The organism is Alistipes sp. i18-0019-D1, from assembly GCF_042852885.1.
In the GTDB taxonomy this organism is placed as follows: Bacteria; Bacteroidota; Bacteroidia; order Bacteroidales; family Rikenellaceae; genus Alistipes.
In genome coordinates, this window is the sequence record NZ_AP031424.1 from 1783144 (window position 1) to 1840814 (window position 57671).

50 protein-coding genes (2 of these 50 only partly in view) are annotated in these 57671 nt (G+C 60.4%); 43 read left to right on the plus strand and 7 right to left on the minus strand.

Annotated elements, in window-relative coordinates:
• The 5 genes in view from mraY to ACGHP5_RS07410 are tightly spaced (at most 9 nt apart) and all read left to right on the plus strand, a layout consistent with a single transcriptional unit that may run on beyond the window.
• A protein-coding gene (gene mraY, locus ACGHP5_RS07390) for a phospho-N-acetylmuramoyl-pentapeptide-transferase (protein WP_390568278.1) crosses the window boundary here: on the plus strand, positions 1-314 show its 3' portion. 931 nt of this gene lie to the left of the window's left edge; the window shows 314 of its 1245 coding nt (coding positions 932-1245); its start codon lies beyond the left edge, outside the window; its stop codon occupies positions 312-314.
• A gap of 1 nt (position 315) precedes the next feature.
• Positions 316-1665: a UDP-N-acetylmuramoyl-L-alanine--D-glutamate ligase gene (murD, locus tag ACGHP5_RS07395; RefSeq protein ID WP_390568279.1), complete on the plus strand. Its 1350-nt coding sequence runs from the start codon at positions 316-318 to the stop codon at positions 1663-1665.
• Between the two features lie 3 nt (positions 1666-1668).
• Positions 1669-3042 carry an FtsW/RodA/SpoVE family cell cycle protein gene (locus ACGHP5_RS07400; protein ID WP_390568280.1) on the plus strand — a complete coding sequence of 458 codons (1374 nt, stop codon included), beginning with the start codon at positions 1669-1671 and terminating at the stop codon, positions 3040-3042.
• Between the two features lie 9 nt (positions 3043-3051).
• Positions 3052-4158: a TlpA disulfide reductase family protein gene (locus tag ACGHP5_RS07405; RefSeq protein ID WP_295903601.1), complete on the plus strand. Its 1107-nt coding sequence runs from the start codon at positions 3052-3054 to the stop codon at positions 4156-4158.
• Between the two features lies 1 nt (position 4159).
• The gene (locus ACGHP5_RS07410) at positions 4160-4555 is read left to right on the plus strand and encodes an RNA-binding S4 domain-containing protein (protein WP_290532243.1); all 396 of its coding nucleotides are present in this window, start codon (positions 4160-4162) and stop codon (positions 4553-4555) included.
• Between the two features lie 346 nt (positions 4556-4901).
• On the opposite strand, the gene pth is transcribed toward ACGHP5_RS07410, so the two are convergent.
• The 3 genes from pth to galE all read right to left on the minus strand — a co-directional run bounded on the left by pth (position 4902) and on the right by galE (position 7284).
• Entirely contained in the window at positions 4902-5465 is a 564-nt protein-coding gene (gene pth / locus ACGHP5_RS07415) for an aminoacyl-tRNA hydrolase (RefSeq protein ID WP_337657096.1), read from the minus strand.
• 9 nt (positions 5466-5474) lie between these two features.
• On the minus strand, positions 5475-6047 hold the full coding sequence (locus ACGHP5_RS07420; protein ID WP_290532245.1) for a 50S ribosomal protein L25/general stress protein Ctc: 573 nt from the start codon (positions 6045-6047) through the stop codon (positions 5475-5477).
• A 208-nt stretch (positions 6048-6255) separates the two neighbouring features.
• Positions 6256-7284: a UDP-glucose 4-epimerase GalE gene (gene galE, locus ACGHP5_RS07425; protein ID WP_290532246.1), complete on the minus strand. Its 1029-nt coding sequence runs from the start codon at positions 7282-7284 to the stop codon at positions 6256-6258.
• A gap of 225 nt (positions 7285-7509) precedes the next feature.
• Between galE and kbl the strand changes: the two genes are divergently transcribed.
• Together kbl and ACGHP5_RS07435 are read left to right on the plus strand one after the other, a co-directional pair.
• Complete coding sequence (kbl, locus tag ACGHP5_RS07430) at positions 7510-8697, plus strand: glycine C-acetyltransferase (protein ID WP_337657097.1); 1188 nt, start codon at positions 7510-7512, stop codon at positions 8695-8697.
• Positions 8698-8707: 10 nt separating this feature from the next.
• The gene (locus ACGHP5_RS07435) at positions 8708-9181 is read left to right on the plus strand and encodes an Lrp/AsnC family transcriptional regulator (RefSeq protein WP_290532248.1); all 474 of its coding nucleotides are present in this window, start codon (positions 8708-8710) and stop codon (positions 9179-9181) included.
• Positions 9182-9332: 151 nt separating this feature from the next.
• On the opposite strand, the gene ACGHP5_RS07440 is transcribed toward ACGHP5_RS07435, so the two are convergent.
• Positions 9333-10412: a LacI family DNA-binding transcriptional regulator gene (locus ACGHP5_RS07440; protein WP_290532249.1), complete on the minus strand. Its 1080-nt coding sequence runs from the start codon at positions 10410-10412 to the stop codon at positions 9333-9335.
• Positions 10413-11043: 631 nt separating this feature from the next.
• Between ACGHP5_RS07440 and ACGHP5_RS07445 the strand changes: the two genes are divergently transcribed.
• Genes ACGHP5_RS07445 through ACGHP5_RS07485 form a run of 9 tightly spaced genes read left to right on the plus strand, consistent with a single transcriptional unit; the run spans position 11044 to position 29577 of the window.
• Entirely contained in the window at positions 11044-13788 is a 2745-nt protein-coding gene (locus ACGHP5_RS07445; protein WP_390568281.1) for a glycoside hydrolase family 3 C-terminal domain-containing protein, read from the plus strand.
• Between the two features lie 16 nt (positions 13789-13804).
• Complete coding sequence (locus ACGHP5_RS07450; protein ID WP_390568282.1) at positions 13805-16051, plus strand: PL29 family lyase N-terminal domain-containing protein; 2247 nt, start codon at positions 13805-13807, stop codon at positions 16049-16051.
• A 27-nt stretch (positions 16052-16078) separates the two neighbouring features.
• Positions 16079-18358 (plus strand): PL29 family lyase N-terminal domain-containing protein, encoded by a 2280-nt coding sequence (locus tag ACGHP5_RS07455; protein WP_337755676.1) that lies wholly within the window; start codon positions 16079-16081, stop codon positions 18356-18358.
• A 21-nt stretch (positions 18359-18379) separates the two neighbouring features.
• Positions 18380-21559, plus strand: coding sequence for a TonB-dependent receptor (locus ACGHP5_RS07460; RefSeq protein ID WP_337771360.1), 3180 nt, complete (start codon positions 18380-18382; stop codon positions 21557-21559).
• Positions 21560-21570: 11 nt separating this feature from the next.
• The gene (locus ACGHP5_RS07465) at positions 21571-23286 is read left to right on the plus strand and encodes a RagB/SusD family nutrient uptake outer membrane protein (protein WP_290532256.1); all 1716 of its coding nucleotides are present in this window, start codon (positions 21571-21573) and stop codon (positions 23284-23286) included.
• Between the two features lie 19 nt (positions 23287-23305).
• Positions 23306-24277: a DUF5017 domain-containing protein gene (locus tag ACGHP5_RS07470; protein ID WP_337755674.1), complete on the plus strand. Its 972-nt coding sequence runs from the start codon at positions 23306-23308 to the stop codon at positions 24275-24277.
• A 5-nt stretch (positions 24278-24282) separates the two neighbouring features.
• Positions 24283-25089, plus strand: a complete 807-nt coding sequence (locus ACGHP5_RS07475; RefSeq protein WP_290532258.1) for a glycoside hydrolase family 16 protein — start codon at positions 24283-24285, stop codon at positions 25087-25089.
• 17 nt (positions 25090-25106) lie between these two features.
• The gene (locus tag ACGHP5_RS07480; RefSeq protein ID WP_337771366.1) at positions 25107-26723 is read left to right on the plus strand and encodes a PL29 family lyase N-terminal domain-containing protein; all 1617 of its coding nucleotides are present in this window, start codon (positions 25107-25109) and stop codon (positions 26721-26723) included.
• Positions 26724-26736: 13 nt separating this feature from the next.
• Positions 26737-29577, plus strand: a complete 2841-nt coding sequence (locus tag ACGHP5_RS07485) for a family 20 glycosylhydrolase (protein WP_390568283.1) — start codon at positions 26737-26739, stop codon at positions 29575-29577.
• Positions 29578-29676: 99 nt separating this feature from the next.
• Here the strand turns inward: ACGHP5_RS07485 and ACGHP5_RS07490 are convergent, their stop codons facing one another.
• Both ACGHP5_RS07490 and ACGHP5_RS07495 read right to left on the minus strand, forming a co-directional pair.
• Positions 29677-30660: a CorA family divalent cation transporter gene (locus ACGHP5_RS07490; RefSeq protein WP_290532261.1), complete on the minus strand. Its 984-nt coding sequence runs from the start codon at positions 30658-30660 to the stop codon at positions 29677-29679.
• Positions 30661-30728: 68 nt separating this feature from the next.
• Positions 30729-31283, minus strand: a complete 555-nt coding sequence (locus tag ACGHP5_RS07495) for an ABC transporter substrate-binding protein (RefSeq protein WP_390568284.1) — start codon at positions 31281-31283, stop codon at positions 30729-30731.
• An 800-nt stretch (positions 31284-32083) separates the two neighbouring features.
• Here ACGHP5_RS07495 and ACGHP5_RS07500 point away from each other — a divergent pair.
• From ACGHP5_RS07500 to ACGHP5_RS07625, 26 genes are all read left to right on the plus strand, one after another.
• Positions 32084-33133: a hypothetical protein gene (locus ACGHP5_RS07500; protein WP_390568285.1), complete on the plus strand. Its 1050-nt coding sequence runs from the start codon at positions 32084-32086 to the stop codon at positions 33131-33133.
• Complete coding sequence (locus tag ACGHP5_RS07505) at positions 33124-35484, plus strand: hypothetical protein (protein ID WP_390568286.1); 2361 nt, start codon at positions 33124-33126, stop codon at positions 35482-35484. The genes ACGHP5_RS07500 and ACGHP5_RS07505 overlap by 10 nt, the downstream gene beginning before the upstream one ends.
• Entirely contained in the window at positions 35484-35744 is a 261-nt protein-coding gene (locus ACGHP5_RS07510) for a hypothetical protein (protein ID WP_290532265.1), read from the plus strand. Before ACGHP5_RS07505 ends, ACGHP5_RS07510 begins: the two co-directional genes overlap by 1 nt.
• Positions 35745-35747: 3 nt before the next feature.
• Complete coding sequence (locus ACGHP5_RS07515; RefSeq protein ID WP_337755668.1) at positions 35748-36620, plus strand: Clp protease ClpP; 873 nt, start codon at positions 35748-35750, stop codon at positions 36618-36620.
• A 79-nt stretch (positions 36621-36699) separates the two neighbouring features.
• Positions 36700-37677 (plus strand): hypothetical protein, encoded by a 978-nt coding sequence (locus ACGHP5_RS07520; protein ID WP_337755667.1) that lies wholly within the window; start codon positions 36700-36702, stop codon positions 37675-37677.
• A 69-nt stretch (positions 37678-37746) separates the two neighbouring features.
• The gene (locus ACGHP5_RS07525; protein WP_390568287.1) at positions 37747-38973 is read left to right on the plus strand and encodes a phage portal protein; all 1227 of its coding nucleotides are present in this window, start codon (positions 37747-37749) and stop codon (positions 38971-38973) included.
• Entirely contained in the window at positions 38970-39443 is a 474-nt protein-coding gene (locus tag ACGHP5_RS07530) for a hypothetical protein (protein WP_390568288.1), read from the plus strand. The genes ACGHP5_RS07525 and ACGHP5_RS07530 overlap by 4 nt, the downstream gene beginning before the upstream one ends.
• On the plus strand, positions 39418-39843 hold the full coding sequence (locus tag ACGHP5_RS07535) for a phage holin family protein (RefSeq protein ID WP_337657861.1): 426 nt from the start codon (positions 39418-39420) through the stop codon (positions 39841-39843). Before ACGHP5_RS07530 ends, ACGHP5_RS07535 begins: the two co-directional genes overlap by 26 nt.
• Positions 39836-40237 carry a structural protein P5 gene (locus tag ACGHP5_RS07540; protein ID WP_290532271.1) on the plus strand — a complete coding sequence of 134 codons (402 nt, stop codon included), beginning with the start codon at positions 39836-39838 and terminating at the stop codon, positions 40235-40237. Before ACGHP5_RS07535 ends, ACGHP5_RS07540 begins: the two co-directional genes overlap by 8 nt.
• Positions 40238-40271: 34 nt before the next feature.
• Positions 40272-41750 carry a ComEC/Rec2 family competence protein gene (locus ACGHP5_RS07545; protein ID WP_390568289.1) on the plus strand — a complete coding sequence of 493 codons (1479 nt, stop codon included), beginning with the start codon at positions 40272-40274 and terminating at the stop codon, positions 41748-41750.
• Complete coding sequence (locus ACGHP5_RS07550; protein ID WP_390568290.1) at positions 41747-42892, plus strand: methyltransferase domain-containing protein; 1146 nt, start codon at positions 41747-41749, stop codon at positions 42890-42892. Before ACGHP5_RS07545 ends, ACGHP5_RS07550 begins: the two co-directional genes overlap by 4 nt.
• 31 nt (positions 42893-42923) lie before the next feature.
• A complete protein-coding gene (locus ACGHP5_RS07555; protein WP_390568291.1) occupies positions 42924-44228 on the plus strand; it encodes a YhjD/YihY/BrkB family envelope integrity protein in 1305 nt (434 codons plus the stop codon).
• A gap of 20 nt (positions 44229-44248) precedes the next feature.
• Entirely contained in the window at positions 44249-45028 is a 780-nt protein-coding gene (locus ACGHP5_RS07560) for a Rossmann-like and DUF2520 domain-containing protein (protein ID WP_295901040.1), read from the plus strand.
• The gene (locus ACGHP5_RS07565) at positions 45004-45549 is read left to right on the plus strand and encodes an HAD family hydrolase (protein ID WP_290532276.1); all 546 of its coding nucleotides are present in this window, start codon (positions 45004-45006) and stop codon (positions 45547-45549) included. The genes ACGHP5_RS07560 and ACGHP5_RS07565 overlap by 25 nt, the downstream gene beginning before the upstream one ends.
• A 141-nt stretch (positions 45550-45690) precedes the next feature.
• Complete coding sequence (locus tag ACGHP5_RS07570; protein ID WP_390568292.1) at positions 45691-47157, plus strand: lipopolysaccharide biosynthesis protein; 1467 nt, start codon at positions 45691-45693, stop codon at positions 47155-47157.
• A 14-nt stretch (positions 47158-47171) separates the two neighbouring features.
• Positions 47172-47873 (plus strand): peptidylprolyl isomerase, encoded by a 702-nt coding sequence (locus ACGHP5_RS07575; RefSeq protein WP_337755661.1) that lies wholly within the window; start codon positions 47172-47174, stop codon positions 47871-47873.
• Between the two features lie 7 nt (positions 47874-47880).
• Positions 47881-48063 (plus strand): hypothetical protein, encoded by a 183-nt coding sequence (locus tag ACGHP5_RS07580; RefSeq protein ID WP_390568293.1) that lies wholly within the window; start codon positions 47881-47883, stop codon positions 48061-48063.
• Between the two features lies 1 nt (position 48064).
• Positions 48065-49210 (plus strand): DNA polymerase III subunit delta, encoded by a 1146-nt coding sequence (locus ACGHP5_RS07585; protein WP_147619725.1) that lies wholly within the window; start codon positions 48065-48067, stop codon positions 49208-49210.
• 3 nt (positions 49211-49213) lie between these two features.
• On the plus strand, positions 49214-49705 hold the full coding sequence (gene folK, locus ACGHP5_RS07590; RefSeq protein ID WP_022061088.1) for a 2-amino-4-hydroxy-6-hydroxymethyldihydropteridine diphosphokinase: 492 nt from the start codon (positions 49214-49216) through the stop codon (positions 49703-49705).
• 7 nt (positions 49706-49712) lie between these two features.
• Entirely contained in the window at positions 49713-50666 is a 954-nt protein-coding gene (locus ACGHP5_RS07595; RefSeq protein WP_390568294.1) for a hypothetical protein, read from the plus strand.
• Positions 50663-52699: an Ig-like domain-containing protein gene (locus tag ACGHP5_RS07600; RefSeq protein WP_390568295.1), complete on the plus strand. Its 2037-nt coding sequence runs from the start codon at positions 50663-50665 to the stop codon at positions 52697-52699. Before ACGHP5_RS07595 ends, ACGHP5_RS07600 begins: the two co-directional genes overlap by 4 nt.
• A 1-nt stretch (position 52700) precedes the next feature.
• Positions 52701-53510, plus strand: a complete 810-nt coding sequence (locus tag ACGHP5_RS07605; protein WP_290532284.1) for an outer membrane beta-barrel protein — start codon at positions 52701-52703, stop codon at positions 53508-53510.
• 12 nt (positions 53511-53522) lie between these two features.
• Positions 53523-53864, plus strand: coding sequence for a 30S ribosome-binding factor RbfA (gene rbfA, locus ACGHP5_RS07610; protein ID WP_290532285.1), 342 nt, complete (start codon positions 53523-53525; stop codon positions 53862-53864).
• A gap of 120 nt (positions 53865-53984) precedes the next feature.
• Positions 53985-55196: an ABC transporter permease gene (locus ACGHP5_RS07615; protein WP_390568298.1), complete on the plus strand. Its 1212-nt coding sequence runs from the start codon at positions 53985-53987 to the stop codon at positions 55194-55196.
• Positions 55193-56023: a DUF4296 domain-containing protein gene (locus tag ACGHP5_RS07620; protein ID WP_290532287.1), complete on the plus strand. Its 831-nt coding sequence runs from the start codon at positions 55193-55195 to the stop codon at positions 56021-56023. Before ACGHP5_RS07615 ends, ACGHP5_RS07620 begins: the two co-directional genes overlap by 4 nt.
• Positions 55980-56333 (plus strand): cytosine deaminase, encoded by a 354-nt coding sequence (locus ACGHP5_RS07625; protein WP_295901059.1) that lies wholly within the window; start codon positions 55980-55982, stop codon positions 56331-56333. The genes ACGHP5_RS07620 and ACGHP5_RS07625 overlap by 44 nt, the downstream gene beginning before the upstream one ends.
• A 148-nt stretch (positions 56334-56481) precedes the next feature.
• Here the strand turns inward: ACGHP5_RS07625 and xerD are convergent, their stop codons facing one another.
• Complete coding sequence (gene xerD / locus ACGHP5_RS07630; RefSeq protein WP_290532289.1) at positions 56482-57378, minus strand: site-specific tyrosine recombinase XerD; 897 nt, start codon at positions 57376-57378, stop codon at positions 56482-56484.
• Between the two features lie 69 nt (positions 57379-57447).
• Here xerD and prmA point away from each other — a divergent pair, with 69 nt between their 5' ends.
• Positions 57448-57671 carry the 5' portion of a 50S ribosomal protein L11 methyltransferase gene (gene prmA / locus ACGHP5_RS07635; protein WP_295901064.1) on the plus strand. 607 nt of this gene lie beyond the right edge of the window, so the window shows 224 of its 831 coding nt (coding positions 1-224); the start codon lies at positions 57448-57450; its stop codon lies off the right edge, out of view.

The following is a 57671-nucleotide window of genomic DNA, read 5'->3' on the forward strand; positions in this document are numbered from 1 at the left end:
TTTTCATGGGTGACACGGGTTCGCTGGCTATCGGCGGCGTGATCGCCGTTTTCGCGCTCTGCATCCGCAAGGAGTTGCTGCTGCCGCTGTTGTGCGGCGTCTTCCTGGTGGAGAGCTTTTCGGTGATGATGCAGGTCAGCTGGTTCAAGTACACCAAACGCCGCTACGGCGAAGGACGGCGCATCCTGCTGATGTCTCCGGTCCATCACCATTATCAGAAAAAGGGGATTTTCGAAACCAAGATCGTCCTCCGCTTCTGGATCATCTCGCTGCTGCTGGCGGCCATTACGCTGGTGACGCTGAAAATAAGATAATATGAAACAGATCGTCGTTCTGGGCGGTGGGATCAGCGGCTACGGTTCCGCGATCCTCGCCAAAAAGAAGGGGTTCGGGGTCTTCCTCTCCGATGCGGGGCGCATTGCCGACCGTTACAAGGCCAAATTGGACGAGTGGGAAGTCCCCTACGAGGAGGGAGGCCACACCGAGGAGCGCATTCTCGCGGCCACGGAGGTCGTCAAGTCCCCCGGCATTCCCGACACGGCACCGATGGTGCGCAAGATCCGCGAGGCGGGCATTCCGGTGATCTCCGAAATGGAGTTCGCGGGCCGCTATATGGGCAAGGCCAAATGTATCTGCATCACCGGGTCGAACGGGAAGACAACCACCACGTCGCTCATCTACAAGATCATGCGCGACGCGGGCATGAACGTGGCGCTCGGTGGCAATATCGGCGAGAGTTTCGCCTGGTCGGTCGCTACGGGCGACTACGATTGGTATGTGCTGGAGTTGAGTTCGTTCCAGCTGGACGGCATGTACCGCTTCCGGGCGCATGTCGGTGTGCTGATGAACATTACGCCCGATCATCTCGACCGCTACGACCACTGTTTTCAGAATTACGCCGATTCGAAAATGCGGATTACGCAGAACATGACTTCGCGCGACTGGTTCGTCTATTCGGGCGATGACGAGGTGATCTGGAACGAGCTTCCGAAGTATGATTTGAGGATGCGCCAGCTGCCCTTCGCGGCCAAGAATGCCGTGGCGAGCGGTGCGGGCGACGCGTTTCTCTGCGACGGGAAATTCACCGCAACGGCCGGGAAGGCGTCGGTGGAGATCGACACCGCAAAGTTGCAGATCAAGGGGCTTCACAACGCCTACAACGCCATGGCCGCGGCCCTCGCGACCCTTGCGGCGGGCGTCGCCCCGGCGAAGATCCGCAAATCGCTCTACGCCTTCGCGCCCGTCGAACACCGGCTCGAACCCGTGGCGGAAAAGGACGGCGTGCTGTGGATCAACGACTCGAAGGCCACGAACGTCGATTCGGTCTATTATGCGCTGGAGAGCATGACGCGTCCCGTGGTGTGGATCGCCGGCGGGACGGACAAAGGCAACGATTACGAACCGCTGAAGGCCTTTGCCCGGGCGAAGGTGCACACGCTGGTGTGCATGGGTCTCGACAATGCCAAACTGGTCCGGGAGTTCACGGGCGTGGTTCCGGAGGTGGTCTCGACCGATTCGCTCGAAGCGGCCATGACGGCGGCGAAGACCGCGGCGCGTCCCGGCGACGCGGTGCTGCTGTCGCCTGCCTGTGCGAGTTTCGACCTTTTCCGGAATTACGAGAACCGAGGCCAACTGTTCAAGAACTGGGTCGGAGAAAAAGCATAGACGATGGTGCGTGACGAGAGCAGATACGACGACCGGGCGACGGCGGAGGCGGCGCGCGACGCCGTGCCGCGCGGCAGTAGGCGGACTTCGGGGAGCGGTGACGCGGCCTTCGGCGAGGAGTGTGCCTGCGGGACGGGGACGGCCGGGAAATCGGGGTTCCGTCTCTTTACGGGCGACCGCGTGCTGTGGATCATCGTCGCCGCGCTGGCGGTGATCTCGGTGTTGGTGGTCTACTCCTCGACGGCCAAGATGGCCTACGACGCCCACACGGCCCGCACGACGGCGCATTTCCTGCGCCAGCAGCTGTTGCTGCTGGTCGTCAGCCTGCTGATCATGGTCGCCGTGCAGAAGATCAACTGCCGCATTTACAATCTTCTGGCCCGGCCGGCCTATTTTCTTTCGGTGGCGCTGACCGTCGCCGTCTATTTCATCGGAGCGACGACCAACGGCGCGGCCCGCTGGATTCCGCTCGGCCCCTTCCAGTTCCAGCCTTCCGAGGCGCTGAAGGTCGCCACGGTGCTGTTTCTCGCCCAGCAGCTCGCCGGGCGGCAGTCGAAGATCGACAAAATCCGCATCGTGCCGACGTGGAAGTTCTGGACGTGGCGTTCGTCGCCCGTGCAGCGGAAAATCTGGCGCGAGGGTACGCGCCCCATTCTGCTGCCGGTCGTCGTCTCGGCAATGGTGATCTTTCCGGCGCACACTTCGTCGGCCGTGCTGGTGTGTCTGGCTTCGTGGGTGATGATGCTCATCGGCCGCGTGCGTTTCGGGGAGCTGGTCAAGCTCGTGGGATGGGGCGTTGCGGCCATCGTCGTCATCATGACGCTGAACCTCGGGCGCAGCGAAACCGCCGAAGGGCGCGTCTCGACGTGGATTCACCTCTGGACCAAGTCGCAGACCGAGAAGCCCATCGAACACCTCTCCGACACGGAGCGTTCGATGATCGCCATTTACAACGGCGGTATCTTGGGCGAAGGAGCCGGGCAGAGCGCGATGCGCGTGGAGATGATCCACCCCGAGAGCGATTATGCCTACGCCTTTTTCGTCGAGGAGTACGGATTTATCCTGGCCGTGCTGCTGCTGATGCTTTATCTGTGGGTCTTTTTCCGGGGGATCGAGATATTCCGGCGGTGCGGAACCGCCTTTCCGGGACTGCTGGTGCTGGGGCTTGCGCTGTTGATAACCTGCCAGGCGCTGCTGCATATCATGGTGACGGTGAATCTGATTCCCGAGACGGGGCAGACCCTGCCGCTGATCTCCCGCGGCGGTTCGTCGATGCTCTTCACGATGATCGCCTTCGGGATGATCCTGAGCGTCAGCCGCCAGAACGACGAACAGTCGCACGACCGGCCGAAAAGCGAAACGTTGTACGAAAAGTAAGAGGACCCGATGAAACAGCTGCTCTGCCTGCTTTTTGCCGCGGTGGCCGTAACGGCCTGCGCTCCCGCCGTTCCCGCCGGCGAATTCCGGATTGTCGGAAAAATCGAAAACGTGCCCGACAGCGCGGTAGTACGTCTTTATGAGCCGCAGGGGCAAATGTTACGGGGAATGGCCGTGGATACGCTCGTTGACGGCCGTTTTTCCTTCCGGGATACGATTTCTTCCCCGAAGGCCCTTCAGGTCTGCCTGCATATAGGGGATTACCAGGGAGGGGTGCTCGATATTTGGGCCGCTCCCGGAAAATGTACGGAAATTCGCGGTGAGGGTGAGCAGGCGTGGCTTTGGGAAGTCGTGTCGGACATTCCGGAGCAGAGGGACGAGGATATTTACCGCGCCCTGGTCGAACCCGAGATTCGTGAATTGAACAGGTTTCAGGGGATACTCCAGCCGCAGGAACTTACCCGCTATATGGAATTGTGCGGACAAATATCGGAGAAGACCGTGCGTCATATGCAGACGGCCCCCGTTACGGAAGTCTGGATGAATAGGTTTGCCGAGTGTGCCCGGTTCTTGCTGTACGGAATCGGTACGGCCCACAAAGCGGAAATGCTCGCGCTTTACGACCGGATGACGGAAGAACAGCGTCAGTCTCCGACGGGCCGGCGGATCGACGCCTGCCTCAATCCGGTGGCGACGGTCGGCGTCGGGGACCGGATGGCGGACGGCGATCTTTATGACATCGACGGTGACGTGCATCATTTGGCGGAATTTTTGGGGAAATACATCCTGCTTGAGTTCGGGAGCAAAGGCTGTGGGGCGTGTCTGGAGGCGATTCCCGAATTGAAAGAGATTGCGGAACGCTGCAAAGATCGGGTTGCAGTTGTGAATATCAGCCTCGATCCCGAGCCGGAGTGGAAGGAGTTTATTGCCGAAAAGCAGTTGGCCGGAAACCAATGGAACGAACTTGTAGACGGAGATACCGGACTTGGGAGTCGTTATGGGGTAAAGGGGATTCCGCATTTCGTGCTGATCGCGCCCGACGGTCGGATTCAGGATGTATGGCAGGGTTACGGCAAGGGAAGCCTGCAGGAAAAAATAGCGGAAAACATCAAGTGATATGGAAGACATTCGATTGGATAAATACCTTTGGGCGGTGCGGGTGTTCAAGACCCGCAGCGATGCCGCTGATGCCGTGCGTACGAACAAGGTGACGGTGAACGGCGCTTATGCCAAGCCTTCGCGCGAGGTGAAAATCGGCGATGTGATCGCCGTGCGCAAAATGCAGGTGACCTATTCCTACAAGGTGCTCGACCTGGTGTCGAGCCGTCAGCCGGCGAAAAACGTGCCTCTTTACTGTCTCAACGTTACTCCGCAGGAGGAGCTGGACAAACTCAACGTCCCGCGCGAGACGATCTTCATCGTCCGCGACCGCGGTACGGGCCGTCCCACCAAGAAGGAGCGCCGCGAGCTGGACGGGCTGATGGATGAGATTTACTACGAGGAGGAGGAATAAAAACAGAGACCCGGCAGGAGCGCAACCCTGTCTTTTTCCTGAAGAATTCGGAAGGGAAAAAGAAGGCATCCTGCCGGGTTCTTTTTTCAGCGGAATCCGGCAGGTCCGCGCAAAACGAAAGGGCGGTGCCGAATCCTGAAATCTGAGGCTTTTGGCGGGCCCTGTAATCACCAAGAAACAGCACACACCCTTCCGGGGGTGCTGTACCTGTGATTACATAAAATTCGCCAAAATTTCAGATTTCGATACAACGTACTATGTCAAGAACGCAATAAAGTCATAACTTTACCCAAAGGTAAAGAAAAAAAACGGAAATGCAAAAAAAGCGGCCCGAAAGCCGCGTTTCCTATTTCTTGTTGAAATTGGTCATGGTCAACTGTGTTCCCACGGTCGCGAACGACCGGATGGCATCGACAAAGACTTTCAGCCGCTCGGGAAGGGCCTTCCGTTCCTCGTCGGTCCATTCGCCCAGCACGTAGTCTACCTGATGTCCCTTCGGAAAATCGCCGCCTACGCCGAAGCGCATCCGGGCATACTCCTCCGTTCCGAGCAGTTCGGAGATGTTCTTCAGTCCGTTGTGACCCCCGGCGCTCCCTTTCGGGCGCAGGCGCAACGTGCCGAACGGCAGCGCGATGTCGTCCGAAATGACCAGCAGGTTCTCCGGCGGAATCTTCCCGGCATCCATCCAGTAGCGGACGGCCTTGCCCGAGAGGTTCATGTAGGTCGAGGGTTTCAGCAACACCAGTGTCCGTCCCTTGTATTTCGCTTCGGCGATGTCGCCGTAACGGGCCGTCGTAAAAGCAGTGTTGGACGCCTCTGCAAGGGCGTCCAACACGTTGAAACCGATGTTGTGACGGGTTCCGGCGTACTCGGCGCCGATGTTCCCCAGCCCAACAATGAGGTATTTCATATTCCCGGCTTATTTCGCAGCCTCGGCAGCTCCGCGCGACGCACGGGTTACGCGAACGGCGCAGACGGCGGTCGTAGCGGGGGTGATGAACTTCAGGTTCTCGATATCGAGGTCGCCGACGAAGATGGTCTTGCCTACGCCCAGTTCCGTAACGTCCACGACGATTTCGTCGGGAAGGTTCTCGACCAGTGCGCTGACGACCAGCTTGCGGGCCGACAGAGTCAGCTTACCGCCGACCTTCACGCCCTCGGCGTTGCCGGTCAGGCGTACCGGAATGGCGATCGAAACGGGTTTGCCTTCGGCGATGCGGTAGAAATCCAGGTGGAGGATTTCCTCGCGTACGGGGTGGAACTGTGCCTCACGCAGCACGGCCTGCTCTTTCTTGCCCTCGATGTCGAACTCTACGATGTAGGAGTTGGGGGTGTAGATCAGGGGTTTGATCTCGCGGGGGTCTACCGAGAAGGTCTCGGTCTCGCCGTTGCCGCACAGTACGCAGGGGACCATGCCCTCGCGGCGGACCGCCTTGGCGGCCTTCTTGCCGAAATCGGCGCGTTTTACGGCCTTGACTGAAATGGTTTTCATAATGAAAAGTTTGTTTTTTAATGTGTTACCTTCGGCGGTTCTCAATGCGGCCTCTGCGGACCGCATCCCATTTCCGCCTGCTTTGGGAGCGCAAAGTTAGTGTAAATAATCGGAAATGAAAAATCAGCGGCCGAAAAATCGTCCTTTGCCGGAAAAACAAGAGGCGGAACCGTCGTTCCGCCTCTTGGGGATATGCTTTTGCGGCAGGTTATTCGATCCCGCGGATGTGTTTCTCCCATTTCCAGGCGGCGCGGAGCGTCTCGTCGAGCGTGCGCTCGGCCGTCCAGCCCAGTTCGGTGTTCGCCAGGGTCGGGTCGGCCCAGATGGCGATGATGTCGCCCGCACGGCGCGGCGCGATCTTGTAGCAGAGTTTCAAGTCGTTGACCTCCTCGAATTTATGCACCAGTTCCAGTACCGAGACGCCGCGGCCCGTGCCGACATTGAAAATCTCGTAGGCCTGCTTGTTCTTGTCGCCGGCCATGCGGTTGATTGCGGCCACGTGGGCTTTCGCGAGGTCCACGACGTCGATGTAGTCGCGGATGCACGACCCGTCGGGCGTCGGATAGTCGTCGCCGAAGACCGAGAGGCACTCGCGCAGTCCGGCGGCGGTCTGCGTGATGAAGGGCACGAGGTTCTGCGGCACGCCGCGCGGCAGTTCGCCGATCAGGGCCGAGGGGTGTGCGCCGATGGGGTTGAAGTAGCGCAGCGCGATGCCTTTCATGCCGGGGTAGGCGGCGAGCGAGTCGCGCAGGATGTCCTCGCACATCTGCTTGGTGTTGCCGTAGGGCGAGGTGGCCGGCTTGCGGGGCGTCTGTTCCGTCACGGGCTGCTTCTCCGGTTCGCCGTAAACGGTGCACGACGACGAGAAGACGATGTTCCGGCGGCCGAATTCACGCATCAGGCCGATGACGTTCATGAACGAGGTGAGGTTGTTGCCGTAGTATTCGAGCGGCTTCTGAACCGACTCGCCCACGGCCTTCGACGCCGCGAAGTGGATCACCGAGTCGAACTCGTACTGTTCGAAGACCTTGCGGAAAGCAGCCCGGTCGCAGCAGTCGACCTCGACGAAGGGAATGTCCACGCCCGTGATCTTGCGCACGCCTTCGACGGCGTTGAGGTCGCTGTTCGAAAGGTTGTCGACGATCACCACGTCGTAGCCGGCGTTGATGAGTTCCACGGAGGTGTGCGAGCCGATGTAGCCTGCACCGCCGCTGACCAATACACACGATTTTTTCATAGGTAGCTGGTTGTTATTTGAGCAACAAAGGTATTAAAAAATTATGCGGCGGCAAAAAAACGCCGCTGAAAAAAACATGCGGAAGCGTTGGAAACGGGTCGAATAACAAATTGTAACCCGGCGCGAGAAAAAAGCGTTCGGAAAGTGTCGGTTTTCGGAAATTTATCGTACATTTGTAACAGATCGACACTTTGCGCTCGGAATTTCATCAAAAAATTAACGGATATGTACGGGAAAATCAAGGAGTACCTGCAGCATGAACTCGCCGAAATCGAGGCCGCAGGGCTTTACAAACGGGAAAGGATCATCGCTTCGCCCCAACGGGCCGAAATCGAGGTTGCAGGTCGGAAGGTACTTAACTTCTGTGCCAACAATTACCTCGGACTATCGGACAACCCGCGGCTGATCGAAGCCGCCAAACGCGCCATGGACAACCGCGGTTACGGTATGTCGTCCGTGCGCTTCATCTGCGGCTGCCAGGACATCCACAAGGAGTTGGAAAAGGTAATAGCCGACTATTTCGGCACGGAGGACACGATTCTCTACGCCGCCTGCTTCGACGCCAACGGCGGCGTGTTCGAACCGCTCTTTACGGAGGAGGACGCCATCATCTCCGACTCGCTGAACCACGCTTCGATCATCGACGGCGTGCGTCTGTGCAAGGCCGTGCGTTACCGCTACGCCAATGCCGACATGGGCGAACTGGAAGAGTGCCTGAAGAAGGCGCAGGCCCAGCGGTTCCGCATCGTCGTTACCGACGGCGTATTCTCGATGGACGGCAACGCCGCACCGCTCGACAAGATCTGCGCCCTGGCGGAAAAGTACGATGCGCTGGTGATGGTCGACGAGTGCCATTCGGCGGGTGTGCTGGGCAAAACGGGCCGCGGCATCACCGAACTCTACGATCTGCGCGGGCAGGTGGATATCCTCACGGGTACGCTCGGCAAGGCCTTCGGAGGCGCCGTGGGCGGATTCACCACCGGCCGCAGGGAGATCATCGACATGCTGCGCCAGCGTTCGCGTCCCTACCTCTTCTCCAACTCGCTGCCCCCTGCCGTGGTCGGTGCCGGGATCGAGACCTTTAAGATGCTCACGGAGAGCCACGAACTGCACGACCGGCTGGTGGCCAACGTCGAACATTTCCGTGCCGGAATGATGGCGGCGGGTTTCGACATCAAACCCACCCAGTCGGCCATCTGCGCCGTGATGCTCTACGACGCCAAGCTGTCGCAGGAATTCGCTGCGAAATTGCAGGACGAGGGTGTTTTCGTCACGGGATTCTACTACCCCGTGGTCCCCAAGGGCCAGGCGCGTATCCGTGTGCAGGTCTCCGCGGGCCACACCACCGGGCAGCTCGACCGCTGTATCGCCGCCTTCACGAAGGTCGGCAAAGAACTGAACGTAATCAAATAACCCTACCGCTATGGCTAAAACCGCATTGGACGCGATCGACCGCAAGATCCTCAAATACCTCATCAAGAACGCACGTATGCCTTTTCTGGAGATCGCCCGCGAATGCGGCATCTCCGGCGCCGCCATCCACCAGCGCATCCGTAAACTCGACGAGTCGGGCGTGATTCTCGGGAGCCGTCTGATCGTCGACCCCAAGATGATGGGCTTCGACGTCTGCGCCCACATCAGCATCACGCTCAAGGACCCGCAGCTGCTGACCAAGACGGTCGAGGAACTGAAGAAGGTCCCCGAAATCGTGGAGTGCCACTTCATCACGGGTAAAGGCAACATCCTCGTGAAACTCTACTGCGTGGACAACGAACATCTCATGCGCACGATCTTCAACAGCATCCTGCGCATCCAGGGACTCGCCACGACCGAGACCTACATTTCATTGCAGGAGGTGTTCCAGCGCGAGGTGAATATCGACTTTATAGACGAATGATCCTTCCGGATCTTCGAATGGAAAAAGGAGCGGATTTACCCGCTCCTTTTTTATATACCGTCGGGCCTTTTGTCGCGGTCGCGCAAACGGAGGACTCTCTGACGTGCATCTGCAACGTATCGATGAGCCGTATTCCGGTATCTGTAATGCTTTATTTGTAATAGGGTAGATTTTCCTGCATTACTATGTCGATGGGCATCGTATAATGATTGCCCTTGCCTTCCTGTTTGTAAATCAGATGCTGCATCATCTCTTTGATGGCGTTGAACCCTTGTAATTCAGGCCTCTGGCAGAGAAGTGCCGTTATCGATCCGTTTTTGATACATCTTATGTTGTTGGACGTCAGGTCGAAGGAGATGATGATAATATCGTCGATTCCCTTTTTTCGGAGAATGTCTGCGATGATGTATCCCCGGGAGTTCATCACGGCGATGCCCCGGATGTCCCTGTTAGCCCGGATGAATTCCACGATGCTCTTTTCGTTCTCTTCCGGATTGAGCACCGAAAACGATGCTTCCCGGATCCGATCGGTAAGACCTGACCTGGCCATGTAGTCCTTGAATCCGCGGCGTCTTTCGAGCGATGTGCTCGCCCGTTCGTTGCCGGTGCGCTGTGCCCCGAGAATGGCGACGGAACCCTCTTTGGCCGACATCGAGTGCAGGAGTTTTCCCAGGAGGAAGCCGCAGGTGTAGTGGTCGGTCGTGAAAGTTGCGATAGGACGGGTGTCCGGAATTACGGAATCGACGAAGATATAGGGAATGTTCGCTGCATCAAGCCTGTTGCACAGTTCCTGGGTTTCCTGGACGAAGGTCGGGCCGATGATAACGGCGTCGGGTTCTTGGTCGGAGATGCTGTTGAATGCGGATTTGCAGGAATATATGTCGTACTGGTTGTAGTAGGCGTAGTTGCAGGAGATATTGATGTCCGAATACTCTTCGATGGCGTGCTCGATACCCGACTGGATGGAACTCCAGTACTCTCCGGGACTGGCGACGGGGGTGGTGACAGTGATCCTGAAAGTCTTTCGGCAGGAGATGGCCGAGATGTGGAGGTTGAACTTGTAGTTTACTTCGGCCAGTACCCGCTCCACGGATTCCCGGCTCGTCCGGGAGACGTTGCCCCGGTTGTGCAGGATTCGGTCGACGGTCCCGGCGGAGACGCCGGCCATCTTTGCAATATCTTTGATTTTTATCTTCTGCCGTACCATCTGTATCTGTCTTTCAGGATTCATCCGCTGCAAATTTATCACAAATTATTTTGCTTTTCAAAAAAAATGGTTACATTTGCAAGGTGTGTACGAACACAGTTGGCTGAAAAGCTGTGAAGAAGCAGGGGATTGGAGGGTTTATGATTTTGAATATCTGTAATATAATTGTTTTTTCTTCTGTTGATTTCGACAGGAGTTTGATATGGCGCCTGTGTTCGATTTTCTTTATCGCTTCGCTAGGGTGTTTCATTCGGATTTCCGGAACCGCAATTTCCCCCCCCCGTTAACGCGGCTTTCCGATACGCCTTACATTCGATCTGAATATTCATTCCGACCGGTATTTCGTGAAGACATCTTCCTGTTCTCTGGGGAGGATGGAAAAAATCGGTTATACACGCATGGTAATTTCTGTGTAACCGAATCTTCCGAATCGCTCCGGGAAAAGGATCGCTTGTCTCAGGGTTGCGTTTCTTTTGTTTTCCGAAGTATGATTTTGCCCGTAGCCGGATCCGGCGTACGGAGATCCTTTGTTGCCGCAGTGCGCTCATTTTGGCGTTTATTTCGTGTACGAACACATTTTGTTCTGATTTCAGGCCCTCCGATAAGGCGGTTTTCCGGCCAGTTTTCCATCTTCTGAAAAACCAAAACCCAACCTATGATAAAACTTTACCTACTACTGACCGTCAACCTATTTACGATTTGTTTCTGTGCGACTGCTTCCGCGCAGAAGGTTCCTGCCGAAACCTACATAGACTTTAACAAGAACGGCAGGATGGATGTCTACGAAGATCCCTCGGCAGACGTGGAAGATCGCATCGAGAATCTGCTTGCACAGATGACGCTCGATGAAAAGACCTGCCAGATGGTAACCCTCTATGGCTATTTGCGCGTGCTTCAGGATGATCTGCCTACGCCCGAATGGAAAACCAAGCTCTGGAAAGACGGAATAGGTGCGATCGACGAACACCTCAACGGATTTCGCGGATGGGGCGTTCCCGTCTACGAAAGCCCCTATTTATGGCCGGCATCCAAGCATGCCTGGGCACTCAACGAGGTGCAGCGCTTTTTTGTCGAAGAGACCCGGCTGGGCATTCCGGCGGATCTCACCAACGAAGGCATTCGCGGTGTCGAGGCTTATCGGGCGACCAATTTCCCGACCCAGCTCGGGCTGGGGCATACCTGGAACCGTGAGCTGATCCGCCGCGTGGGGTATATCACGGGACGCGAGGGACGCCTGCTCGGTTACACCAATATCTATGCGCCCATTCTCGATGTGGGGCGGGACCAGCGCTGGGGCCGTTATGAGGAGGTCTACGGCGAGGATCCGTATCTGGTGGCCGAACTCGGCGTGCAAATGGTGCTCGGGCTTCAGCAGGATTACCAGGTTGCCGCTACTTCGAAGCATTACATCGCCTATTCCAACAACAAGGGCGCCCGGGAGGGCATGTCGCGCGTCGATCCCCAGATGCCGCCGCACGAGGTGGAGAATATCCACGTCTATCCGTGGCGCGAGGTTATTGCCCGGGGCGGCCTGCTCGGAGTGATGAGTGCCTACAACGATTACGACGGCTATCCGATCCAGAGCAGCGGCTACTGGCTCGGCGAACGGCTCCGCAAGGATTTCGGATTCAGGGGTTATGTGGTTTCCGACAGCGATGCGGTCGAATATCTCCATACCAAACACCGTGTTTCGCCGGATATGAAAGAGTCCGTTTATCAAAGCGTTATGGCAGGCCTGAATGTGCGCTGCACGTTCCGCTCCCCGGACAGTTATGTGCTGCCGCTGCGGGAACTGGTTCGTGAGGGACGCATTCCGATGCGTGTCATCGACGAACGGGTGCGGGACATTCTCCGGGTCAAATTCCTCGTGGGGCTTTTTGATAACCCTTATCAGACGGATTACGAGGCTGCGGACCGGGAAGTGGACGGGCCGGAGAACAACGCTGTTGCGCTTCGTGCTTCCCGTGAGTCCCTCGTGCTGCTCAAAAATGCGGGCAACACCCTTCCGCTCGACGCTTCGCGGTTGAGACAGGTGGCCGTAATCGGTCCGAACGCCGACGAAACTGCATTCGTGCATACCCATTACGGACCGCTCGCCACGGAGGCCGTATCGGTTTACGAGGGGTTGTCGAAGGCCCTCGGAAACAAGGTTCGCGTCGTTTATGAGAAAGGCTGCGAACTGGTCGATGCCGATTGGCCGCTTTCGGAGATTCTGCCCACGGAACCGGCGGAAGAGGAACTTGCGATGATCCGCAGGGCGGTCGAAGCGGCACGGGCGAGTGATGTGGCGGTTGTGGTGGTGGGCGGCGGCCCGCGGACCTGCGGGGAGAACAAAAGCCGCACGAGCCTCGACCTGCCGGGGCGCCAGGAACTTTTGCTGCGGGAGGTGCATAAGGTCGGCAAGCCGATGATCGTCGTGCTGATCAACGGACGTCCGCTCTCGATCAACTGGGCGGCGGCTCATGCCGACGCGATTCTCGAAGCGTGGTATCCCGGGTCGCACGGTGGTACTGCGATCGCCGAGGCGCTGCTCGGGGAGTATAATCCGGGCGGCAAGCTTACGGTGACCTTTCCCAAGACCGTGGGGCAGATACCTTTCAATTTCCCTGCGAAGCCCAATTCCCAGGTCGACGGGCCTCGGAAACCAGGCTTGGACGGCAATCAGTCGCGCATCAACGGGGCACTCTACGATTTCGGTTTCGGGTTGAGTTATACGACTTTCGCCTATTCGAATCTCGAACTTTCGGACCGGGAAATCCGGCCCGACGAGTCGTTCGAGGTGGCGTTCGACATTACCAATACAGGCTCCCGGCGGGGCGACGAAGTGGTGCAGCTCTACGTGCGCGACTGTATCAGTTCGATCACGACCTATGAAAAAACGCTCAAGGGCTTCGAGCGCATCGGCTTGGAGCCGGGCGAGAAGAAACGGGTGAGGATGACCCTCACGCCGAAGGACCTTTCGCTGCTCGATGCCGCGATGCAAAGGGTCGTGGAGCCGGGTGAATTCGACATTCTGGTCGGCGCCTCTTCGACGGACATCCGCCTTGCCGGCCGTATCCGGGTCGTGGACGGCGCAGGCGCAGCGGCGGAGCCATCCGCAGCGGCGGAAATCCGTTTCCCGGCGACTGTCGCCCGGGGCGGGGAGGTAACCCTTCCGGTGCGGGACGACCTGGACATCGGCGGACTGACCATCCGCTGGAGCCGGGGAACCGACTGCGCGTTCGAAATACTTATTTCCGACGGCGGAGGGCAGTTCCTGCCCGTTTTCTCGGGGAAAGCCGCGGGACGGGGCGTGCAAGAGTGTGTGTTCGAACCGACCAAGGCGAGCGAAGTCCGGATCAGCGTTGTCCGGGGTAAGGGTGTCGTTGCCGGTGTCGAAAACGAAGCGATCCGAAAATAACCTTAAAGCTTATCATATGAAAAAAACTGCTACCATTCTATGTGCGCTGGCGTTTCTGGGACTCGGTGTCTCGTCGTGTTCCGATCTGGGAGATCTCGAAAATGATCTTTCGGACCTCGACGGACGAATCGAAGCCCTCGAAGCCCGGATGAAGAGCTTGAACGAGAGCGTCGAGGCTATCGGCGCGCTTACCCGCGCTACTACGGTCAACAGCGTGACGTTCGAGGACAATGTCTATACCGTCGTTCTCTCGGACGGGACCGAACTGACGCTCACGGTCGGGGAGGCCGGTGTGGGGAACGTCCCGCTGATTACCGTCGACGACGACGGGTTCTGGATGGTCGACTACCGTGACGGCAAGGGTGCGGTCTACCTGACCGATAACGGCCGCAAATTCTGTTCGACCGGGAAGGATGCCGTAACCCCCGTGTTCAGCGTGGACCCGGAGGGCTATTGGATGATGGATTACGGCGACGGCCCGGTACATGTCCTGGATTCCAAGGGCGGCAAGGTTCTGGCGACCTCCTCCGAGGAGACCCTCGACCCGCTTTTCGAGGAGGTCGTTTATGATAAGGCGGCTGGGACGCTGACGGTGACTCTCCGGGCCGACGGCCGCAAAATCTCGCTGCCCGTCGTTCCCGATTTCCTGCTGGCGCTCTCGAACGCCGACGGACTTCAGCTTTTCGATTACGGGCAGACGAAAGTCTTTCCGGTGCGGAGCAAAGGCGTGGGCGACGCTATAGTGCAAACGCCTCTCGGATGGTCGGCCGTGCTCGAAGAGGGTTCCTTCTCCGTCACGGCTCCGATTCGGACCCGCTCGACCCCGATTGCCGATTCGGACACCGATGTGGTGATCGTGGCGCAGTCCGCCTCGGGCAGATACATCAGCGTCTCGAAGGTTCGCGTATCGCTTTCCGATGCCGAAATCGACCTTGATCCCCGGGCTGCGGTAACTCCCGACGGGGTTCCGACCGCCACAACCCTCGGGTTTCTCGTGACGCTCGAAGAGGCGACTTCGTATAAGTACATTCTCCGGAAGAACCGCGAAGCCGTTCCCGCTTACGATGAAGTGAAGGAGAGCGGTATCGAGTCTTCCGAATCCCGCTTGCTTTTGGAGGAACTCGATCCGAGGACCGGCTATACGCTCTATCTCATCGCCTGCAACGGGGATATTCATGCTCCGGAACTGGTGACTGCCTCCGCAACCACGGCGAATCCGGATTATGCCAGCTATTACGCGGCTTACGAGAGCGGTGCGGAACTGGAGATTGGCGGACTGGTCGTCAGCAAAGCCGTTTTCGGGGAAGCCACGCTGCTGACCGAGGAGACGAAGACCATTACGGCGGACGGCGTTTACTTCGTACCCGACGGCGTGACGGCGACGTATGCTTCGGGGACGCGGAATACGCTGATCGTCATCGGAGACAATCCATCGGGACGGGGCGAATTCACGATCACGACTACCCGGATAACCTTCAATCCCACCAACCGGGGGCATTTCGTCCTGTTCAACTTGCATTTTGGGCTCTCCACCGCGAACGGCGAAGGACAGATACTGTTTTATCCGAACAGTACGGCCGGCGGCATGATGCAGACCGTGGCGATGGAGGACTGCGACCTGGATCTGACGGGTTTCCAGGGGTTCTCGTTTACAGCGTCCAGGACGGCCGATACGCCGATCGGCATTGAAAACGTATCGTTCGTCGATTGCGACATAAACGTCGGCCCTTCGACCCGGTTCGGTTACTTCTTCCAGTACCGCGAGCATGGCTCGATCGGCAGCGCCGTCTTCCGGAACAACGTCATCTGGAGCGGCAATGCCGCCAATGCAACGCGTATTTTCAACCTTTCGATGGGGCAGAGCGAGGCTCAATATGCCGTCGCCGCGCCGGTTGGAAGCCTCGAATTCGAACGCAATACGTGGATCAATTGCAAGCCGTCGGTCATCAACATCGTGAAGAACGTCGGCCGTCTGGTCATCCGGAACAATCTTTTCTACGGTACAATCACGCAGCACACGCCTTTCATCACCTACGAGGCGGGATGCGTGCCGTCATCCGGTGAAATCGCCGACAATCTGGGTTACAATACGAACGGGACGGGTACTCCCTATTGGAAGGCCGTCAACAACAGTTTTCTGTTTCCGGGTTCCAGAGAATTCTCCATGACCAAGGAGAATCCTTTCGGCGGAGGTCGGTTCGATACGGCGACGGGTGTTTTCGTTCCGGGTGCGGCCTACGCCTCTTACGGCGCCCGGCGGTAAAATGTATGAATCAGAAATTATGCAAAGATGAAACGAATCTTTTCAACGATCCTGTTCGCCGCGGCTCTGGCGGGGCTGGTGGCGTGTGCGGACATCGACGGACTCCGGTCCGATGTCGACGACCTCAAATCGAGGGTGACGGCACTCGAAAAGCAGGTGGATATTTTTAACGGGAATATCGAGACACTGCAGCTTCTTGCAACTTCTTCGACCATCAATACCGTGACCGAGACGGCCGTCGGTTACGAACTGCTGATGAGCAACGGCCGGATCATCACGCTGAAAAACGGGGCCGACGGCGAGGGGGTCACACCGATCCTCTCCATCGATGCCGAGGGGTATTGGATGGTCGATTACCGGGACGGAGAGGGTTTCAGACCCATTTTCCGCGACGGTGAAAAGGTGAAGGCCGTCGGACTCGACGGCGTGACCCCCGTCTACGGCGTCGACGCCGAGGGGTATTGGACGATCGATTGCGGCGGCGGCCCGGTGAACGTGCTCGATGCGCAGAACAACAAGGTGAAGGCGACGGCGGAGTCCAGCGTGGGCAATCCGTTTTTCTCCTCTGCCTATTACGATGAAGCCGGGGAAACGTTCGTAGTGGAGCTTCGGGACGACGACAAAACCGTTCTGAACATTCCTGTCGTCGATAATTTTCTCTTTTCGATCTCCGACGCCTCCGGGGAACAGCTATTCAAAGCCGGCGAGACAAAGATCTATCCGATTGTGAAAAAAGGCGTCGGCGCGACGGTGGTCACCAGACCCGAAGGGTGGACCGTGCGTCTCTCCTCCTCTGAAATCGCCATAACCGCACCTGCGCAGGACGGCAGGACGCGGGGCGCGGTCGCCGACACGCGCACGGACGTGGCCGTATTGGCGTATTGCACGTTCGACGACTATGCGACGATCACCAAAGTGAAGGTTTCGCTCGAAGGGGCTTCCGGCACTCACGATCCCCGGGCTTCGATCTACGAGGAAGGCGAGGTCACGACTTCCGAGATCGGCTACACCGTGACGCTGTCGGATGCGACCTCCTATAAATACGTGTTCCGCAAGACCTCGGAGGGCGCTCTCACGCTGGAGGAGGTCGCCGAACAGGGAACTCCTTCCGAGGAAACCGCCTTGCGCTTTCAGGGATTGGAGGCACGGACCGAATATACCCTCTATGTGTTGCCTTACCATGAGGAGACCGCCGGGACCGAATTGGCGACCTGTACTATCCGCACGGCAGAACCCGTCTATACGAGTTATTACGAGGCGTATAATGCCGGCGAAGTGCTGACGGTCGGCGGGCTGGCGATCAGCAAATCCCTTTTCGGGGAAGCCGTGCTGCTGACCGAGGAGACGAAAACCATCAAGACGGATGGCGTTTACTTCGTGCCCGACGGCGTGACGGCCGCGTATGGCAGCGGCGCCGGCAAGCGGGGGAACCTGATCGTTGTCGGGGATAACCCGTCGAAGCGGGGAGAGTTCGCTTTTGTCGGAACGGTGACCCGGATTGATTTCGATCCGGCCCGGGGCGGGAATTTCGTGCTCTGCAACCTGCATTTCAAACTGGCTACGGACAGCGGCCAGGGGCAGATTCTCTTCTTCCCGAACAACGAGAGCGGCGGCACGATGAATACGGTGGCGTTCGAGAATTGCCGGTTGGACCTGACCGGATTGCAGGGGCTTTCGTTTACCACCGATACCCGGTCGGAAAGTACGGGAATCCGTCTCGAGAACGTTTCGTTCGTCGACTGCGATATTTGTGTCGGCACCGACACGAGGTTCGGTTACTTCTTCCAGTACCGGAAACACAATTCGTTCGGGAGTTTCATTTTCCGGAACAATGTGGTCTGGAGCGGTTCCACGACGAATGCGGCGCGCCTGATCAACGGCGTGAACAGTGCATCCGCCGCTGACTTTGCCATCGGAAGTCCGGTTACGAACCTGGAGATCGAAAACAATACCTGGATCAACTGCAAGGGAACGCCGGTTTGCTATGTGAAGAGCGTGGGAAATTATGTGCTCCGAAACAACATTTTCCATGCGGCGATCACGAGCTATACGCCGGTTCTCCGTTATTCGGAGACGACCGAACTCAACGGTGCGCCCGTGACGGGGGCAGTCTGCGACAATCTCGGTTATGTCAACGGCTCGGCCGCCGTCTGCTGGAAGGCCGCCAATCCCAATACGCTCGATCTCGACGGTTACGTGCAGATTGTGAATTGTCCGGCCGATCCCTTCGACGGGGGCAGATTCGACACGGCAGAGGGCATTTTCGTTCCGAATGCGGACTATGCCTCTTATGGCGCTCAAAGGTAGTAAATGCAAAAAATAGAAATTATGAAAAGACTGATAAGCGTTTTTTCGCTATTGATGATATGCTGTCCGCTGCTTCTCCGGGCCCAGCATGTCGCCGTGACCGGAAAGGTCACGGATACTTCCGGGGCGCCCGTCGTCGGGGCGACGGTCTATCAGGACGGAAAGACCTCCAACGGTACTGCGACGGACGCCAAAGGCGTTTACCGCATATCCGTTCCCGGGAACGCTACGCTGGTCTTCTCCTACCTCGGCTATCGGACCGAGTCGGTGAAGGTGGCGGGGAAGACGAAGGTGGATGTGGTGCTTGAGGAGGACAAACTGACACTCGATGCCGTCGAGGTCGTGAGCGTGGGCTACGGATCGGTGGCGCGGCGGGACCTTACCGGGTCGGTCAGCAAGGTCGAGATGGACGAGTTGTTGAAAACCACCAACTCGAATTTCGACCGGGCCATTGCGGGCAAAATCGCCGGCGTGGTGGTCACCAGCCCCGACGGACAGATCGGCGCCGAGGCGAATATCACCATTCGCGGTAACAACTCTCTGACGCAGAGCAACGCTCCGCTTTATGTCATCGACGGTTTCCCGACCGAGAGTTCGATGGCCGTGGCGCTGAATCCTGCCGACATCGAGTCCATCGACGTGCTGAAGGATGCTTCGGCGACGGCTATTTACGGCGCCCGCGGCGCCAACGGCGTCATCGTCATCACGACCAAGCAGGGCGTGGAGGGCCGGGCGAAGATCAATTTCTCCGCCAATTGGACCGCCAGCAAGATTCTCAACAAACCCGAGATGATGGATGCTTACGAATTCGCGGGTTACATGTTCGACTACCTCGATGTACTCGGCTCGACCTCGAATCCGTACAGCCGGAATCCCGACGATCCTTCGCATCCCTATACGGTGGAAGATTATGCTCGTGTGAAAGGGGTGGACTGGCAGGACAACGTCTACCGGACAGCGCTTATGCAGCAGTACAACGTTTCGATTTCGGGCGGCAGCAAGACCGCCGGAAACCGCTACAACGTCAGTCTCTCGGCGTTGGATCAGGACGGCATCATCGTCAACTCCAATTTCCAGCGTTACCAGGGCAAGGTCAATTTCTCGCAGAACATAGGCAAGAAGATTCGTATTGACCTGAATGTCAATTATTCGAGGTCGGTGACCAATGGCATGAATCCGACCAGCCCCTCTTCGCAGCAGACCGCTTCGAGCTGGTTTATCTACTCGCTGTTGGGGTATCGCCCGATCAAGCCGCTCTATCTGATGAAGGACGGCGGTTCGATGCTCGACGAATATATGGATGAAAACCTGGACGACAGTTCGGACTACCGGTTCAATCCGGCGAAGACCGTCCGGAACGAGTATCGGAAGAATATGCTGGATTATCTGGCTGCCAACGGGGCTTTCAACTACGAAATCATCCGCGGACTCAAGCTCAAGATTTCCGGCGGATATACGATCAACAACCGTAAGCGCGAGGAGTTCAACGGTTCGCAGACCGCGACCGGATACTCCGGTTCCCGGGCGGGCAAAGGCATCAACGGAGGTGTCTATTACACCAATACGACTTCGTGGCTCAACGAAAACACGCTGACCTGGGACAAGCACGTCCGCAATGCCCACCACCTCCAGTTGCTCGGCGGTTTTACGCTTCAGGGGCAGAATCAGTCCTATCAGGGTGTCGCGTCGAACAATATGACGACCGAGTCGCTCGGTGTGAACGGGCTTCATACGGGCGATTACCAGACGGTGACACCCTACGAGTACGACTGGATTCTGATGTCCGCCCTGTTCCGCGTCAACTACAATTACAAGTACAAGTATTACCTCACAGCTTCGTTCCGCGCGGACGGCTCCTCCAAATTCCCGGTGAACAACCGCTGGGGGTATTTCCCGTCGGTGGGCCTCTCCTGGAATTTCAACCGTGAGAACTGGTTCAAGGGCGCTTCGTGGCTGAGTACCGGTAAACTCCGCGCTTCGTGGGGCATGACGGGCAACAACCGTACGACCACGCCCTATGATTTTTACAGCCAGATCACGACCCTGCCGGGAAGTACGTCGAGCATGGACTATGTCTTCGGCGGGCAGATCGTTCCGGGCTATTACCCGTCGAACATGAGCAACGACCAACTCAAGTGGGAGACGACCGAGCAATACAATGTCGGACTCGATTTCGGCGTATTCGACAACCGTTTGAAACTGACGGCCGACGTCTACCTGAAGAATACTCGCGACCTGCTTCTTTCGGCGACCATTCCGGCGACATCGGGGTATCAGACCGCGATGCTCAATGTCGGCTCTATGCGGAACAAGGGTCTGGAGCTGACGCTCGACGCCGTTCCTGTCAGGACCCGGAACTTCAGCTGGAGCGTGAACTTCAACATCGCCTTCAACCGCAATACCGTCACCGCGCTGAACGACAACCAGTATTCGCTATTTTCGAAGATCAACTGGAACATGGACTATAACAGCCAATATCCCTACATCACCCAAGTCGGGAAATCCACGGGCCTGATATACGGTTATCTCTACGAAGGAACTTATAAGGCGGAGGAATTCAATAATGGTACGAGCCTTAAGGCCGGGATTCCTTACCTGAAGAGTATCAGCCGGGAGAGCCTTCGTCCGGGTGACCCCAAATATTCCGACATCAACGGCGACGGCGTCATCGATGACAACGACCGCACGGTGATCGGACGGGGACAGCCCATTCATACGGGAGGTTTCTCCAACACGTTCGATTTCTACGGGTTCGATCTCAACATCTTCTTCCAGTGGAGCTACGGCAACGATGTGCTGAATGCCAACCGCTACGTTTTCGAGGCGGGCCGGAAGGGCGATCTCAACCAGTACAGGAGCTATCTGAACCATTACGATGCGGAGCGGAATCCGAACAGCGACATCCCGAGAATTTATGCCAAAGGCGTATACGAATACTCCGGGCGTGTCGTCGAGGACGGTTCCTACCTGCGGCTGAAAAACATTACGCTGGGTTACACGCTCCCGAAGAAGGTGTTGAGGAAGATGCATTTCGACACGATGCGCATTTACCTCTCGCTGGATAACGTCTGCACCTGGACGAACTATTCCGGCGTGGATCCCGAGGTCTCGACCCGGAATTCCGTTCTGACTCCGGGGTTCGACTGGTCGGCCTATCCGCGGGCATTCAGCGTTACGGGCGGAATTTCATTCACTTTTTAATCGGAAAGACCATGAAAAGAATCGGAAAAATAGCGGTACTGGCCGTGACGACGTTGACGGCGGCTTCGTGCAGCCTGCTCGACGTCGAGCCGACCGTCATCATGAAGGATACATATTACAATACGGAGCAGGAGGTCCTGCACGGGCTGGCCGGAGTCTACGGGGCGATGAACAACGAGGACTTCTACGGAAGCAACTATTCGATCATCTGCTCGCTGAACGACGATTTGTCTTATTGCCGGGCGTCGTCGGCGACCTATCAGATCGACTTCCTGGAGCATAGCGCCGGGTCGATCGAGGTTTATAACCTCTGGACCGCCATCTATAAAGGGGTCAAGAACGCCAACGCTTTTATGAACGCGATGCGGGATTCGGACCTGGATCCCGACGGGTTCTACTATCACGAAGGTCGTTTCATGCGCGCCTATTACCACTTTCTGCTTGCGCAGTGCTGGGGTGACGTGCCCTTGCTGGACTTTGAGAACACGAGCGCCCAGAAACTGCATATCGCCAAGACGCCGCAGTACGACGTGCTTAAATGGGTGATCGACGAAATGGATGCGTGCCTGGATTATCTGCCCGAGACTCTGGACAATGCACCTTCCCGGGTAACGCGTACGACGGCGGAGGGCATTCTGGCCCGGGTTTGCCTTTTCACGGCCGGGGCTACGGTCGACCGGGGTGCGGACTCTGCGGACGACTACTACAAAAAAGCGATGGATTACAGTTGGGCGGTTATCGACAGCGGGCTTCACGACCTTAATCCGGACTATTCCGACGTCTTCATCAGGATGATTTCGGATAAATACGACACCCAGTACCGGGAGTCGATGTGGGAAGTCGAGTTCAAAGGCAACCGCGAAGATGCGAACAACTGGACGAACGGTCGGATCGGGGAGTTGAACGGTCTGCAAAGTTCTCCGAGCGGAAATTACGACCAGTGCAAGTGCAACTATTCCTATGCGCGCTACAACGGTTCGCTCTATCTGTGGGACCTCTATTGGCAGACGGACCGCACCGACGACGAGCAGGCTCAGAAGACGATTTCGGATGTGCGCCAGAACTGGAATATGCCGCCGTACAATTATGCCGGGTCGACAGTCGTCGGGCCTTACGATGATCCGGATGGCGGGAAAACCACCTGCACGGCCGGTATCGACAAAACGCCTTATGTTTACAGCGGCGTTGCGACTTCGGCCGATCCCACGGTCGGCGGAGGCATGCGCAACTGCGGCAAATTCCGGCGGGAGACCGTTTATGAGGGGGTTCGCTCCTCTCCGAGCCTTTACAATCAGATCAATTTCCCGATTCTGCGTTATTCGGACGTTTTGCTGATGTACGCCGAGGCTTATAACGAGTACAACAAAACCCCTTCCGAGGATGTTTACGGTTATGTGGTGAAGGTCCGCAACCGGGCGAAAATCAAGACGCGCCCCTATTCGGAATACACTTCCTATGCGGCGTTCCGGGAGTTCGTGCGCAACGAAAGAGCCCGAGAACTCTGTTTCGAGGCGATTCGGAAATACGACCTCATCCGTTGGGGCATTTTCGTCGGACAGTTGAAGAAATATGCCGAGTGGAGTCAGGACATTCGCTGGGCGGCGACGGGCAACACCGCAGCCCAGGCGGCCCGTCTGGCTACCGTGCGGGAACGGCACATCGTGCTGCCCGTGCCTTCGATCGAAATCGGCGTGAATCCCAGCCTGAAGCAGCATCCTCTTTGGTAAACAGCAAATGAACAAGACCATGAAAAAATACATTGCATCGCCGTTCCTCCTGGTCGCGCTTGTTTCCGCGTCCTGCGAGAATCCGGACTATGTGCCGGCGGAATATAACGTCCGGCTGAACGAGGCGAACAGTTACCGGGTCGGGGAACCCGTCCGGTTCGATATCACGGGCAACGTGGACAACCTGCTTTTCTATTCCGGCGAAACGGGCCACGAATACAAATATTACAACCGCTATCTCGTTGCGCCCTCCGATATCCGGGCGGCGAAATTCGCCATGGACATCCAATGTCTGTATGGTTATGAGGGCGCTTTGGATATTTATCTCTCCGGCACGTTCGACGGCCTGGGTGGCGAAAATGCCGAAGCCGACCGTACCCGGATTCGCGAAATGGTGGAAGGCGGTATGGAGGGTTGGACGAAGTGCGATTATCAGGACGGGACCCAGCGGGTGTGGTATTCGCACGAATTCGACCTGAAGGAGTACGTCGACAAGTGTTCGATCGCCATTCACTGGCATCCGACGCGTACCGATCCGGGAACCGGAGCGGCCATTTCGCAGCGGACCTACTGGATTAATGCCAACCTCGTTACCGATTTCGGGCAGGGTATGAACACGATCAACATCCGGAACATCGACTGGATCCCGGTCATGATGAATTCCTATTATGACGCCGATCCCTATCTGATCAACAAGGGAAACGGCTATATCAACTTCAACCGCAGCGGTGCGGATCTCATCATGCAGGGGGTGAGCAACACAGCATTGGATTTCGACATCGACGGCTGGCTGTTCTCCAAACCGATGGCGCTGACGGCGGTTCAGAACGACCAGCCCCTGGTCATCAAGGACATGCAGAACTACATGACTTCCTATGAATATGTCTGGAGCGAGCCGGGGACTTATGTTGTGACTTTCGTGGGGATCAATACCAACTACGCGGGTGCCTCGAAGCTGGTCAAGGAGTTTAAAATCACGGTTTTCGAATGATGCCTATGACTGCGAAACGAATGGTTCTGCTGCTGGTCGCATGCGTTCCGATGCTGGCGGTTCTGCTGTCGGGATGCTCGGCCGCGAAGCCCGGCTGGAAACTGGCCTGGGAGGAGAATTTCAATACGGACCGGCTCGACGCCCGGGTGTGGAGTAAGATTACGCGGGCCAAAACCCCGGCTTTCAAGTATATGAGTGCCGATGAACGGTGTTACGACCTGCGTGACGGACTTCTTGTTTTGCGGGGAATCGTCAACGACGACCGTGAGGCCGATACGGCAGCGTATCTTACGGGTGGAGTCCGCACGCGGGACAAGCATTGTTTCGAGCCGGGGCGAATCGAGGTGCGTGCCCGGCTGCACGGTGCCCGTGGGGCCTGGCCGGCGATCTGGACCGGGCCTTTCGACCGCACGCCATGGCCCCACGGAGGGGAGATTGACATTATGGAGCATCTCAACTACGACTCGGTCGTTTATCAGACGGCTCATTCCCACTATACGGTGGACCTGGGCTTCCGGAAAACACCGCCCCAGCATGCGACTGCCCGGATCGACCCCGACGGTTTCAACGTCTACGGGGTGGATATTTGGCCCGATTCGCTCGTTTTCCATGTGAACGGCGTTCGGAACTTCGTCTATCCGAAGATCGAGACGGAGCACGAAGGGCAGTTCCCGTTTTACCGGGGGCAGTATCTGATGATCGACATGCAGCTCGGGGGCAACTGGGTGGGACCGGTGAATCCCGACGACCTGCCGGTCGAGATGGAGATCGACTGGGTAAGGCATTATGTATGGAAACAAAAGGGTAAGTAATCATAAAAAAGAGTGTTATGTTTAAGAAGATAGGAATATTGGTCATGTCGCTCTGCCTGCTGGCGGCCTGTTCGGAGGCGGACGACATCAGAGACCGGATCGACCGGCAGAACGAGCGGCTCGCCGCACTGGAAAACCTGGTCGAGCAGGTCAACGGCAATGTGCTTGCGATTTCGGCGCTGTTCGACGAGTCGATCCTGATCGCGGATTTCCGGGAGAAGACGGATTCCGACGGTACGGTCATCGGTTATGTGCTGGAATTGAGCGACGGGCAGCAGATCGAAGTCACCTTCGGGGATGAACTCGATCCCCTCGTGCCGGTTATCGGCGTGGATGAGGAAGGGCGTTTCATCTATTCGATGGACGGGGGCGAGACGTTCCAACCGGTGGAGGGCGCCGGAAAGGCGACCTCCACGGACGGGATCACGCCGAAAATAGAACTCGATGCGGACGGATACTGGACGGTTTCCGTCGACGGAGGACAGACCTGGACGAGAATGCTGGATAACAACGGCCTTCCCGTCAACGCCTTTCAGGCCAACAGCACGTCCGGGAACTCCTTTTTTACGGACGTACGCTACGACAAAGAGACCGGGGTGATGCATTTCCTGCTCAAGACCGGGGAGGAGTTGGAGGTGAGAGTTACGAACACGGTGGTTTTCTCCATCGCGCATTATACCGAGGGCGAAGAGATCTGCCTGGGCGAAGAGATGAAATACCCCGTAGACTTTGCGAATGTGAAAGAGGCTTTCTTTTCAGTGCCGGACGGATGGCGCGCGACGCTCGACGAAGGATACATGCAGGTCTATGCCCCGAAAGCGGGAGAGGCCGGAAGCTACGACATCGTGCTGACGCTGGTTTCTCCGACTGATCTGTTGGCGGCCCGTACCTTTACCTTCACGCTCAACCCTGTTCCCGTGCAGCCGAAATGGAAACTCGACTGGGAGGACGAATTCGATAAGGGCGTTTTGGACGAAACTTCCTGGAGTGTGGTCCAGCGGGCGAATACGACAGCCCTGCGGTACATGTCGTCGGATCCGCGCTGCTATGAGTTCCGCGACGGATGTATCGTAATGAAAGCCATTGTCAACGACGATACCGAGACCGACCCCGTGCCCTATCTGACCGGCGGCATCTATACGAAATTCCTGAAGGAGTTCAAGCCGGGACGGATCGAGGTGCGTGCGAAGATCAAAGGCGTGCAAGGCTCCCAGCCTGCGATCTGGACCGGGTCCTGGGCCGGAACGACCTGGCCCTGGGGCGGTGAGATTGATATTATGGAGCACTACAATACCCGGGATCGCATTTACCAGACGGTCCATTCGCACTATACCTACGACCTGGGCTTCGACGAGAATCCTCCGAGCCAGGTGCAGGTTCCGCTGAATCCCTCCGAGTTCCACGTCTATGCCGTAGAACTGTTGCCGGATGAACTGATCTTCTATGTCGACGGTGAAAAGACCCTTTCCTATCCGCGGATTGAGACTACCGAGGAGGGGCAGTTCCCCTTCTACAGTTCAGTGTATCTCTTCCTCGATATACAGATTATCGGCGAGTGGGGAGGCCCGGTGGACGATGCGGCGCTTCCGGCGGAGATCGAAGTCGACTGGGTAAGACATTATCTGTGGAAATAAAACCGGAAACGAAATGAAAAAACTGCATCGTTTTATCATCTGCTGCTCTCTTTGTTTCTGCTGCGGTACAGCCATGGCGGTCGTCGACATCGTTCCCAAACCGTTTTTTGCCGAAGAGACGGGAAGTGTTCTGATGCTCGGACCGAAAATCCGGGTGTTTGCCCGAACCGCGGAACTCGAATCCGTGGTCCGGGTCTGGAAGGAGTCGCTTTGTAAACCGTACGCTCCGGGTGTCAGCGAGACCGCCGCCGGTTTCCGGAGAATCGTCTCCGATGCGACGCTGCCCGGGATCGTCCTCTCCGCAAAGGCCCGCAATGCCGATGTCTGTCTCTTGGTCGACGCAAAACTGGCTGCCGAAGAGTACGTGCTGGAAATTTCTTCCGAAGGAATCGCGATCCGTGGCGGCTCACCTTCCGGAGTCCGGTGGGGTCTTCAGACCCTTTCCCAGGTGCTGATCGGGCGTGCCAACGAACAGCCCGGCAATGAAACGCTCCGGTTGTCCGGACTGCGGATCGCCGACAAGCCGCGGTTCGCTTACCGGGGAGCCATGCTCGACTGTTGCAGGCATTTTTTTACCGTGGAGGAGGTAAAGTCCTTCATCGACGTGATGTTCCTGCACAAACTCAACACGTTTCATTGGCATCTTACCGACGATCAGGGTTGGCGGATCGAGATCCGGAAATACCCCCTTTTGACACAGATAGGGTCGATGAGGAAGGAGACGCTGATCGGGCATATTCAGAAAAGCAAAGAGTACGACGGAACGCCTTACGGCGGTTATTATACGCAGGACCAGATCCGGGAGGTAGTCGCCTATGCAGCTGCACGCGGGATTACGATCGTGCCCGAAATCGAGATGCCCGGGCATGCGCAGGCCGCGCTGGCCGCTTATCCGCACCTCGGATGCCGGGGCGAGGGATACGAAGTGCGTACGACCTGGGGCATCAGCAAGGAGGTGGTCTGCCTGGGTAACGATGCCGTCTACGACTTCTTTCGGGATGTCCTGGACGAGGTGGCGGAATTGTTTCCCGGGGAAATTATCCATATTGGCGGCGACGAGGCCAAGGCGGACAACTGGAAGCAGTGTCCGAAATGTCAGGCCCGCCTCCGGGAGTTGGGGCTGGAGTCTGAACGGCAGTTGCAGGGACATCTCGTGGCAAAGATGGAAGAACATCTGCGGTCGCGGGGGAAACGGATTCTCGGCTGGGATGAAATCCTGACGGCCGGCGTCACTTCGGGCGCCATAGTGATGTCGTGGCGGGGACCCGCGGGCGGTATCAAGGCCGCGTCGATGGGTAACGATGTGGTAATGGCTCCGAATACCAGTTTCTACCTCGATTATTACCAGACGACGGACCCGGCGGCCAACGGAGAGCTATTGGCCATCGGAGGCTCGCTTCCGATGGAAAAATGCTATGCCTTTGAGCCCTTCGACCAACTCGACGAGTATACGAAACATCATATCCTGGGCCTTCAGGCCAACCTGTGGACCGAATATATCGACTCTTTCGACAAGGTCCAGTATATGCTCCTCCCCCGCCTTGCGGCTTTGAGTGAAATTGCATGGTCCGAAACGAAGGACACCTACGATTCGTTCATTGCGAGGGTCCGCTCCGGCTTTGTTCCCGTCTACCAGTATTTCGGCTTGATTTACGCACCTTATGCGTTCGCCCGGGCGAACTTCGATGAGGCGGCGATAAGGCCTTACGTGCTTCCCGATGTGCTGAAGCGGGCGGATGGACGGGTGGTCCGCACGGCGAACCAGTGGGAACGGGTCCGTCGGCCCGAGCTGCTCTCCGTGTTCCGGCGGCAGATGTACGGCACGCTGCCCGGAACGGATGTCGAAGTGACTTCGAAATGCCTGGAGGAGAGTGCGGATGCCGTCGGCGGCAAGGTGACCCGCCGGCAGGTCGAGCTGACGTTCGCCCGGAACGGCGTCGAGCGGAAGGCGATTCTGCTGATCTATTTGCCGAATGGTGTCGAGGGGCCGGTTCCCTGTTTTCTCGGATTCAATTTCCAGGGAAACCAGACAACCTCGTTCGACCCGGCGGTGATTCCGTCGCAATACTCCGAATATCCGGTCGGGAACCGGGATTCCCGCTGGGATGTGGAGTCCGTCGTCGATGCCGGATATGCCCTCGTGACGGCGCACTATTACGATTTTTTCTACGACCGGGAGGATGACGATTTCGAAGGCAAATATCCCAAAAGCATATTTGCGCTTTTCGGACGGAATTCATCCGCCGGTTTTTCCGGCACCGAAGGACGGGCGATCTCCGCATGGGCCTGGGGTTATAGCCGGGTTTTGGACTATCTGGCCGGTTCGGAGGAGCGGATCGACCCGTCACGGGTTGCCGTAATGGGCCATTCGCGGCTCGGGAAGGCGGCCTTGTGGGCCGGTGCGAACGATCCTCGGTTCGCGCTGGTGATTTCCAACGATTCCGGATGCTGCGGAGCGGCGCTTTCGAAGCGCCGGATCGGGGAGGATTTCCACCGCATCCTGCGTTTCCGCCACTGGTTCTGCAAGGATTTCGACAAATATACGGACAATGAGGAAGCGTTGCCGTTCGATCAGCACGAACTGCTGGCGCTGATTGCGCCCCGTCCGTTATATGTTGCCAGCGCTGCCGGGGATGTCTGGGCCGATCCGAAGGGGGAGTTCCTCGCCGCCGCCGAAGCCTCCCGGGTCTATGCGCTCTACGGATTGGAGGGATTGCCGGTCGACGGGATGCCGTCGGTCGGGGTGCCGCTGCACGGCGGGCGTGTCGGTTACCATATCCGGGACGGCAAGCACGATGTTACGCCGCTTGATTGGACGCATTTCATTTCGTTTGCCGATAAGCAGCTGAAATAGAAATAAGGTGTTGTGTATAAGCCTGCTATCCGTACGGATAGCAGGCTTTATCTATACCAGACGTTGAAACGGAAGAAGCGGGGGTATAACCGGAGACTTTCAGAGCCACTTTTTGTACTTGAAGTACCAGATCGTCAGGGCCGAGCAGAAGATCATCAGCCCGATGGCGAAGATGTAGCCCAGGGGAATGTTCCAGCCGTTGCCGAGCGTCAGTGTCCAGTCCAGTTCGGGCATGAACTTGAAGTTCATGCCGTAGATCGACGCGATGAGCGTCGCGGGCATGAAGATCACGGCCGCCACGGAGAAGATCTTGACGATCTCGTTCTGCTCGATGTTGATAAGACCCAGCGCCGCGTCCTGGATGTAGTCCAGTCGCTGGAAACTGAAATCGGCGTGGTTGATCAGCGAATTCACGTCCTTGATCATCAGCTGCAGGCGCGGGTAGATGTCGTTGGGGAAGCGTTCGGAACGCAGGATGCCCGACAGCACGCGCTGGCGGTCGAAGATGTTCTCGCGCAGCGACATGGTCGATTCCTGCAGCGCGCTGATGCGGTGCAGCACTTCCTTGTCGATCGAATCCTCGGAGTTGATGTCCTTCGAGAGCGCCGCGACCTGCTTGGCGATCAGTTCCACGAGGTCGGCGTCGAAGTCGATGCGCACCTCCAGCAGCGAAATGAAGAGGTGGTAGCCCGTCGAGTAGCTGCGGTAGTTCATCTGGAGCCGCTTTTCTGTCTCGCGGAAGGTTCGGAACTCGGCGCTGCGCACCGATACGAGCACGCCCTCGTTCGAGATGATGAACGACACCGGTTCGACGATGAACGAATCGCCCGTGGGGACGAAGAAGTTGGAGTTGGAGATGATGGAGTTTTCGTTCTCGGAGTATTTCGACGTCGACTCGATCTCCTCGACCTGCTGTTTGGTCTGGAGGCTGATTTCCATGAAATTCTCGACGGCCTTCTGCTCCTTGATCGTGGGCAGCAACATGTCGATCCACAGGATGTCGTCGTAGCCCAGCTCATCGAAGAGCTTGGTGTCGGCATTGCGGATGATCTTGTTGTATTGCTTGAGATAAATTGTAATCATAAGACGCTCTCTTAAAGTTCGTGAATCCGTTTACGTGCAGAGAGGCGGACTGCTGCCCGCTATGCTCTTCAGCCGGGATTGGCTCTCGGGGCCACCTTGAGGCCCGAGTCCCAGAACTTTTTCAGCGCTTTGTCTTTCTGATTGTCGAAGATGTAGTCGAAATGTGCGAGTTTCGCGTAGGCCCGCCCGGCATCGGCCGCGAAGGCCGATTCGAGAATCGCCTCGTAGCTGTGTTCGAGTCCGTAGGTCAGGGCATGCTGCAAGGTCTCGACGGCGTCGGGGTCCGTGTCGGCATGCGCCACCCAGACGGCGAAGGCGCAGGGAAGTTTCCCGAACGGTTTCCATGTTTCGACCAGCGCGTCGTCGCTGGCGAGCAGGGCCTCCTTCGACGCGGGAACGCCTCCGACGCAGTATTCGGTGACGATGCGCGCGCCGGTCAGCGACGGCACCGCGGCGGCCGGAACCAGGGCGATGTCGGCTTTGTGTTCGGAAAAGGCTTGGATTGCTTCGGCGGGGTCGGACAACAGCAGTCCGGCACGGAGATTATCTTCGTGCTGGATACCATAGATGAATGGCGTCGTGCTGAAGCACGACACGACGGCTATACGTGGAACTATGACCATCATCCATAAGGTGTAAAACTGTTGGTTTGCGAAACAAAGGTACGACAAAATCCCGAAGTTTTTCCATAAAATCTGGAAAAAGTGCATCGGGGTCTTGACAAGGGGGTGTCCGGTATCGTATATTTGCCGTACGATTCACAGCCGGCCGGCAGGGACGGTAAAGTTATCAACATCGGGAAACACTTCTGTTTCCGCATTTTGTGAATTGTTATCTCCATTTATCGACAAGCTTTCAACCGTTTTATCAACAGACCGGGTGCCCCCCCCCTCTTCAGATCGCATTTCTATACCGCTTTTTGGTCGGCAGTTAGCCGCGGTCTTGTAGCTACCTTTTGCCATCAAAAGGTAGCACCCAAACCATCCGCATGTCGCTTTCGCGGGAACAACCTTCGGCCCGCGTTGAGCGGGCGCAGTAAGATCAAGTCTTTACAGCCTTCCGCTCCGGGCGCGCGGACCGGAGAATGCTTTTTTTCCGCTCCGAACGATAGTGCGGAACCTCCCGCTGCCACAGGCGGCGAATGAATCCCGCTTGTCAAAAAAGGCGTCGAGAAAGAGGCGGACTAAAAGCGCGAGCGCAGGCGTAAGACGCCTGTTTTATGAACAACAGTATCTATTCTAAAACCCGCTTCTTAAGCGGGCGGAGCCAGCGTTAGACCGCGTCTTTCAGCCTTTTTTGGCCGCGGGTCGGTTTTTGCGCCGCTTTTTGGTCGTCAAAAAGCGGCAACAGAAAAGCAGTCGCAGACTGCGCTTTCTTGCCAAGCGGGATAAAGTTTCTGACATCTCTCCTAAAAAATACCATTATGCAATTTACACGAATTCCGCAACAGTACTCCCCGCTCGGCGGGGAACTCCGCTATGCCGTCAGTCAGGAGGCGGCCGGAAACATCGACATCCGCATCGTCGATGCGGCAGCCGGGGCCGCAGACGGAATCGGCGCGGCCGTCTCGTCCGGCGGCGCAAACAGCGCCGGCAAGGGCGGACCGGCCGGCGACGGCAGTGCGCTGCTGGGGGCAAAACGTTTTGCGGCCGTCGTTGAAGCCGCGTTCGATGCGGCGCCTTACCTCCGGCGACGGCTGCATTTCACGCCCGCAACGGGCCGGACCGGGTTTTACCCCGCCGAAGGGCGGACCGTCACGGTCGTCGTCGAGGCCGTGAAGACGGACGGGGAGACGGCCCCGGCGGTCGCCCCGGCGCGCATGTTCCTGCCGGGCGAGGCCCCAGGAACACCCGGTCTGCGAACCTCGATGCCGCTCGCGCGCCTGATTCCGCAAGGGGCGTGCGACGAACTGACGCTGCTGACTGGCGGGGCCTGCACCGTGACGGTGACGGCCGAGGCCGGGGACACCGCGACGGCCGAGAGTTACCGCGTGAGCGAAGCGGGGCTGCACCTTTTCCGGTTCGACACGCGCGATTTCCCGGGTGCGGAGCGTGTGACGGTCGATGCCGGGGAGTGCGGCGCGGTGAACTATTCGGTGATTCCGGCCGTGCGCGACGGGGTCCGGCTGGCGTGGCGCAGCAGCGCGGGGTCGATAGAGCACTACACGTTTCCGGTGGTGAGGACGATGACCGTCCGCGCTGAACGGCGGGAGGCAGAAGGCCCGGAGGGGCGTGTGGTCGCCGCATCGTCCGCCGGCCGCGAAACGCTGCTCGCATCGGCCTACGAAGGGCAGGCCGTGCTGGAAGCTCTGGCCTGCCTGACGGCCGCTCCCGAGGTGTGGATCGCCGAGGGGGATGTGTACACGCCGGTCTGCGTGGTGACCGACGAGGCGGTGGTCCGCCGCCACGGCACGCTGTGCTGCCTGGAAATCGCCATTCGTCCGAAATGTAAATCCCGCGTGTCATGGAACTGAAAATCGACGGACAGGTTTGCGACCTGGGAACGGCGCCCGTCGCGGTTCCCGGCTACGATGCGGTGAAACTCGCCTCCGCGGAGTCCTGCCGCGAAGGGCGGTCGTTGAAGATCACGATTCCCGCAACGCCGCGCAACGATGCGCTCGTGGGGTTCGCCTGCGACCCGCACACAGCGGTCGGGTTCAACGACGCGCTCCACACGGCGGAGCTGTCGGCCGAAGGCTCGGCACTGATCGGCGGAACGGTGCGCCTGCTGGCCGTGTCGGGGGAGGAGTATACGCTCGAAATCCGTGACGGAGGGGCCGGGTGGGCCGAAAATGCCGCCCGCCGCATGTTTTCCCGATTGGAGGTGGCATGGGACAGTGCCTTGACACCGACGGCGATCGTCGAAAGCTGGACGGACGACTCCCCGGTGAAGTTTTTCCCTATTCACCGCGACGAATACCGTCAGCAGAACAACTCCTCGGACCTGCTTCCGGCTGAGCGCCTGCTCTCGGTGGAGGACTACCACCCGTTTCTGCACATCGCCACGCTCGTCGGGCAGATTTTTCGGGAAGCGGGTTACGCCGTGAAGAGCCGTTTTTTCGAATCGGCGTTTTTCCGGTCGCTCTACATGAGCGGAGCCTACTCCTCGCACGACACCACGGCGGCGGCCAACCGCATGGGATTCTCGGCGCGGCGGCTGGCCCCGGCGACGGCGGCGGCGAACGAACTGGGGCGGGTTTCGGCCAACCCTAAGGCTATCGCCAGCACCGTGGGCAACATCGTCGACACGGCCACGCCCCAGAGCGTCGACGCCGACGGCGAGGCGGTCGACGGGCTTTTCAACAACGGCAACTGCTTCTCGACGGATAACGGCAAGATCGTCTTCACGCCGCCGGCGGAGATCAGCGTCGGGTTCGAGTACTGCCTGAAATACACCACTGCCCACCGCATCGTCTCGCGGACGTGCCTCAAAGGGTTCGACACGGTCTACCTCGGGCCGGGGTCGGAGTTCCGGTTCGAACTGGCAAACCGGTACAGGGATCTTCGCGACGCCGTTGCGCCGAATTTTACCTATCGCGCGCTGGTTTTCGACCACCTCGCCGGGGCGCAGTACCGCCTGACCTACACCCGCAATGGCGTACCCGGCACGGTGTGGACCGACTTTGCGGCCCGTTCGGCGCAGGTCACCACCCCGGCCTCGGGGACCGTCGCCGATCCCGTGCTGCTGGTCCGCAGCGGTTCGCAGTGGGTCGTCTACCGCGGCGACTGGGCGCTCTACAACGGCTACGTCGGCGAGACGGGGCAGACGATGGTCGAGGTGCGGCTCCGCACGGCCGCCGAGAGCGTTTCGCCCGCATCGCCCAAGTATTTCAACCTGATTTACTTCGCGGGGGCGGAGCCTGGGATGGCGTTGACCCTGCACAAGGAGTGTTCGCTGCGGCCGCGTTTCCTTTCGGCTCCGGGATTCGGGTCGCGGATCGCATTCGCCGACGTGGCGCAGCACCGCATCCGGCAGTCGGAACTGCTCGACGCCCTCGCGCATCTGTTCAACCTGCGGTTCTATACCGAGGAGGCGACGCGGAGGGTCTGGATCGAGCCGGAAGGGGAGTTCTTCGGTGCGGGGCCGGAGACGGACTGGAGCGGCAGGACGGATTTTTCGCAGCCTGTCGAGCGGCGGCCTGTCGCCCCGGAGATTCACGAGGTGAGGACGTGGCGGTACCGGGACGGCGACGGCGCGGTGGCGCGCTTCGACGCCGGGGAGGAGGCTCCGCTCGGAGCGTGGAGTTTTGCGGCAGACTCCTGCGCCGCAATGCAGGGCGAAAAGGTGCTGCGCAATCCGCTGTTCAGCCCCTCGCTGAATGCCGCGGGGCATTACCTCAATGCGCCGTCGGCGCTGATTCCCGAGGTCGGCGACCGCGACGACGCGGAGGAGGACGGGACCAACTTCACGCTCCGCATCGTCCGCTACGCCGGGATGCATCCGTTGCCCGGGGACGAGCGGTGGGGCTATCCTTCGGGACGTTCGGAGTATCCGCTCGCGGCGTTCCATTTCGCGGGGGACGACGCTGCGGAAGGGTTCACGCTCTGTTTCGAGGACCGCGACGGACAGCAGGGGCTGCACCGCTTCTACGACGGGCAGGTGCGCCGGGAGGCCGTCCGTGAGCGGATCGTCCTTTCGCTGCGGCTCGCGCCCCACGAATTCGAAGCGCTCCTGACGCCCGGAACGGGGGCGCCGGACATCCGTTCGGTCTTCCGCATCGACACCGGGGCGGGCGTGGTGCGGGCCGCGCTGCACGCCGTCGGCGACTACGACCCCGCGAAAGCCTCGGTGCGCTGCACGTTCAACCGCCTCATGGAAGACTGATGACGCGGCACGACGAAATACTGGCCGAAACGGCGCTTCGCGAAGTCCGCGGGCTGACGGCCCGGCAGGCGGTGCTGCGGCTGTTCGAACTGGGGCTGGTCAGCCGCCGGGGCTGTGAACAGCGGGCCATCTGCGACGAGGTGGAGCGGCTCGAACGGCAGGGCATGGCCCGCTGCGAAGCCTTCGAAGCCGCCGCACAGAAGCTCTGCTGCTCCTATGAAAAGGTGCGCGGCGCATTTTACAACAAAACCAAAAATTGAATCATGAAATCGGAAATCCAAATCAACAACACGGCCGGGGTCTGCCAGATCGACATCGAGGGGACCATCGGCGTGCCCGAGGAGTGGCAGTTCGAAGAGCCTGACGCCCGGGTGGCGACCTACGAGCGTTTTCGCGACGCCCTGCGGCGCATTGCGGAGATCGAGGCCCCGGAGGTGGTGGTCAACATCCGTTCGACGGGCGGCGACGTGAACGACGCGCTGCTGATCCACGACGCGCTCCGGCAGCTTCCGGCGCAAATCACGACCCGCTGTTACGGCTATACGGCCTCGGCGGCGACGATCATCGCCCAGGCGGCGTCGGAGGGGTGCCGCCTCCTGTCGGCCAACGCCCTCTACCTGATCCACACGGCCGTTTGCTCGACCGAGGGCAATGCCGCGGAGATCGCCGGTAAGATCGACCTGCTGCACCAGACCGACGCGCGCATCGCCGCGGTCTACGCGTCCCGTTCGGGGCGTCCGGCCGCGGAGTTCGAAGCCCTGATGGCCGAGAACAACGGTAACGGCCGTTGGCTCGCACCCGAGGAGGCCGTCGCGGCGGGGCTGGCCGACAAGGTGGTCGAAGCCGCGGAGCAGTCGGCGCCCTCGCTGGTGCGGAATATCGCCCGGGGCTGGGAGCGTCTGCTGGCCAACATCGGCCTGCGGCCCGGCCCGACACTTCCCGCCGACCGCAACGTGCTCCACTTCGACGGGGAGGTGCAGGCCCTGCACAGCCGTTCGGCTGTCGCGGCCGACGAAGCCCGCCGGCAGGCCGCACCGACCTCCACGCAGCCGCGCGAGGATCCCTCCTGCGGCGATGCCGTCCGTTCGGCCAACGAGCGCGCCTATGCCGAAGACGCAAGGCGTATGCGCATTTAAAAATGAAAAATTAGGAATTGCCTCTCTCTACGGCAAAACAAAACAACCCAATTCATAACCATTCAAAAACATCATCACCATGACCTATCTCGAAAATTCGAAACAGTACACCGGTTCCGACCTCGAAAACATCTTCTTCCGCCCGATGCTCACCGGGGAATCGGCGCAGGACCTCGGCGTGCGCGTACTCTACAACATGCCCCAGCCCACGCACGTCCAGCTCTGGGACGGCCAGCGCAACATCCTTCAGAAATTCACCTCCGCAGGCTGGGCCGGGGGCAAAACGGCGACCAAGTACGAGAAGACGGTCAACCTTAACCGGGTGAAGGCCGAACTGGGATTCTCGGCCGCCAACTACTTCTCGATGGTTTACGAAAAGGTCTCGTCGCTGGTCAACACCCACATGGACGACCTTTCGGGCACGGAACTCGAACAGGCCGAAACGGCGCTTTTCAAACAGGCCCTCGCCGAGAATATCCGCGTTACGATGTGGATCGGCGACACTGCCGCGTCGTCGGGTTACAACACCTTCGACGGACTCTTGAAGCGTATCAACGGTCTGGTCGACGACGACGGCGTCTACAACTTTTCCTTCCAGGCGGCCGCGCTCGAAGACCCGGCCTATGCGGTCGAGCTGTTCGACAAGCTGTGGGCCGGGGCCGATCCCCGCATCCCGGGCCTCAAGGCCGACGACCGGCTGGCCTACTTCGTTTCGTCGGACATCTACCGTCTCTACGAGAAATACCTCGATTCGAAGGGCGCCGACGCGGCCTATGCCGATGCGATGAACGGCCGCCGGACGCTGGCCTACCACGGCATTCCGGTCGTGGACGTAAGGCTGGGCAGCTACCTCGGCGCAACCTCCTTCCGCCAGTCGTTCGTCATGCTCACCGACCGCCGCAACCTCGTACTGGCCGTCAACACGGCCGACATGCCCGGCAACGAGGTGCGCATGTGGTACAATCCCGACGAGATGGAGAACCGCCAGCGTGCGGTCTTCATGGCCGGAACCCAGGTCCTCGACGAGGCGCTGATCTCCTTTGCATACAAGCAGTAAAAACCCGGGAACGCGCATCCGCAGGGGCTTTCCCCGCGGATGCCGCGTCCCTGAAATCCGAAAAACGCCATGAGCAAAACGAAAAAAATCAAGACGGCCGTGGGGGTTGCCGACCGCACGGACCCCTATTATGCGCTGGGTTCGTCGCGGGTCGAGAGCGACAAATTCTGGCGCTGGGGCGACGACAACCTCTTCCCGGCGGCGCTGGCGCTGATGGCCCGGCGTTCGACGACCCACCGGCGCATCATCAACGACAAGGCCGACTACATCTCCGGCAAGGGATTCACGTGCGACGAGGCGCAGCAGCCGCAGCTGGCGGCCTTCGTCCGGTGCGTCAACGGCCGGGGCGAGAGCCTTCGCCAGGTGCTGGGCAAGCTGGCCTTCGACAAGTCGCTGTTCGGCAACGCGTTCCTCGAAGCGGTCACCGACCCCGGGCACACCTTTCTGTCGCTCTACCACCAGGACGCCTCGCGCTGCCGCGTGGCCCGCGACTCGAAGCACGTCCTGCTGCACCACGACTGGGCGGCGTTCAAGCCCGCCGAGGCGCGCTCGCTGCCGCTCTACCCCGACTTCGAAGCGCAGGAGGACGGCACGCTGCGCTCGATCGTCCATTACAAGGATTACGAACCGATGTTCGAACACTACGGCGTGCCGCCCTACATCGCGGGGTTCAGCGTCTCGGCGATCGCCTGGAAGACCGACCGCTGGAACATCTCGCGCCTCGACAATTCGTTCCAGCTGTCGGGCGTGATGATGCTCGACTCGTCGGTGGACAACGAGGCCGAGGCCGAACGCATCGTGCGGCTCGCGGAACAGAAGTTCGCCGGGAACCCCGGGCAGGTGATGTTCGTCATCCGCGACGGCGGCGAGGACGACAATTCGCGCTTCATCCCCATCGCCGCGCAGAACGAGGGCGACTGGCAGGCGCTGCACGAACAGGCCGTCGGCGACATCGTCGTGGCCCACTCGTGGTTCCGGACGCTGAGCGGACTGGACTATGCCGCGGGATTCAGCGCCGAACGCATCCTCCACGAATACGAGGTGGCGCTCAACACGGTGATCCTCGCCGAGCAGGACGAACTGACGGAGCCGATCCGTGCCGTCATCGCCTCGGTGCTGGGGCTGGACACGGCGTCGCTGCAAATCGTCAACCGCCCGCCGACCCGCTCGAAACCCATCTACATGAAGGTCTGGGAGGCCCGCAAGGCCGACGGACTCGACTACGACCCGGAGGATGAACGCCAGCAGGCGTTTTTGTCCGAAATCACCAAATACAATATCAAAAGCATCGAATGAAAACTCTGATCACGCCCCTGCAAGTCCTGCGGCTTGCCTTCGGCGAGGGGGAATACCTGCCGCCGGAGTCGGTCACGGAGGCCGACATCGCCGCCGCCGAGCGGCGTTACCTCGTTCCGGTCATCGGGCTGACGCTTTACGAAAAACTCCTCGGCGGCGCCTGCGCCGATTTCCGGACCGGATACCTCGAAGCTCCGGCGGCCCTTTTCACGCGCGCCGTCCTCCAGCCGCGGCTCGACGTCCGCACCGGGCAGTGCGGCACGACGGCCCCGAAATCCGCCTATGCCCAGCCGGCCGGGGACACGGCCCGCCGGCATCTGCGGCGCGCCCTGCTGGCACAGGCCCGCACGCTGCTGCGCCGCGCCGCGGAGCATCTCCGCGCGCACCGGGACGAATTTCCGGAATACGATCCCGAAAACGACATCTTCAACCGCTGTACGACCGATGGAGGCTTTGTTCAGGTTCGTTAGCGGCGTGGCGGCGGGGATCGCCGCGCTGTTCGCGCCGATCGGGCCGCTGGCGGCCACGACCGTCGTCTTCATCGGCGTCGACTTCCTCTCGGGAGTGGCGGCCGACCGGGCCGCGGCCCGCCGCGAGGGCCGGCCGTGGTATTTCGAGAGCTGCAAGGCGTGGCGCACGGTCCTCAAACTCGCCCTCGCGCTCACGGCGATCTCGATGGCGTGGCTGATCGACAGCTGCGTGCTGGATTTCATGCGGCTGAACCTTGCGCGGCTCCTTACTGGATTCACCTGCGGTGTGGAGCTGTGGTCGTTTCTCGAAAACGCCGCGCAGCTCTCCGACGCTCCGCTGTTCCGCTGGCTGCGCCGCTACGTGCACCGCCGCATCCGGAAGGAGGCGGGCGATGAGTAGGGGGCTGGCCAATCGCAATCCGGGGAATATCCGGCAGTCGAAGGTGCGTTACAAGGGTGAAGTGCAGCCCTCCCGGGACCCGGCGTTCAAGCAGTTCGAATCGCTGGCCTGGGGTTACCGGGCCGTCTTCGTGCTGTTGCATACTTATCGGGTCCGCCACGGACTGCGGACCATCCGCGGGATGATCTCCCGCTGGGCGCCGCCCTCGGAGAACCGCACCGACGCCTACATCCGCGCCGTGGCCGCCGACACGGGCATCGGGCCGGACGAACCGCTCGACACGCTCGACCCGGCGACGATGATCCCCCTGGCCGCGGCTATTTCGCGCGTGGAAAACGGCACGGCGGCGGACCGCGGCGAAATCGAGCGCGGTTGGGCGTTGTTTTCCGACTGATTTTGCTATCTTTACGGCTCAATAGACCGTCCGGATGAAAATTTCCCGCCTGACCGACCGGCTCGACCGCATGCCGATGCTCAAGATTCTCGTGTTTTTCGCCGCGGGAATCGCGCTGGCTGGCTGTTACGAACTGCCCCTGTGTTTTCTCGCAGGGGCTTTCGTCGTGACGGGCGCGCTGGCCCTGTCGCTGCGCTCGTCGGCCGCCACGGCGGCGATGCTCCTCACGGCGGGGTTCGCCGCTGCGCAGCTCCGCGTGCCCCGGCCCACCGTGCCGCGGGGCGTGCACACGGTCTACGAAATCACGGTCGAGGGGTTTCCGGCCGACCGGGGCCGCTATGCCGTCGCCGATGCGTCGGTGGCGGCGTGGCGCAATCCTGCCGACGGACGCTGGCATGCCTCCGACGCCCGTATCCGGCTTTACGCCGATTCGCTTGCGGAGTTGCATGCCGGGGAGCGTATCCGCTGCCGGGGCGCGGTGCGGCCGTTTCGCGGCGGTGCGGAAAGCTACCGCCGGCTGATGGCGCGGCGGGGCTATGCCGGAACCCTGTGGATTACGGAGCGGACGCTCCTCGAACGCCTCCCGCAGCAGCATGCAGGATTGCACCGCAGGGCGGTCGAAAGGCTCTCCCGGCTGCCGATGAGCGCCGGGGCCGCGGCCGTCGTCGAGGCCATGGCGGCGGGCGAACGGCGCGGCGTCACGCCCTGCCTCCGCACGGCGTACTCCCGGAGCGGGTTGTCGCACCTGCTGGCCGTATCGGGTCTTCACACGGGGATCGTTTTCGTGCTGGTCAACCTCGCGCTGTGGTGGCTGCCCCTCTTCAGACGGGGACATCTGCTAAAAAACCTGCTGGCGGCCGTTGCCGTGTGGCTTTTCGTCGCGGCGGCGGGATTTCCGCCCAGCGCCATCCGGGCCGCGGTGATGTGCACGGTTTTGCAGACGGCGCTGGCGTCGGCGTCGGAATACGTGGGACTGAACGCTCTGGCCGCAGCGGGATTCGGCATGCTGATCTGGAATCCCAGCTGGCTGGGCGACATCAGTTTTCAGCTGTCGTTCGTCGCCGTGGCGGCCATCCTCGCCTGGGGCGTGCCGCTCTGCCGCCGCTGCCGGACCCGGTGGAAGGGCGTGAACGTCGTCGTCGACGCCTATCTGATCGGGTTCGTGGCGACCCTCGCCACTGCGCCGCTCGTTTCGCACACGTTCGGCGTCGTGCCGCTGGCCGGACTGGCGGTCAATCCGCTGGCCATCGCGCTGGCCGGGGTCGTGGTGCTCGGCGGCGCATTGTGGATGCTCGCACCGGTCGGCTTCCTCGCCCCGGCGTTCGGGTTCGTCACGGGGAGCGCCGCCGAAGGGATCAGCGCGCTGGCCCGGCTGACCGCCTCGCTGCCCGGAGGTGCGGCCGATTACACCCTCGGCGGATGGCCGACGGCGGCGGTCTACGCCGTTTTTGCGCTTGCGACCCTTGCGGCGTGGAGCGGCGAACCGAAAAAAAACGTACCTTTGCGGACGTGATTACCCCCGAAGAATATTCCCTCCTGCTCACGGACGAAGTGCGGCGCGCCATCGCGGCCGCACGGGGCCGCGACCCGCTGGAGGTGGCTCTGGACCGCTCTGTCCCCCACGCCCGGCTCGTGGCCACGCAGGTCAAATACCTCGCGCGGGCCGCGCAGAAGCTCCCTTCGTATGCCGCGGCGCAGTGTATCCTGCCGCCGCTGGCTTTCGAGCAGGCATCGAGCGAGGCGTGCGCCGCCCGCAAGCTCCTCGAAGGCGATACGGTGCTGGATCTCACCTGCGGGCTGGGTGTCGACGCTCTCTTTTTGAGCCGCCGCTTCCGCCGCGTGGTGACGCTCGAACGCAATGAGGTGCTGGCCTGCGTCGCCGCGGAGAATTTTTCCAGAATGGGTGTTGCGAATGTCGAAGTCGTCTGCATGTCCGCCGAGGAGTACCTCCGACGCGACGGCCTGCGTTTCGACTGGATTTACGCCGATCCCGACCGCCGTTCGGCCCAAGGCCGCAAACTGGTGCGGCTGGAGGATTGTTCGCCCGACATCGTCGCCCTGAAGCCGCGTCTTGCGCAGGTTTCGGGGCGTCTGTGCGTCAAGAACTCCCCGCTGTTCGACGTCGGCGAGGCCCTCCGGCTCTTTCCCGACAGCCGTGTGGAGGTGCTCTCGCTCGGCGACGAATGCAAGGAGGTCGTGGTCTATGACGACGGCACGGGGCCGCTCGTCACCGCCACGGCTCTCGGGCGCGGGAGTTTTTCGGCCGCTCCGGGCGAGACCGCACCCCCTCCGGGCCGTTTCGACCCGGAGCGTTACGGCTATCTGGTGATCCCCGACGTGTCGTTGCAGAAGGCCCGTCTCGCGCGGATTCACCTTGCGGGAAAAGCCGACATCTGGAGCGACAACGGCTACGGGTTCGCCGTGGAGGAGCCGGAAGGCGTGCTGGGACGGACCTTCGCCGTCGAAAGCATCGAACCCTACGATCCCAAACGGCTCAAGCGCGAACTGAAAGGCCGCGGGGCGGAGGTGCTCAAGCGTGATTTCCCGCTCGCCGCCGAGGAGTTGATGCGCCGCCTGGGGCTGCACGCCGGGGCCGGCCTGCGGCTGGCCTTCACGAAAATCAGGAACGATTTTTGGGTTATCCGTTTAAAATAGCTACATTTGCCTGATTGCCAGGCTGCGACTTATGAAATTCAGCGATTTTCTGACATACTTCACCGACACGATTTTCCGGCGCGACGTCACCGAATGGCGCAACCCCGTCGTGCGGTGGCTCGTGCAGCAATACCGCCTGCTGTTCTACACGGCCCGCGGCCTGCTCGAACACGGAACCATCGTCCGTTCGGCGGCGCTCACGTTCTACACGCTGATGTCACTGGTGCCGATTCTCGCGGTGGTATTCGCCGTGGTGAAAGGATTCGGGCTGGCCGACGGACTGATCGAAAACCTCTACGGTCTCTTCCCCCGAAACCCCGACATCGTCGACTACATCGTCGATTTCGCCGAAAACGCCCTGGCGCGCACGCAGGGCGGCGTGGTGGCCGCCGTGGCCCTCGTGATGCTGTTCTGGGCCGTGATCCGGGTCTTCGGGTCGATCGAAAGCGCCTTCAACAACATCTGGGAGGTTAAGGTCGAGCGCAGCATCACCCGCCAGTGGACCGACTACATCGCCGTGGTGATGATCGTTCCGATCCTCTGGATCGTGGCCAACGCCGTGGGCAACTACGCCGAGCAGCTGCTCGGATTCGACGACAGCTGGTATTTCAACCTGCTGTCGCACCTCGTCTCGATGTTCGTCATCTGGGTGATGTTCACCTTCCTCTACATCGTCATACCCAACGCCAGAGTGCGCTTCGGCAGCGCCCTGATGGCCGGCATCGTCGCCGGGACGATCTTCCTGCTCTTCCAGTGGGGATACGTCTACGTGCAGCGGTGGATGACCTCGTACAACGCCATCTACGGCAGTTTCGCGGCCCTGCCGCTGTTTCTGATCTGGATGCAGACCTCGTGGGAGATTCTCCTTTTCGGCGGCGAGCTGTCGTTCGCCTATCAGAATATCGCGCGTTTCGGCGAAGAGCGCGAGTCGCTGCTCATCAGCTACGACCAGCGGCGCAAGGTGCTGCTCGCGGTGATGCTCACCGTTGTGCGGAATTTCCGCGACAAGGGCGGCGCGCTGCCTGCGGACGAGATCCGCGAACGCCTCGGCCTGCCCACGCGCATCGTCAACGACGTGCTGTTCCAGCTCGTGCAGGCCGGGCAGCTGATCGCCGTACGCAGCGGCGACGGCGAGCGGGAGGTGGCCTTCACCCCGGCGCACGACATCGCGTCGATGACCGTCTACGGCGTGCTGGAGGCGGTCGAACGGTCGGGACAGACCACTTTCGACCTCGGACAGACGCCCGAACTGGCGCGTATCGACCGCGAACTGGAGATGCTGAAAGAGTCGGCCCGCAAGTCGCAGGACAACGTGCGGCTTGTGGACCTGCTGTAAAACCCAAACGGAAAGAGCCTATGAAACGCGTCGTCATCATCGGCAGCGGGAACCTTGCGGAAGCGCTGGCCCGCGCCGTCGCCAAGAGCGATCTGGAACTCGTGCAGATTTTCGCCCGCAATCCCGAGCGGGCGCGCGTCGTCGCGGAGCTGGCCGCGACCGACTGGGCGACGCACTCCGAAATGCTCCGTCAGGATGCCGACATCTACCTCATCGCCGTGAGCGACAAGGCCGTGGAGCAGGTTGCCGCGACGCTTCCGATTCCCGAAAGCGCCGCCGTGGCCCACACTGCCGGGAGCGTGCCGGTCACGGCCATCCCCGCGCGGTTCGCCCGGCGTGCCGTTTTCTACCCGATGCAGACCTTCACGAAAGGGCGCGAGGCGGACTTTTCCGTGATCCCCGTATTTCTCGAAGCGCCGTCGCCCGAATTGCGTCCGGAACTGGAGGCGTTCGCCCGGAAACTCTCCGGGACGGTCATCTGGGCCTCCTCCGCACAGCGCTGCAAGGTGCATCTGGCGGCGGTTTTCGCCTGCAACTTCGCCAACCACATGTACGCTGTGGGCGAGCGCATCGTCCGCGGTGCGGGACTGGATTTCGACGTGCTGAAACCGCTGATCGCCGAAACCGCGGCCAAGGCCTGCGACGCCCGTTCGCCGCTCGACGTGCAGACGGGCCCCGCCGTGCGCAACGATTTCGCCACGAAGGCCCGCCACGGCGACCTGCTGGCCTTCGACCTCCGACTGAAAAACATCTATTCAACGATAAGTCAAAGCATATGGGAAACTTCAAAGAAGATATAGCGCGCTGCGAAGCCTTCGTCTTCGACGTCGACGGCGTGATGACCGACGGTGGCATCATCCCCACGCCCGACGGCGACTTCATCCGCCGCTACAACGCCAAGGACGGCTACGCGCTGGCCTACGCGATCAAGATCGGCTACAAGGTCTGCATTATCACCGGCGGCCGGGGGCGGACGCTCGAAAACCGCCTTCGGATGCTCGGCATCGACCATTTCTACGTCGACTGCATGGACAAGATCACGGCCATCCGCGAATACATGGCGGGCCAGGGACTCGATCCGGCCAACGTGATCTACATGGGCGACGACATCCCCGACCTGGATTGCATGCGCGAAGTGGGCCTTCCGGTCTGTCCGGCGGACGCCGCGTCGGAGGTGATCGAGGCGTCGCGTTACGTCTCGGAGTTCCGGGGCGGCGAAGGGGCCGTGCGCGACATCGTCGAGCAGGTGCTCCGCGCCCGCGGCGACTGGGCGCGCGACTCGCAGGGCGTCACGCCTTCGTCGCTCGCCGCGTCGCGGTAGGGCGTTCCGGAAGAGGCGCGGTTTCCTTTCTGCCCGACGAAAAAGGCGCGGCCGCCTTTCTCTTCTTTCTTTGAAAGAAGAAGAAACAATGCGGGGTTTCCGGCTAAAATTTGTATCTTTGCCGGGCTATAAGCCTCCGTCATGCTCGAAAAACTGGCCAAACAAACTGCCGTCTACGGTATCAGCACCATCGTCGTAAGGTTCTTGAGCTACCTGCTCACGCCTTACTACACCCGTGTGTTCGGGCAGGAGACCTACGGCGTCGTCACCGACATCTACGCCCTTATCCCGCTGGCGCTCACGCTGCTGACGATGGGCATGGAGTCGAGCTATTTCCGCTTTTCGGCCAAGGCCGAGGAGGCGGGCGGCGATGTGAAGGCGGCCAAGCGGCGGCTTTTCGCCACGACGTGGGGCGTCACGTCGCTCGCCGCGGCGGTGTTCTTCCTGGCGACGGCCTTTTTCCGCGACGGCATCGCCCGCATGATGGGCGAGGCGTATGTCGCGCATCCCGAATACGTCGTCTGGGTCGGCCTGATCATCCTTTTCGACGTCTGGGCCTGCATCCCCTTCTCGCGGCTGCGCGAACAGGGCCGGGCCATGACGTTCGTGGGGCTGAAAGCCATGAACGTCGTTCTGAACGTGGTGCTGGCCTTCGGGTTCGGCTCCGCCGGGCTGTTCGCCACCGACTTCGGCGTGGGATGGGTCTTCGTCGCCAACCTGATCGCCAGCGTCGTGACGTGGCTGGCGATCCTCGGGACCGCCGACCGCACCGTTCCGAAGATCAACTGGGCGTTGCTCGCCGCGATCTTCGCCTACTCGCTGCCGCTGCTGGTGGGCGGGCTTGCCGGTACGGCCAACGAGTTCATCGACCGGCAGCTGATCAAGTACCTCGTTCCCGAGGGGGCCATGGCCCAGCTGGGCATCTACGGGGCCATCACGAAGATCGCCGTGGTGATGATGCTCTTCTACCAGATGTACCGCCTGGCCGCCGAGCCGTTCTTCCTCTCGAACTTCAGGAAATCGGACTTCGTGGCGATGAACGCCGCGGCGCTGAAATACTACGTCATGGCCTCGATGCTGATTTTCCTCGGCATCGCGCTTTTCCGCGACGTGTTTGCGCTGATCGTGGGGCGCAGTTTCCGCGAGGGTATCTTCATCCTTCCGGTGGTGCTCGGGGCCAACGTGCTGACGGGCGTGTGGCTCAACCTCTCGTTCTGGTACAAGCGCGAGGAGCGTACTTCGCTGGCCATCGTCGTCACGGGTGCGGGACTCGCGGCCATCGTCGCTTTCGGCTTCTGGCTCATTCCGCTGTGGGGTTACTACGGGGCCGCGTGGGCGCGCCTGGCGAGCGAAACGGTGATGGTCGCCGTCAGCTGGTGGCTCAACCGCCGCTGTTATCCGACGCCCTACGACTGGCGGCGCATCGGCGAATACGTCGCCGCGGCGCTCGCGGTTTTCGCCGCCTGCGAGGCCTTGACCGCCTCCACGGACAATATGTTTGTAAGCTATGCGTTTAATATAGTGTTGTTTGCGCTGTATGCCGCCTACCTCGTCCGCCGCGAGCGGATCGACCTGGGGGCGATGTTGCGCGCATTCCTGCACAGGTAAAAATGAATCGGAGCATGCAGAAACGACTTTTCCCCAGAATCGCAGCCGCGGCTTCGGCCGTCCTGCTCCTCGCCGCCTGCGGTCGACCCCGTCCGGAAGGCTCGGCCGAGGTGCTGCTGCATACCACGGCGGGCGACATCCGCATCGAACTCGACGGGCGGACGCCTCTTCACCGGGACAATTTCCTGAAACTGACCCGCGAAGGCTTTTTCGATTCGGTGCTGTTCCACCGCGTGATCGCCGATTTCATGATCCAGGCGGGCGATCCCGCCTCGCGGCGCGCCCCGGCGGGCACGATGCTGGGCGAGGCCGATGCGGGCTACCTGATTCCCGCCGAGATCGTCTATCCGGCGCTGGCGCATACGCGCGGTGCGCTGGCCGCGGCCCGGACTTCCGACGAGGTGAATCCCGAACGGAAATCCTCCGGCAGTCAGTTCTACATCGTCTGGGGCAAGCCCTTCGACGGCGCGACGCTCGACCGGATTCAGCAGAGCGTGACCGCTGCGACGAACGGAGAGATCGTGATCCCCGACTCCTTGCGGACGATCTATGAAACCACCGGCGGCACGCCGTTTCTCGACGGACAGTATACCGTCTTCGGGCGTGTGACCGAGGGCCTGGAGATCGTGGAGTCCATTCAGGGCGTGGCGACCGATTCGGCCGACCGGCCGCTGGAGGACGTGCGGATCATCCGGGCCGAAGCGGTTCAAAAATAGATTGGCGATGAAGAAGACGACCGGAAAGATAGTGGTGATGGGTGCCAGTTTCGCGCTTTTCCTCTGCGGGGCCGGGGCGCTCCAGCTGGAGCGCGGCACGGCGCGGGCCGTGATCCTCGCGGTGGTTTTCGCGGGTTTGCTGACGATTGCCGGGGTGCAGACCTTCCGGCGGATGAAAAATAAGGAGTAAAATGCGTTTTGCGGACATTACAGGACAGGAGGATTTGAAACGGCATCTGACGCAGTCGGTCGATGCCGGTCGCGTGAGCCATGCCCAGCTCTTCACGGGTACGGCGGGTTCCGGGGCGCTGGCCGTGGCCGTGGCCTATGTCCAGTATCTCTGCTGCCGTCACCGCTCGGGCGGCGACTCGTGCGGCGAATGCCCCGACTGCCGACAGATCGCGGCGCTGGCGCACCCCGACCTGCATCTGGTTTTCCCGGTCAACAAACAGGGCAAGAAGTCGGGAGAGGTGATGCGCAGCGACGAGTTCCTGCCGCAGTTCCGCGCGCTGTTCGCCGAGCGCGGGGGCTACTTCTCGCCGCAGGACTGGTACGACCGCCTCGACCTGGGCAAGACGCTCAAAGGCATGATCGCGGCCCGCGAGGCCGACGAGATCATCCGCAAACTGTCGTTCAAGAGTTTCGAGGCCGACTATAAGACCATGCTGATCTGGCTTCCGGAGGCGATGAACGAGGAGGCCGCGAACAAGATTCTCAAGATTCTGGAGGAGCCGTGGGACCGCACGCTTTTCATCCTGGTCTGCGAACATCCCGACCGCCTGCTGCCGACGATCGTTTCGCGTACGCAGGAGGTCTGCGTGCCGCGCATCGCGCCCGATGTACTGGAGCGGGTGGCGCAGCAGCGGGGCGTGGCCGATCCGCTGCAAGCCCGCAACATGGCGCGCCTGGCAGGCGGCGATTTGCTGGAACTGGGCCATCTGGTGGCGGGCGAGAGCGATGCGATGCGCAAGGAGCATTTCGACCTTTTTTGCAGCCTCATGCGTTTGAGCTACAATGACCGGCACCTCGAACTGATCGCCTGGGCCGAAGATGCTGCGCAGCTCACCCGCGAGCAGCAGCGGGCGTTTCTGCGCGATGCGGCGCGGCTTTTGCGCGAGAGCTTCATGCTCCATGCCGGTATCCGCGAGGTCAGCTACCTCTGGGGCGAGGAGCTGGCTTTCTGTTCGAAATTCGCCCCTTTCGTCGGCCCGCGGAATATCGAGCCGCTGATCGCCGAGATCGAGAGCGCCGCCGCGCAGATTGCGCAGAACGGCAATCCGACGATCGTATTCACCCATTTTGCCCTCTCGGTGAGCAAGATGATAAAACATTTGTGATTTATGGCACGTGTGGCACTTCTTTTAGGCGGTAATCAGGGCGATGTGAAACGGACCTTGCAAACGGCGCAGCAGCTTGTCAACTCCCGTGTGGGGGCCGTGCTGCGCTGCTCTCACCGTTATGAAAGCGAGCCGTGGGGATTCCCGGCCGCGGAGCGTTTTTCGAACCAGGCGCTGGAGGTCTCCACCGACCTCACGCCGCACGAGGTGCTCGACGCCTGCCAGCGGATCGAGCGGGAACTGGGCCGCAACCGCGCCGCCGAGGCGGTCGAGAAGGCCTCTTCCGGAGCCGTCTACTGCTCGCGGCCGATCGACATCGACATCATTTTCTACGACGACGAGGTGATCGGCGACGAACGCCTCACGGTTCCCCATCCGCTGCTCGCCGAGCGGGAATTCGCGCTGGTGCCGCTTTGCGAGATCATGCGCCAGCGGCGGCATCCCGTGACGGGAGCTACCGTCGGCGAGATGCTCGACGCGCTCCGAAACAAATAGAACGGGTATGAAGGCAAAACGAATATTACCGCTTCTGGCCGCCGCCGCGCTGCTCGCGGGGTGTTTCAAGGACGTGTCGTACAAGACGAACTACGTCCTCAAACCCCTTGCGCAGGCGCAGACGGTCGATCCTGTCGAGCCGTTCGAGGGGCTGAAGGCTTATGCTTTCGACGCCGATACGGCCTTTTACACCGTGGCTTCCTACGAGGATGCGCTCAACGGCGTCATTGCGCGGAAGGACGACCTTTCGGACCGGATCGCCTCCCCGGTCGCCGCGGCTGAACCCTGCGTGCGGGAGGGGACCGTGGGCTGGGTGCAGATGCCGCTTTCGGCCGAGACGCAGATGGTCGTGGCTGTCGACCCGGTAAACAGGGTCTATGCCTATACGCAGCAGGAATTGGACGTGAACCTTCCCAACCTCTACGTGTCGCTGATTTTCAAACCCTGGAAGGGTTTTTCCTACAAGGAGGGCAACTGGAGTTTCTACAACGAGTTCTATGCGCCTCCCGTCTACCTCGACTGTTTCATCGATCCCTCGGTCCAGCTTGCCGAGGGTGGCGAGACCTCGGAGATCGCCAGCGTGAAGGCCTATGCCTACGCCGCCGACACCACGGCGTTCTACATCGCCTCGTACGACGATGCCGTGTCGGGCAAACTCACGGCGAAAACCGCCGGCGTCACCCCGCCCGCCACGCCGTTCTCGGCCTACGAGGACAAGGCGACCGGGCTTTACAAGATGGAGGTCAGCTCCGCGACCCTGATGGTGGTCGTGGTCGACCGCACCAACCGCCTCTACGCCTACTCGAAACAGGTCGTCGACCTCGAAGGCGAGGCCGTGACCCTGCCGGTGGTCTTCCGTCCGTGGCACGCGACGTGGATTTACGTCGAGGACGGCTGGCGCTTCGTCGATGCGTCGCGCGCTCCTGAAACGAACCCCCAAACACAATCCCGACGCCGATGAACACTCCGCGACATATGCTTAACGTGCTGCGCCTTGCGGTGGCGCTGCTTTTCGCTTCGGCCCTCATGAGCCGCTGTGCGAGCATGATGACCCCCACGGGAGGTCCCCGCGACTCGCTGCCTCCCGTCATCGTGAACATGACGCCCGACAACTTCGCGACCGACCGCCCGACGGTCGGTCACGGGAAAATCTACATCGAGTTCGACGAGTTCGTGCAGCTCAAGGACCAGCAGAAGGAGTTCTTCACCTCGCCGGCGATGAAGAAAAAGCCGCTCATCACCCTGCGCGGCCGGGGCATCGTCGTGCAGTTGCGCGACACGCTGGCTCCGAATACGACCTATGCGCTCAATTTCGGCAGCGCCATCCGCGACAACAACGAGGGCAACCCGCTCTATTCGATGCGCTACGTCTTCTCGACGGGTCCCGAGATCGACTCGATGGTCCTTTCGGGCTATACGGCCGACAGTTACAAGGCCGACTCCGTGTCGAAGACCTTCATCTGGTTCTTCCCGGCCGACTCGGTCGAGCACGTCGCCGGATACGACTCCACGATCTTCAAGTACAAACCCGCGGCGATCGCCCGTGCCGAGAACAACGGCATCTTCATCGCCCAGAACCTCAAGCCGATCCCCTACCGCGTCTATGCCGTCCAGGATAAGAACGACAATCAGATGTACGAGCCGGGCAGCGACCAGGTGGGTTTCCTCGAAGGGACCTATAACCCCGCCGAGATGCCCGATTTCGGCATGTGGTACGACTCGATCCGCCAGTACGTGACGGCCGAGCCGCAGCTCTACTTCCGCATGTTCACCGACAAGGCGTTCCGCCGCCAGGTGCTTTCGCAGACCGAACGGCCCCAGCAGCACAAGGCGATGCTCTATTTTGCGTCGGCGCATCCGAAGATCACCCGGCTCCGTTTCGACAGCATCCCGGCCGACCGGGTGATCATCGATCCGCAGACCGTGGGCCGCGATACGATCGCCTTGTGGTTCAACGTTCCCTCGTCGGCGCTTCCCGACACGATCAAGGGCGAGATTTCCTATTTCAAACACGACACCGTCAACCGGTTGCAGGAGGTCACCGAGCCGTTGAAACTCTCCTGGAGGCTGATCGAGACCAAGGAGCAGGAGCGCGAACGCGAGAAACTCGAACGCGAACGCCGCAAGGCCGAGGCCGCGGGTGAGGAGTGGGAGGAACCCAAGAAGGAGAACCCCTTCGCCTTCAAGATGCCCACTTCGGGCGAGATCAATCCCGAGAATCACCTGACGGTCGATTTCGACTATCCGCTCGTGAAACTCGATTCGGCCAAACTGCTGCTGACGCGCGTGCTCGAGGACAACTCGATCGAGGACATTCCCGTGCGCATGGTGCGCGATACGGGGATGCTTCGCCGCTGGCAGGTCCGCGCTCCGTGGAAGCTGGGCGGACAGTATACGCTGACCATCCCCGAGGGCGCCATCACCGACGTCGCGGGCCTCTCCAACGACTCGATCATCGGCAAGTACACGGTTCTCGATCCCGAGAAGTTCGCCACGGTGCTCATCCACGTCCGCGGGCGTGACGACGGCACGAAATACATCGTCCAGCTGCTCGACGGCAACAACGCGCTCAAGCAGGAGAAGCGCGACGTGGTGACCGGCGATGTTCGGTTCAACTACGTTCCCGCGGGCGAGATCAAGTTCCGTGTTATCGAAGACAGGAACGGCAACGGCAAGTGGGATTCGGGCAATGTGGTCGAACGCCTCCAGCCCGAGCGGGCCGAGATCTATGCCAACGACCAGGGCGAGGACACTTTCGCCACGAAGACCAACTGGGAGATCGAATTCTCGATGGATATGAACCGTATCTTCGCACCGGTCACGATGCAGTCGCTTTCGCGTCTGCTCGACGAGCGCGAATCGCAGCGCCTGCGCCGCGAGGCGGAGAAGCGGGCCAAGGAGGGTCCGAAACGGGATCAGGACCGCAACCGGCAGCAGAATGACAATAACAGCAACTTCAACGCTGCGGGCGGGATGTTCAATAATTTCAGGTAAGATGACGATGAAACGACATATCCGGACGGTGCTCTTCGCCCTTGCAGCCCTCGCCGCATGGCAGGGGGCTTCGGCGCAGCATACGCTCGGCTTCACGGTGGGCTACGGCATGGGTAATGGCCGCTTTCAGCCCCAGCAGGAGATGCGGGCGATCTGGGGACTTTACAGCGGCGGCCTTTCGTGGCGCTACTACGGCAAGCAGCGCTTCGTGGGGGGCTTCGGCATCGACCTGGAGTTCCAGCAGCAGGGCTTCTCGTTTGCGACCAACGCCGCGCAGGTCGAGGAGAAGAAGGATTACCTCTACTATACGCGGCACATCAATTCCGTCGTGCTGCCGATCGTCTGGCAGCCGCACTTCTACATGCTGCGCAACCATGTCCGCATCTACCTCGAAGCGGCCGCGACCTTCTCCTACAACATCTCGTCCACCTACGAGAACGAGCAGGCCCGGGCCAACGGCTCCGCCGACTGGAAGGGCGACTATCCCTTCAAACTCGCGCGCGACAACCGCTGGGGCTACGGACTGGCGGGCGGCGGCGGCATCGCCTTCCTGATCCGCCGTTTCGAACTGAATTTCCGCGTGCGCTATTCGTTCGGTTATTCGGACATCGTCCGCAACCGCAACAAATACTACGACAACAACAGCGACGGTGCGGAAAATCCCTTCTGGGCCACTCCGCTGCGTTCGCCGCTCGACAACCTCATGATCTCCGTGGGGCTGAACTACCGCTTCAACAAACAGGGCTTCGAGACCTGGAAACCAAGACCCAAGAAGGAGAAGAACCGCGAGGTCTTCAAGTTCGGGTTGTAAAAACTACAAGTTATGGAAACTACCCGTCAGCAGAAAATCGCCAAGCAGATCCAGAAGGACGTTGCCGAAATCTTCCAGAAGGAAGGCGCCCCGATCGTGCGCGGTTCGCTCGTAACGGTCACCGCCGTACGCATATCCCCCGATTTCAGCTACGCTAAAATCTACGTCAGCATCTTCCCCTTCGGGCAGAGCGGCGAGGTGATGAAGCGGCTCGAACACCAGAACTGGTTCATCCGCCGCGCCCTGGGCCAGCGGATCCGCAACCAGCTGAAAAACGTCCCCGAAATCCAGTTCCTCCTCGACGATTCGCTCGAATACATCGAGCATATAGAGCAGGCGCTGAAAGAAGATTGACAATTATGCGCTTCTGTCGGTTGTTCCCGCTGCCTGCGGCGTCGTTTGCAAGTCCGATCCGCCCCCGAACCTCTGCCGAGGCGGGGGCTTTGGGATTTACGCTCTAATCCGTCGCCCGCCATGCTGCCGCAGCTCTTCGCCCGTCGCTACCTCTTTTCGTCCCAGTCCCGGTCGGTGGTCAACCTGATCTCGGGATTGAGCGTTGCGGCCGTGGCGATGCCCGTCGCGGCGATGATCATCCTGCTGTCGGTCTTCAACGGTTTCGAGTCGCTCGTCAAGTCGATGTATTCGGCTTTCGACGCCGATCTGACCGTCTCTCCGCTGCAGGGGCAGACCTTTGCGCAGCGGGACCTCGACACCGCGGCCCTCGCACGTATCCCGGGAGTCGGCGCGCTGTCGTTCACCCTGGAGCAGAGCGCCCTGCTCGAACACGGAGGGCGCCAGGCCACCGCCACGATCCGGGGCGTCGACGACGCCTACGGGGCTGTCTTTCAGCTTGGCGATGCCGTTTCCGCCGGGGAGTGGCGCGTGCGGCTGGGCGATCTGGAACGGCTGGTCGTCGGGCAGTCGATGGCGTGGATGCTGGGTATCCGCTCGCTGGCCGATGCCGACGTCACGCTCTACGCCGTGCGGCGGGGATCGTTCTCCTCGCTGCTGCCGCTCGAAAACTACACGCGCCGCACGGAACCCGTAGGCGGCGTCTATACCCTCGACCTCGAAACCGAACGCACCTACGTGCTCGCCTCGCTGCGGCTTGCGCAGGAGCTGTTCGGCTATGCGGGCCGCGCCTCGGCGCTCGTCGTGCGCCTCGCTCCCGGAGCCGATGCCGCGGCGGTCCGCAAGGCCGTTGCCGAGGCTGCGGGCGACGGATTCCGCGTCCGCACGCGCGACGAACTGCGCGCTTCGTTCTACCGCATCATGACCTACGAGAAGTGGGGCATCTTCTTCATCGCCCTGCTGGTGCTCGTCATCGCCTCGTTCTCGGTGGTGGGGGCGCTGGCCATGCTGATCGTCGAAAAACGGGACGACATCTCCACGCTCCGCGCCCTGGGGGCCGACACGGGCCTCGTCCGCGCCGTGTTCCGCACCGAAGGGTTTCTGATATGCGGTCTGGGCGCTGTCGCCGGCATGGCGCTGGGCGTTGCCGCGACCCTCGCGCAGCAGTATTTCGGGCTGATCGAGATTCCGGCCGAGACCTTCCTCACGAAGAGCTATCCCGTCGAATTCCGACCGGCCGACCTGGCGGTCGTCGCCGCGTCGTTCGCCGCCGTGGCCGCCGTCCTTTCGAACATCACCGTCCGCAGTATGATTAAAACCGACACCCGATTATGAAACGATTCCTCCGCATAACGGCTTCCGCGGCCCTCGTGCTGCTGCTGGCCGCCTGCGCCCGCCACAAGATCATCCCCGACGACAAGCTGGCGCAGATTTTCCACGATGCGTTCCTCACCAACGCCTACATCGGCAGCGAGGGTGTGAAGACCGATTCGCTGCGCATCTACGAGCCGATCTTCGCCCGCTACGGCTACACGACCGACGATGTGCACTACACCATCGGCAACTTCTCGAAGCGCAAGAGCGCCCGTTTGGGCGACGTGGTCGAGCGGGCCATCGAGATGCTCGAACGGGAGGGGAAAATCTATAACCAGGAGGTCGCCGTGCTCGACACGATCGACAACGTCGCCCGCCGCACCTTCACGCGCACGGTGCTCGCCGACTCGCTCATCCGCGTCGGGTCGCTGCGCGACACGGCCCGTTTGAGCTTTACGCTCGACGTCGAGCCGGGCGAATACAGCCTTTCGCTCAAATACCTCGTCGATTCGCTCGACCGCAACCAGCGGGGGCTGAAAGGCTCCGTGTGGCTCGAACGGCGCGACAGCTCGCGCACCAACGTCTACACCACGACCTTGCGGCGCAACCGCGAGGAGACCTTCTCGCGCCGGTTTACGACCGACACGACGCACCGTTGCCTGCGCATCGACTTCCTGACCTTCAACGCCAGGCCCGAGCGGCCGTCGGTGACGGTCACCGACCTCAAGGTGGAGTACATTCCTCCGACCCGCACGGCCGTCGAAAAACTCTACGAACAGCAACTCGACATCCGGATTTTCGCCGATGACTTCCTCCGTGCCGCAGCCATCCCGAAGGATAGCCTCTAACCTGCTGTGGACCCCGCAGGGCCTCGTCCGGCATCCGCTCCTGACCCTCGGGGCGGACGGGCGCGTGCTCACCGCGGGGAGTTGTCCCGATCCGGACCGTCTCGCCGCCACGGAGTTCTATGCGGGGCTGCTGGTCCCGGATTTCCCGGCCGACTACCGCGCCGCGTTCGACGGCATGCGCGTCGCCGCGCTGCCGCTTTCCGAACTGTTGCCGCAGGCCGTGACGCCCGGCGGAGTGCTGGTCGTCATCTCGGGACTCGACTACGAATCGCTGCGGCTTACGCCGCAGTCGCAGATCCGGAAGTTGTAGTTATTCCGGGTGTGGGTGTGGTTTCCGACCGCTTCCCCAGATTTGCCGGTACCGTTCGCGGCCAATATCTGACTCCATTCCGGCTCTCCTTCAGCGAGGGAGATGACGTACTGCCCGGATGGTTGGTATCGTGAAAAGTCACCTCTTGTCAGATGGGCAAATGCTCCTCGACCGTGCGCCGCAGGTGTTCGCTGTCGAGATGGGTGTAGATTTCGGTCGTGAGGATGCTTTCGTGCCCCAGCATCTCCTGCACCTGGCGGATCGAGGCACCGCCTTCCAGCAGGTGCGTCGCGAACGAGTGGCGGAAGGTGTGGGGGCTGATGCGCTTCTCGATTCCGGCCCGTCCGGCCGCCTGTTTGAGGATCGTGAAGACCATCACCCGCGTAAGCTGTCCCCCGCGGTTGTTCAGGAAGACGATCTCCTCGCCCGTCCGGGCGCTCCGCCGCTCTTCGAGGTAGCGCAGAATGCGTTCGCGCGCCGTCGAACTGACCGGCACGATCCGCTGTTTGTCGCCCTTGCCGATCACGCGGATATACCCCTCCCCGAAAAAGAGGTCCTGCATGCGCAGCGACGTGAGTTCCGAGACCCGCAGTCCGCACGAATAGAGCACTTCGAGCATGGCGCAGTCGCGCAGTCCCTTCACCGTCGAGGTGTCCACGGCGGCGATGATGCGGTCGATCTCCGCGGTGGTGAGCACGTCGGGCAGCTGGCGGCCGAATTTGGGTGTCAGGACGAACTCCGCGGGCGACGATTCGATCTTGTCCGAGATCATCAGGTAGTTGAAAAAACTCTTTATGCCGCTCAACGCCCGGGCCTGCGAGGTCTTCTCGCGTCCCCGCTCGTAGAGCCACGCCATGTAGCGTTCGACCATCTGCGGTTCGACCTTGTGGGGCGCGACGTCCCACTGGCGCAGGATGAAGTGCGCGAACTGCCTGTAGTCGCGCATGTACGATTCGACGGTGTTTTCCGAGAGCCGCTTTTCCAATTTTATGTAGGTACGGTAACGACGGCCGGTTTCGTCCCACTTTTTCGTATTTTCTGCCATCTTTTGGTCCGCTGAATCCGGGATTATTGTAACTTTGTCCGAACGAAGGTACGAAAAATTTTACATAATATGGATTACACAGTCCTCAATATCGCAGTCGCCGACGACGAGCAGGCTGAAATCCTGACCGCCGAACTGGCCGATTTCCCGTTCGAGAGCTTCGAGACCGGAGACGGCGTGCTGAAAGCCTATATTCCGGCCGTGCGGCTCTCCGGCTGCAAGGACGATGTCGACGCCCTGCTGGCGCGCTGCGGGATCGAGGGGCGTTACGCCGTCATCCGGACCCAAAACTG

Bases quoted from the DNA above. Each gene is read 5' to 3' on its own strand.
- murD (WP_390568279.1), top strand. From the start codon at position 316: ATGAAACAGATCGTCGTTCTGGGCGGTGGGATCAGCGGCTACGGTTCC.
- ACGHP5_RS07400 (WP_390568280.1), top strand. From the start codon at position 1,669: ATGGTGCGTGACGAGAGCAGATACGACGACCGGGCGACGGCGGAGGCG.
- ACGHP5_RS07405 (WP_295903601.1), top strand. From the start codon at position 3,052: ATGAAACAGCTGCTCTGCCTGCTTTTTGCCGCGGTGGCCGTAACGGCC.
- ACGHP5_RS07410 (WP_290532243.1), top strand. From the start codon at position 4,160: ATGGAAGACATTCGATTGGATAAATACCTTTGGGCGGTGCGGGTGTTC.
- pth (WP_337657096.1), bottom strand. From the start codon at position 5,465: ATGAAATACCTCATTGTTGGGCTGGGGAACATCGGCGCCGAGTACGCC.
- ACGHP5_RS07420 (WP_290532245.1), bottom strand. From the start codon at position 6,047: ATGAAAACCATTTCAGTCAAGGCCGTAAAACGCGCCGATTTCGGCAAG.
- galE (WP_290532246.1), bottom strand. From the start codon at position 7,284: ATGAAAAAATCGTGTGTATTGGTCAGCGGCGGTGCAGGCTACATCGGC.
- kbl (WP_337657097.1), top strand. From the start codon at position 7,510: ATGTACGGGAAAATCAAGGAGTACCTGCAGCATGAACTCGCCGAAATC.
- ACGHP5_RS07435 (WP_290532248.1), top strand. From the start codon at position 8,708: ATGGCTAAAACCGCATTGGACGCGATCGACCGCAAGATCCTCAAATAC.
- ACGHP5_RS07440 (WP_290532249.1), bottom strand. From the start codon at position 10,412: ATGAATCCTGAAAGACAGATACAGATGGTACGGCAGAAGATAAAAATC.
- ACGHP5_RS07445 (WP_390568281.1), top strand. From the start codon at position 11,044: ATGATAAAACTTTACCTACTACTGACCGTCAACCTATTTACGATTTGT.
- ACGHP5_RS07450 (WP_390568282.1), top strand. From the start codon at position 13,805: ATGAAAAAAACTGCTACCATTCTATGTGCGCTGGCGTTTCTGGGACTC.
- ACGHP5_RS07455 (WP_337755676.1), top strand. From the start codon at position 16,079: ATGAAACGAATCTTTTCAACGATCCTGTTCGCCGCGGCTCTGGCGGGG.
- ACGHP5_RS07460 (WP_337771360.1), top strand. From the start codon at position 18,380: ATGAAAAGACTGATAAGCGTTTTTTCGCTATTGATGATATGCTGTCCG.
- ACGHP5_RS07465 (WP_290532256.1), top strand. From the start codon at position 21,571: ATGAAAAGAATCGGAAAAATAGCGGTACTGGCCGTGACGACGTTGACG.
- ACGHP5_RS07470 (WP_337755674.1), top strand. From the start codon at position 23,306: ATGAAAAAATACATTGCATCGCCGTTCCTCCTGGTCGCGCTTGTTTCC.
- ACGHP5_RS07475 (WP_290532258.1), top strand. From the start codon at position 24,283: ATGACTGCGAAACGAATGGTTCTGCTGCTGGTCGCATGCGTTCCGATG.
- ACGHP5_RS07480 (WP_337771366.1), top strand. From the start codon at position 25,107: ATGTTTAAGAAGATAGGAATATTGGTCATGTCGCTCTGCCTGCTGGCG.
- ACGHP5_RS07485 (WP_390568283.1), top strand. From the start codon at position 26,737: ATGAAAAAACTGCATCGTTTTATCATCTGCTGCTCTCTTTGTTTCTGC.
- ACGHP5_RS07490 (WP_290532261.1), bottom strand. From the start codon at position 30,660: ATGATTACAATTTATCTCAAGCAATACAACAAGATCATCCGCAATGCC.
- ACGHP5_RS07495 (WP_390568284.1), bottom strand. From the start codon at position 31,283: ATGGTCATAGTTCCACGTATAGCCGTCGTGTCGTGCTTCAGCACGACG.
- ACGHP5_RS07500 (WP_390568285.1), top strand. From the start codon at position 32,084: ATGCAATTTACACGAATTCCGCAACAGTACTCCCCGCTCGGCGGGGAA.
- ACGHP5_RS07505 (WP_390568286.1), top strand. From the start codon at position 33,124: ATGGAACTGAAAATCGACGGACAGGTTTGCGACCTGGGAACGGCGCCC.
- ACGHP5_RS07510 (WP_290532265.1), top strand. From the start codon at position 35,484: ATGACGCGGCACGACGAAATACTGGCCGAAACGGCGCTTCGCGAAGTC.
- ACGHP5_RS07515 (WP_337755668.1), top strand. From the start codon at position 35,748: ATGAAATCGGAAATCCAAATCAACAACACGGCCGGGGTCTGCCAGATC.
- ACGHP5_RS07520 (WP_337755667.1), top strand. From the start codon at position 36,700: ATGACCTATCTCGAAAATTCGAAACAGTACACCGGTTCCGACCTCGAA.
- ACGHP5_RS07525 (WP_390568287.1), top strand. From the start codon at position 37,747: ATGAGCAAAACGAAAAAAATCAAGACGGCCGTGGGGGTTGCCGACCGC.
- ACGHP5_RS07530 (WP_390568288.1), top strand. From the start codon at position 38,970: ATGAAAACTCTGATCACGCCCCTGCAAGTCCTGCGGCTTGCCTTCGGC.
- ACGHP5_RS07535 (WP_337657861.1), top strand. From the start codon at position 39,418: ATGGAGGCTTTGTTCAGGTTCGTTAGCGGCGTGGCGGCGGGGATCGCC.
- ACGHP5_RS07540 (WP_290532271.1), top strand. From the start codon at position 39,836: ATGAGTAGGGGGCTGGCCAATCGCAATCCGGGGAATATCCGGCAGTCG.
- ACGHP5_RS07545 (WP_390568289.1), top strand. From the start codon at position 40,272: ATGAAAATTTCCCGCCTGACCGACCGGCTCGACCGCATGCCGATGCTC.
- ACGHP5_RS07555 (WP_390568291.1), top strand. From the start codon at position 42,924: ATGAAATTCAGCGATTTTCTGACATACTTCACCGACACGATTTTCCGG.
- ACGHP5_RS07560 (WP_295901040.1), top strand. From the start codon at position 44,249: ATGAAACGCGTCGTCATCATCGGCAGCGGGAACCTTGCGGAAGCGCTG.
- ACGHP5_RS07565 (WP_290532276.1), top strand. From the start codon at position 45,004: ATGGGAAACTTCAAAGAAGATATAGCGCGCTGCGAAGCCTTCGTCTTC.
- ACGHP5_RS07570 (WP_390568292.1), top strand. From the start codon at position 45,691: ATGCTCGAAAAACTGGCCAAACAAACTGCCGTCTACGGTATCAGCACC.
- ACGHP5_RS07575 (WP_337755661.1), top strand. From the start codon at position 47,172: ATGCAGAAACGACTTTTCCCCAGAATCGCAGCCGCGGCTTCGGCCGTC.
- ACGHP5_RS07580 (WP_390568293.1), top strand. From the start codon at position 47,881: ATGAAGAAGACGACCGGAAAGATAGTGGTGATGGGTGCCAGTTTCGCG.
- ACGHP5_RS07585 (WP_147619725.1), top strand. From the start codon at position 48,065: ATGCGTTTTGCGGACATTACAGGACAGGAGGATTTGAAACGGCATCTG.
- folK (WP_022061088.1), top strand. From the start codon at position 49,214: ATGGCACGTGTGGCACTTCTTTTAGGCGGTAATCAGGGCGATGTGAAA.
- ACGHP5_RS07595 (WP_390568294.1), top strand. From the start codon at position 49,713: ATGAAGGCAAAACGAATATTACCGCTTCTGGCCGCCGCCGCGCTGCTC.
- ACGHP5_RS07600 (WP_390568295.1), top strand. From the start codon at position 50,663: ATGAACACTCCGCGACATATGCTTAACGTGCTGCGCCTTGCGGTGGCG.
- ACGHP5_RS07605 (WP_290532284.1), top strand. From the start codon at position 52,701: ATGACGATGAAACGACATATCCGGACGGTGCTCTTCGCCCTTGCAGCC.
- rbfA (WP_290532285.1), top strand. From the start codon at position 53,523: ATGGAAACTACCCGTCAGCAGAAAATCGCCAAGCAGATCCAGAAGGAC.
- ACGHP5_RS07615 (WP_390568298.1), top strand. From the start codon at position 53,985: ATGCTGCCGCAGCTCTTCGCCCGTCGCTACCTCTTTTCGTCCCAGTCC.
- ACGHP5_RS07620 (WP_290532287.1), top strand. From the start codon at position 55,193: ATGAAACGATTCCTCCGCATAACGGCTTCCGCGGCCCTCGTGCTGCTG.
- ACGHP5_RS07625 (WP_295901059.1), top strand. From the start codon at position 55,980: ATGACTTCCTCCGTGCCGCAGCCATCCCGAAGGATAGCCTCTAACCTG.
- xerD (WP_290532289.1), bottom strand. From the start codon at position 57,378: ATGGCAGAAAATACGAAAAAGTGGGACGAAACCGGCCGTCGTTACCGT.